This window comes from Pseudomonas sp. S3_C06 (assembly GCF_054667675.1).
On record NZ_CP162747.1, the window covers coordinates 6,045,100 to 6,102,770 of the forward strand.

Here is a 57,671-nt window from a genome sequence, read left to right on the forward strand (position 1 = left end):
CCGCTGTCGCCGATGCAGCAAGGCATGTTGTTCCACACCTTGCTCGAACACGGCAATGGCGACTACATCAACCAGATGCGCCTCGACGTCGATGGCGTCGACCCGCAGCGTTTCCGCGCGGCCTGGCAAGCAGTGGTGGATACCCACGACATTCTGCGCAGCGGATTCTTCTGGCAGGGCGACTTGCCGCAACCGGTGCAAGTGGTGCAGCGGCAGGTGGACGTGCCGTTCAGCGTGCTCGACTGGAACGGCAAGGTTGATCTGGAGGCGGCGCTGCAAACCCTTGCTGACGAGGAGCGAGCGCTGGGCCTGGACCTGACCTGCGCGCCGCTGTTGCGCCTGGTACTGGTGCGCACGGCGACTGATCGTCATCACCTGATCTACACCAACCACCACATCCTGATGGACGGCTGGAGCAGCGCGCAGTTGCTCGGCGAAGTGCTGCAGCACTATCGCGGCGAAGCGGTTCCACGTCCGGCGGGTCGCTATCGTGATTACATCGGTTGGCTGCAACGTCAGGATGCAACGGCGGCTGAAGCCTACTGGCTGGCGACGCTGGGCAATCTGCACGAGCCGACGCGTCTGGCCAATGCCATTGCACGGCCAATCGACGCTTTGCCGAATGTCGGTTATGGCGACCATTACCAAGTGCTGGACGCTGATCTGAGCGTGCGTCTGGGTGAATTTGCCCGGGCCTCGAAAGTCACTGTTAACACGCTGGTGCAAGCCGCGTGGCTGTTGCTGTTGCAGCGCTACACCGGCAAGGACTGCGTGGCGTTCGGCGCGACCGTGGCCGGGCGTCCGGCGGATCTGCCGGGAGCCGAGGAGCAGATCGGTCTGTTCATCAACACCTTGCCAGTGGTGGCCAAGCCGCAAGCACAACAGAGTCTGGGCAGTTGGCTGCAAGCCGTGCAGGCGCAGAACCTCGCTTCACGCGAGTTCGAACACACGCCGCTGGCGGACATTCAGCGCTGGGCCGGGCAGGGCGGTGACGCACTGTTCGACAGCCTGATGGTGTTCGAAAACTACCCGATTGGCGAAGCGCTGGAGCGCGGTGCGCCGCAGGGTTTGCGTTTCGGTGCAGTGGTCAATCAGGAGCAGACCAACTATCCGTTGACCTTGCTGGTGAGCATGGGCGCGCAACTGTCGGTGCATTTCAGCTATCAGCGCGACAGTTTTGCGGCGGCGAGCGTGGCGCAGTTGGGCGCGAGTCTGCAGCGTTTGCTGACGCAGATGGCTGCAGCAGGTGAACGCTCGTTGAGCGAGTTGAACCTGATCGATAATGTCACGAGCGTCGACACCGATTTCGTCGCCGAGCAGTGCATTCATCAAGCCATCGCTCGCCAAGTGGCGGCGACTCCGGATGCGCTGGCGGTGACCTTCGCCGATACGCAACTGACCTACGCCGAACTGGACGCGCAAGCCAACCGTCTGGCGCACAAGCTGATCGAGTTGGGTGTCGGCCCGGAAGTGCGCGTGGGCGTGGCGATGCCGCGTTCCGAGCAGTTGCTGATTGCCTTGCTGGCGGTGCTCAAGGCCGGTGGCGCCTATGTGCCGCTGGACCCGGATTATCCGGCCGATCGCGTTGCCTACATGCTCGAAGACAGCCGTGCGCGGGTGTTGCTCACCGAGCAAGCGGTTGCTGCGACGCTGAGCGTGCCTGGCGATACGCAAGTGCTGCTGATGGATCAGGTTTCGCTGAGCGGTTACTCAGATGTCGCGCCGCAAACGGCGGTGCAGCCGGACAACCTCGCCTACGTCATCTACACCTCCGGTTCCACCGGCAAACCGAAAGGCGTGGCGATTGCTCACCGCAACGTCATGGCCTTGATCGACTGGTCGGCCAAGGTCTACAGCCGCGACGACATCCAGGGCGTGCTGGCCTCGACTTCGGTGTGCTTCGACCTGTCGGTGTGGGAGCTGTTTGTCACGTTGGCCAACGGCGGTTCGCTGATCATCGCGCGCAATGCTTTGGAGCTGGCAAACCTGCCGGCTCGCGATCAGGTGCGTCTGATCAACACCGTGCCATCGGCGATCGCTGCGCTGCAACGCGCCGGGCAGATTCCGGCGAGCGTGCGCATCATCAACCTGGCGGGTGAGCCGCTCAAACAAGGGCTTGTCAACGCGCTGTATCAACAGTCGACAGTCGAGCATGTCTACGACCTGTACGGTCCGTCGGAAGACACCACCTATTCGACCTGGACCCGCCGCATCGCCGGTGGTCAACCGCGCATCGGTCGTGCTCTTGATCACAGCGTCAGCCATTTGCTCGACGCCGATCTGCAAGCGGTGCCGCAAGGGGTTTCGGCGGAGCTGTACTTGTCCGGCGCCGGCATCACCCGCGGTTATCTGGGGCGTGCGGCGATGACCGCCGAGCGCTTTGTGCCGAATCCGTTCGTCGGCAATGGCGAGCGCATGTACCGCACCGGCGACCTGATTCGTGAACGCGAAGAGGGCGCGCTGGAGTACATGGGCCGAATCGACCATCAGGTGAAAATTCGTGGATTCCGCATCGAACTGGGCGAGATCGAGGCGCGATTGCTCGCTCAACCGGCGGTCACCGAAGCGGCGGTGCTGACCGTTGAAGGAGAGGGCGGTGCGCAACTGGTGGCCTACGTGGTCGCCCCGCAACTGGATCTGTACGACGGCGAAGCGCAACGGCAACTGCGCGACGGACTAAAGACTGGCCTCAAGTCTTCGTTACCTGACTACATGATTCCCGCGCACCTGCTGTTCCTTGAGCAGTTGCCACTGACGCCCAACGGCAAACTCGACCGCAAGGCCCTGCCAGCGGTGGATGCCAGCCAGGTGCAGGCCGCGTACGTCGCGCCGCAGAGTGAGCTTGAGCAGCAGGTCGCGGTGATCTGGCAGCAGGTGCTCGAGGTTGAACGCATTGGTCTGAACGATCACTTCTTCGAACTGGGCGGGCACTCGCTGCTGGCGGTCAACGTGGTGTCGCGCATGGCCCTTGAGCTGGGCCTGACGCTGACCCCGCAACTGTTATTCCAGCACCCCGTCCTGAGCGAATTTGTCGCTCGACTCGATACAGGAGGCGGGGCAATCAACGAACAGAAACTGAGCAAGCTGGAAGCCCTGCTTGACGATATGGAGGAAGTCTGATGGACAAGAGTGTTGCTTTGAGGGTAGCCAAGCGCTTTATCACTCTGCCGCTGGACAAACGTAAGCTGTACCTGGAAAAGATGCTCGAAGAGGGCGTCTCTCCGGCCAACCTGCCGATCCCGGAAACACGTTCCGGGTTTGCAGCGATTCCTCTGTCGTACGCTCAGGAACGCCAACTGTTCCTCTGGCAAATGGACCCGCACAGCACCGCGTATCACATCCCCAGCGCCTTGCGCCTCAAGGGGCAACTGGATGTGGCGGCGCTGGAGCGCAGCTTCAATGCCGTGGCCGCGCGCCACGAAAGTTTGCGCACCACGTTTGCCGAGCACGGCGAAACCTTCTGCCAGGTGATTCACCCGCAATTGCCGCTGCGCATCACCCTGGCACCGCTGTCGGCAGGCCTCGACGCCGCTGGCGAAGAGGCGGCGATCAAGGCGTTTGTCGAAGGCGAAACTGCGCGCCCGTTCAATCTGCAACAGGGTCCGCTGCTGCGCGTGGCATTACTCAAAGTCGCCGATGATGATCATGTGCTGGTGTTGATCCAGCACCACATCATCTCCGATGGCTGGTCGATCAAAGTGCTGGTCAACGAGTTGATCCAGCATTACGCCGCCGACACCGCCGGGCAGCCACTGGCATTGCCGGAACTGGAGGTGCAATACGCCGACTACGCGATCTGGCAGCGTCACTGGCTGGAAGCGGGTGAGCGCGAGCGGCAGCTGGCTTACTGGATCAAGACGCTGGACGGCGAGCAGCCGGTGCTGGAATTGCCGATCGATTTTCCGCGTCCGGCGGTGCAAAGCCTTCGCGGTGCACGTCTGCAACTGGACCTGCCAGCCGCCCTCGGCGATGCGCTCAAACAATTGGCTCAGCGCGAAGGCGCGAGCCTGTTCATGGTGTTGCTGGCGTCGTTTCAGGCGTTGCTGCATCGCTACAGCGGTCAGGCGCAGATTCGCGTCGGCGTGCCGACCGCCAACCGCAATCGGGTCGAGACTGAAGGCCTGATCGGCTTCTTCGTCAACACCCAGGTGCTGAATGCCGAGGTCAACGGCCAGTTGCCGTTCAACCAGCTGTTGGCGCAGGTCAAGCAAGCGGCGATGGCCGCGCAGGCACATCAGGATCTGCCATTCGAGCAGTTGATCGAAGCGCTGCAACCCGAGCGCAGCCTGAGCCACAGCCCGGTGTTCCAGGTGATGTTCAACCACCAGACCAGCCGTGATCAGGGCCGTAGCGCGGTGCAACTGCCGCAGCTGAGCGTCGAAGATGTGCAGTGGGAAGGGCGCACCGCGCAATTCGACCTGACGCTCAATACCTATGAATCGAATGACGGTTTCGCCGCCGAGCTGACCTACGCTACCGATCTGTTCAAGCCGGAAACGGTCGAGCGTCTGGCGCGTCATTGGCAAAACCTGTTGCAAGGTATTGTGGCCGCACCGACTCAACGGGTTGGCGAGTTGCCCTTGCTGGAAAGTGCCGAGCACGGCGTGTTGTTGCAGGACTGGTTGCGTGTAGCTGATCACAGCGCGCAGGCCGAGTGCGTGCAGCAGGACTTTGCCTTGCAGGCGCAACGAAACCCGCAGGCGACGGCGCTGATCATCGGCGACGATGTACTGACGTATGGCGAGCTGGATGCCCGGGCCAATCAACTGGCGCATCACCTGATCGAGGCCGGCGTCGGCCCGGATCAGCTGGTCGGCATCGCGGTGGAGCGCAGCGTTGAGATGATCGTCGGCCTGTTGGCGATCCTCAAGGCCGGCGGCGCTTATGTGCCGCTGGACCCGGCGTATCCCGAGGATCGCCTGGCCTACATGATCGAAGACAGCGGTCTGCAATTGCTGCTGACCCAAACGCACTTGCAGGCGCAGTTGCCGATCCCGGCGGGTGTGCAAACCCTGTTGCTCGATCAGTCAGGTGACTGGCTAGCGACTTATCCACAGACCGCGCCGGACGTTGCCGTCAACGGCGAGCATCTGGCGTACACGATCTACACCTCCGGCTCCACCGGCAAACCGAAAGGCGTGATGGTGCGCCACGCGGCACTGAGCAACTTTGTCGCGAGCATGATCAAGCAGCCGGGGATTGCCGCTGCGGATCGCATGCTGTCGCTGACCACGTTCTCGTTCGATATTTTTGGCCTGGAAATCTATGGCCCATTGCTCGCCGGCGCGTGTGTGGTGCTGACCGGCAAGGATGTGCATCAGGATCCGCAAGCGGTGCTCGAACTGATCGAGCGTCATGCCGTCAGCGTCCTGCAAGCCACGCCATCGACCTGGCGCATGCTGCTCGACAACGAACACGCAGCGATTCTCAAGGGCCGCACGTTCCTCTGTGGTGGTGAAGCGCTGCCGCAGGAGCTGGCCAATCGCATGCTGGCGCTGACGCCGAGCGTGTGGAACCTGTATGGCCCGACCGAAACCACGATCTGGTCGGCGCAACACGCACTGAGCGCGGACCACAGCCGTCCATTCCTCGGCACGCCGATAGACAACACCGCGCTGTACATTCTCGGCAGCGACCTTGAGCTCAATCCGCTCGGCGCACCCGGTGAATTGCTGATTGGCGGTGACGGTCTGGCCCGTGGTTACTTCCAGCGCCCGAGTCTGACCGCTGAACGGTTTGTGCCGGATCCGTTCTCGGCAAACGGTGCGCGTCTGTACCGCACCGGCGACCTGACCCGTTATCGCGCAGAAGGCGTGATCGAGTACATCGGGCGCATCGACCATCAAGTTAAAATCCGTGGTTTCCGAATCGAGCTGGGCGAGATCGAGGCCCGTTTGCTCGCGCTGGACAGCGTCCGTGAAACCGTCGTCGTCGCTCAGGACGGCCCGACCGGCGCGCAACTGGTCGGCTATGTGGTGCCATCCGCCAGCGCTGTTGACGAAGTCGAACTGCGCGCCGCTCTGAAAGCCAGCCTCAAGGCTGAACTGCCGGAATACATGGTGCCGGCGCACCTGCTGTTCCTTGCGCAACTGCCGCTGACCCCCAACGGCAAAGTCGACCGCAAAGCCTTGCCAGCACCCGATGCCAGCCAGTTGCAATCGACCTATATCGCGCCGCAAACCGCGACTCAACACAGTGTCGCCGAGATCTGGCAAGCGGTGCTCAAGCTTGAGCGTGTCGGTCTCAGCGACAACTTCTTCGAACTCGGCGGCCATTCCTTGCTGGTAACGCAAGTGGTCTCGCGAGTGCGTCAGACGCTGAACGTTCAGGTGCCGCTGCGTACGCTGTTCGAACACAGCGTTCTGGAAGACTTCGTCGCCGCCCTGGGTGTCGATCAGGCGACGCAGGAACCGGCGATTGTCGCGCTGCCGCGTACGCAACCGATGGCACTTTCCTATGCGCAGGAACGTCAGTGGTTCCTTTGGCAACTGGAGCCGACCAGCACCGCTTACCACGTTCCGGCCGCACTGCGTTTGCGCGGTGAGCTGGATCTGCTGGCGTTGCAGCACAGCTTCAATGCACTGATCGAGCGTCACGAATCCCTGCGCACCTGTTTCGTCGAACAGCAGGGCCAGACCCTGCAAGTGATTCAGGCCCAAGGCACGCTGGATCTGCAAGTACAGGACGTAGCGGGGTTGGACGATGCGGCGCTGCAAGCGCTGGTCGCCGAAGAAACCCTGCACTTGTTCAACCTGCAGCAAGGCCCGTTGCTGCGAGTGAAACTGCTGCGTCTGGCTGCCGATGACCATGCGCTGGTGATCACCTTGCACCACATCGTCTCCGACGGTTGGTCGATGAACATCATGGTCGATGAACTGGTGGCGCTCTATGCCGCGTACAGCCAGGGCCAGACCGCGCAATTGCCGGCGTTGCCGGTGCAATACGCCGACTATGCCGTGTGGCAGAAACAGTGGATGGACGCCGGTGAGTGCGAGCGTCAGCTGAATTACTGGACCGCGCAACTCGGCGATGGCGATCAGCCGTTGCTGGAGCTGCCGACCGACCGTCCGCGTCCCGCCGAGCAAAGCTATCGCGGCGCGCGTCGCGATATCCCGCTGAGCCTCGAACTGGCCGCTGCCCTCAAGCACGTCGCGCAGCGTGAAAACGTCACCCTGTTCGCGCTGTTGCTGGCGTCGTTCCAGACCTTGCTGCACCGCTACAGCGGTCAGGCCGACATCCGCGTTGGTGTGCCCGTGGCCAACCGCAATCGGGTGGAGACTGAAGGGCTGATTGGCTTCTTCGTCAACACTCAGGTACTCAAAACCGAATTCGACAGTCAGCAGACCTTCCGCAGCCTGTTGCAACAAGTGAAGAACACCGTGCTCGGCGCTCAGGCCCATCAGGATCTGCCGTTCGAGCAACTGGTCGACGCGCTGCAACCGGAGCGCAGCCTCAGCCATAGCCCGCTGTTCCAGGTGATGCACAACCACCAGAGCCAGGCGCGGCAGGCACAAGGCGCGACACGCTTGCCGCAACTGCAGATCGAAGGCTTGCCGTGGGCGTCGAATACTGCGCAGTTTGATTTGACCCTGAACACTTTTGAATCGACCGACAATGTCTGGGCCGAGCTGACTTACGCCACCGACCTGTTCGACGTCGAGACTATCGAGCGCCTGTCGCAACACTGGACGAATCTGCTGCAAGGCATCGTCACCGACAGCGGCCAGCGTATCGCTGAGCTGCCGCTGCACGACGCCGCCGAACGCGCAGCAACCCTGCTGCAATGGAACCCGGCCGTGGCCGATTTCCCTAACGAGCAGTGCCTGCATCACTTGATCGAAGCCCAGGCCGCCCGCGCACCGCAAGCGGTGGCCGTGACGTATGCAGAACAGTCCTTGAGCTACGGTGAACTCAACAGCCGTGCCAACCAGTTGGCCCACAAACTGATTGCCAGTGGCGTCGGCCCGGACGTGCGCGTCGGCCTGGCCGTTGAGCGCAGCCTCGACATGCTGGTCGGACTGCTCGCCATTCTCAAGGCCGGCGGTGCTTACGTGCCGCTGGACCCAAGCTACCCGGAAGAGCGCCTGAGCTACATGATCGGCGACAGCGGCATCGGCCTGCTGTTGAGCCAAAGTCATCTGCTCGGTCGACTGCCCGTACCGGACTCGGTGCGCAGCCTGATGCTCGATCAGGATCGCGAAGACCTCGAAGGTTACAGCGACAGCAATCCGCACGTGCGCATGAGCGCCGATAACCTCGCGTACGTGATCTACACCTCGGGTTCGACCGGTCAGCCAAAGGGCACCTTGCTCGCGCACCGCAACGTGCTGCGCCTGTTCGAAGCCACTGCGGCGTGGTTCGATTTCGGCCCGCAGGATGTCTGGAGCCTGTTCCATTCCTACGCATTCGACTTCTCCGTGTGGGAGATTTTCGGTGCGCTGCTGTACGGCGGCAAACTGGTGGTAGTGCCTTACGAGGTCAGCCGTGCGCCGGAAGATTTCTTCGCTTTGCTGTGCCGCGAAGGCATCACCGTGCTCAACCAGACGCCGTCGGCGTTCAAGCAGTTGATGCAAGTTGCTTGCGCCCCGGAGCACACCGCGCAACAGCCGGCGCTGCGTTATGTGGTGTTCGGCGGTGAAGCGCTGGACGTGAAGAGCCTGCGTCCATGGTTCGAGCGTTTCGGCGATCAGGCGCCACAACTGATCAATATGTACGGCATCACTGAAACCACCGTGCACGTGACTTACCGGCCGTTGTCGATGGCCGATTTGCAGCGTGACGCAAGCAGCCCGATCGGCGAGCCGATTGCCGACCTGTCGTGGTACCTGCTCGATGGCGACCTGAACCCGGTAGCCAAGGGTTGTATCGGTGAGCTGTATGTTGGCCGCGCCGGTCTGGCGCGCGGTTATCTGAACCGTGCCGACCTGACCACGCTGCGCTTTATTCCCGATCCGTTTGCCGCTGACGGCGGTCGGCTGTACCGCACCGGTGATCTGGCGCGCTATCGCGCCGATGGCGTGATCGAATACATCGGGCGGATCGACCATCAGGTGAAGATTCGCGGTTTCCGTATCGAACTGGGCGAAATCGAAGCGCAACTGCTCGAACAGGCTGCCGTACGCCAGGCGGTGGTGCTGGCGCAGCCGGGCCTCAGTGGTCAACAACTGGTTGCGTATCTGGTGCCGACTGATGCAGCGTTACTCGACGCCAGCGCCGCTGAACAAGCGCAATGGCGCGACAGCGTGCGTGCCGAACTCAAGGAAAATCTGCCGGATCACATGATCCCGGCGCACCTGTTGCTGCTCGCGCAATTGCCATTGACCGCCAACGGCAAGCTCAACCGCAGCGCGTTGCCGTCGCCGGACGCCAGTCAGGCGCAGCAGGCCTATCAGGCGCCGCAAAGCGAGCTGGAACAACGCTTGGCCACGATCTGGCAAGACGTGCTGAAGCTGCCGCAAGTGGGCCTCAACGACAACTTCTTCGAACTGGGCGGCGACTCGATCATTTCGATTCAGGTGGTCAGCCGCGCGCGTCAGGCCGGTATTCGCCTGAACCCGAAAGACCTGTTCCAGCACCAGACCATTCAGCGACTGGCACTGGTCGCGCAGTTGGGCGACGACGAAACGAGCATCGACCAACAAGCGGTCACCGGCGCAGCGTTGCTGTTGCCGATCCAGCAGCAGTTCTTCGACGATGAAATCCCTGAGCGTCATCACTGGAACCAGTCGGTGCTGCTCAAACCGCGTCAGCCGCTGGACGGGGAGAAAATCGAGCAAGTATTGCGCGCGCTGGTCGCACATCACGATGCCTTGCGCCTGAGCTTCACTCAGCACAACGGCGTGTGGCAGGCCGAGCACCGCGCGGTTGAAGATCAGCCGCACAACCTGCTGTGGCAGGAAGACGTCGCCGATGCGGCTGCGCTGGAAGCCTTGGGCAACCGCGCGCAGCGCAGCCTCGATCTGCAGAACGGGCCGCTGTTGCGCGCGGTGTTGGCGAATCTGGCCGATGGCACGCAACGCTTGCAGTTGGTGATCCATCACCTGGCCGTCGACGGTGTGTCGTGGCGGATTCTGCTGGAAGATCTGCAAAACGCTTATCAGCAATTGCTCGACGGTCAGCCACTGAAGCTGCCGGCGAAAACCAGCGCCTTCAAGGACTGGAGCGAGCACTTGCAGCGCTACGCCAACAGCGCGGCGTTGCAACAGGAACTGGCTTACTGGCAGGCCTGCCTGAGTGATGTCGGCAGCGATCTGCCGTGCAAGCGGATGGACGCCGGTCAGCAGAACAGACTGGCGCAGACGGTACAGACCAGACTGGGCGCGGAGCTGACCCGACAACTGCTGCAAGAAGCGCCGGCGGCGTATCGCACTCAGGTCAACGACCTGTTGCTCACCGCACTGGCGCGGGTTATCGGGCGCTGGAGCGGGCAGGCTTCGACACTGATTCAGCTCGAAGGTCATGGTCGTGAAGAGCTGTTCGACGGTGTTGACCTGACCCGTACCGTCGGCTGGTTCACCAGTCTGTTCCCAGTGCGCCTGACCCCGGCAGCTACGGCCGGCGAGTCGATCAAACAGATCAAGGAACAACTGCGCTCGATCCCCAACAAGGGCATCGGTTTCGGCGCACTGCGTCATCTTGGCGATGCTCAGGCACAACAGAGCCTGCGTGAATTGCCGACCCCGCGCATCACCTTCAACTACCTCGGCCAGTTCGACGGCAGTTTCGAGGGCGATGACGGCGCGCTGTTCGCACCGGCGCCGGACAACGCCGGTCTCGACCAGAGCCCGGATGCGCCAATGGGCAATTGGTTGACCCTCAACGGTCAGGTGTACGGCGGCGAATTGCGCGTAGGCTGGACATTCAGCAGCGAGCGTTTCGACAGTGCTGTGATCGAAGCACTGGCGGCGGACTACGCCGAGGAGCTGGCCGCTTTGATCGGCCATTGCCTGACCCCGGGCGTCGCTGGGCTGACGCCTTCGGACTTCCCGCTGGCCGGCCTGACCCAGGCGCAGCTCGACGGCTTGCCAACCCGCCCACAGCAGATTGAAGACATTTATCCGTTGTCGCCGATGCAGCAGGGCATGCTGTTCCACACCCTCTACGCGCAACAGTCCGGTGATTACATCAACCAGATGTGTGTGGCCGTCGATGGCTTGCAGGTCGAACGTTTCCGCGATGCCTGGCAAGCGGCGATGGACAGCCACGAAGTGCTGCGCAGCGGTTTTGTCTGGGAAGGCGATCTGCCCAACGCCCTGCAAGTGGTGCACAAAGGCTTGCAAGTGCCGTTCAGCGTGCTCGACTGGCGTGATCGCGGCGACCTGGCGCCAGCCCTGAAAGCCTTGGAGCTTGAGCAACGCCTGCAAGGTTTTGATCTGCACGCGGCACCGTTGCTGCGCCTGGTCGTGGTGCAGGTGGCGGCTGAGCGCTTCCATCTGATTTACACCTCGCACCATATTCTGATGGACGGCTGGAGCAACTCGCAGTTGCTCGGCGATGTGTTGCAGCGCTATCACGGCCACGCGCCGGCGATGGGGGCGGGGCGTTATCGCGATTACATCGAGTGGTTGGCGCAGCAGGATGCGCAGGTCACGGAAAACTTCTGGAAGGGCCAACTGGCCGCCTTCGAGACACCGACGTATCTGGCCGATGCTGTGCCGCACCTCGTTGATGCAACCGTCACCGGTCAGGGTGAATACCTGCTGACCCTCGACACTCACGCGACCGCCGAGCTCAACAGTTTTGCCCGGGCGCAAAAGGTCACGGTCAACACGCTGGTGCAAGCCGCGTGGCTGTTGCTGTTGCAACGCTACACCGGGCAGGACACTGTCACGTTCGGCGCCACGGTATCGGGGCGACCGGCGCAGTTGAATGGCGTCGAAGGCCAGATCGGTCTGTTCATCAACACCTTGCCGATCATTGCCAGCCCACGTGCCGAACAGTCGTTGCCGCAATGGCTGCAACAGGTGCAGGCACAGAACCTGTTGCTGCGCGAGCAAGAGCACACACCGCTGTTCGACATTCAGCGTTGGGCAGGGCAGAGCGGTGAGGCGTTGTTCGATAACATTCTGGTGTTCGAGAACTACCCGATTGCCGAAGCCTTGCAGCAAGCCGAATCGGCTGACCTGCGCTTTGGCGAGGTTGACCGGTATGAGCAGACCAACTATCCGCTGACGTTGATGGTCAACCTCGACCAGCAACTGACCGTGCACTTCAGCTATCAGCACACAAGCTTTGCCGCCAGCACCGTGATCAAACTGGCGACACAGTTGCAGCAACTGTTGAGCGGCATGCACGCCAGCGTCGATGCCTGCCTGGGCGAGTGGAACTTGCTGGAGGAAGGTGACGAGCAACGTATTCTGCGTGACTGGAATCCGCAGGCAACCGCTGACCTAGAGCCGATTTGCATCCACCAGGCCATCGAGCGTCAGGTCGCTGCCCAGCCGGACGCGCGCGCCGTGACGTTCGGCCAGCAGTCCTTCACCTATGGCGATATCGATGCCCGGGCCAATCGTCTGGCGCACCGTTTGATCAGCACGGGCGTCGCCGCCGAAGTGCGCGTCGGTGTGGCGATGCAGCGCTCCGACAATCTGCTGGTGGCATTGCTCGCGGTCCTCAAGGCCGGTGGCACCTACGTGCCGCTGGACCCGGATTACCCGGCGGATCGGGTCGCCTACATGCTTGAGGACAGCCGCGCCCGCGTGCTGCTGACCGAGACCGATGTGGCGGCCACCTTGTCGCTCGCCAGCGACATGCAAGTGTTGCTGCTGGATCAACTGGATCTCTCGGCCTACAGCACGGTCGCGCCTGTCACTGGTGTGAGTGTGAACAATCTTGCCTACGTGATTTACACCTCTGGTTCCACCGGCAAGCCCAAAGGCGTATCGATCAGCCATGCCAACATCATGGCGCTCAGCGACTGGTCGAAGCACCTCTACAGCCGCGAGGACATTCAAGGTGTGCTCGCTTCGACGTCGGTGTGTTTCGACCTGTCGGTGTGGGAGCTGTTTGTCACCCTGGCCAACGGCGGTTCGTTGATCATTGCGCGCAACGCACTGGAGTTGCCGCACTTGCCGGCGCGCGATCAGGTGCGCCTGATCAATACCGTGCCGTCGGCAATCAATGCCTTGCAAGACTCTGGCGATATTCCTGCCAGCGTACGCATCATCAACCTGTGCGGCGAAGCGCTGAAGCAGAACCTCGTGGACACCCTGTATCAACAGGCGACCATCGCCGATATCTTCGACTTGTACGGCCCGTCGGAAGATACCGTTTACTCCACCTGGACCCGTCGAGAGGCAGGCGGCACGGCGAACATCGGTCGACCGATGATCCGCACCGCCAGTTATGTGCTGGGCGGCGATCTGCAACCGGCACCACAGGGTGTGTCGGCGGAGTTGTACCTGGCCGGTGCCGGCCTCAGCCGTGGCTATCTGGGCCGGGCGGCGATGACCGCAGAGAAATTCGTGCCCAATCCGTTCGCCGGCAATGGCGAGCGTATGTACCGCACGGGCGACCTGACCCGTTATCTGGGCGACGGCACGTTGCAATACGTCGGGCGTATCGATCACCAAGTGAAGGTGCGCGGTTTCCGTATCGAGCTGGGCGAAATCGAAGCGCGTCTGTTGCAGATCGACAACGTCAGCCAGGCACTGGTGGTGGCGCAACCGATCGCCTCCAGCCATCAACTGGTGGCGTATGTGGTGGTCGATGATGCGACCGTGGCCAGCGCCGATGCGGCCGCGCAAGCGCTGCTGCGCGAAGCGCTGAAGACGCAACTCAAGGTGCACCTGCCGGACTACATGATTCCGGCGCACGTGCTGTTCCTCGCCAGCCTGCCGCTGACGCCGAATGGCAAGGTCGACCGCAAAGCCTTGCCGAGCGTCGACGCGTTTGTCGCGGCGGGTGACTTCGTTGCCCCGGTCGGTGAACTGGAACAGCAGATCGCAGCCATCTGGCAAAACGTCCTGGAGCTCGATCAAGTCAGCCGTGAGGATCACTTCTTCGAACTGGGCGGGCACTCGCTGCTGGCCACTCAGGCAGTCTCGCGTTTGCGCCATTTGACCGGCGGCACGTTGAGCCTGCGGGACCTGTTCAACTACCCGCGTCTCAAGGATCTGGCCACCTGGATGGCCGAAGATCAGACACCGGCCCTCGGCGGGGCGGCCAGTCAGGCAGTTCCACTGAAGGCCTGGGGCGCCAAGTCGACGGCACCGCTGTCGTTGGTGCAACGGCGTTTGTGGGTCGCCGAGCAATTGTCCGGCGGCAGTTCGGCCTACGGCATGCCGCTGGCCCTGCGCTTGCGCGGTGAGCTGTCGGTCGAGCGCTTCATGAGCAGTTTTGCCGAAGTGGTGCGCCGTCATGAAGTGTTGCGCACCGCGTATTCGCAGGATGACGAAGGTGATCCGATTGCGCTGATTGCCGAGACGGTCGATGTCGACTTCCCGTTGCTCGATTTGTCCGGTCTGTCGCGCAGTGCTCAGGAAGAACAGGTCGCACAAGCAGCGCTGGATAACGCGCGAACGCCGATCGATCTGGAGCAGGCGCCATTGTGGCGCGGGCGCATCCTGCATCTGTCGCCGACCGAGCATGTGCTGCTGTTCTCCATGCATCACATCATTTCTGACGGTTGGTCGATGGGCGTATTGGTCAACGAACTGGTGCAGATCCATGAGTTGAGCAAGGCCGGTGACACCACGCCGTTGCCGGCGCTGGAAGTGCAGTACTCGGACTTTGCCCTGTGGCAACAGGAACTGGAACGCCAAGGGATTCTCGGCCAGCAGGCGGATTACTGGAGAGATGCACTCAGTGGCTACAGCGGGCAGCTCAACCTGCCGCTGGACACCCCGCGCGGGCCGGTGGCGTCGTACGACGGTGATGCCGTGCAGTTTCATCTGCCGAAGGATTTGGGCCAGGCCTTGCGCAAGGTTGCCAGTGATGCGGGCGTGACCTTGTACAGCACGCTGCTGGCGTCGTTCCAGGTGTTGTTGCATCAATTCAGCGGCGGCGACGACGTACTGGTCGGCGCCGACGTTGCCGGGCGCGAGCAGGCGCAGCTGGAGCGGCTGATCGGCTTCTTCGTCAACGTCTTGCCGCTGCGTTCACGCTTCTCGGCAGACACGGCGTTCTCGACATTCCTGGCGCGCACTCAGGACACCCTGCTCGGCGCGCTGGAGCATCAGGACCTGCCGCTGGACATGATCGTCGAATCCTGTGGCGTGCCGCGACACAAGGGCATGAACCCGTTGGTGCAAGTGTTGTTCGTGATGAACAACCTGCCGGGCCGCACCCAATCCATGGGCGGTCTGAGCGTCGAGCCGCTGGCGGCGCTGCAGAGCCATTCTAAATTCGACATGGCATTGTTCGTTGACGAAGAAGAAGGGCAATTGCTGGGTAATTGGCAATTCGCCACAACCTTGTTCGGACACGAGCGCATTCAGTACCTGGTGAAGGCCTGGATAGCCCTGTTGGAACAGATCGTCGCTGATCAGGACATTCAATTGGGAGCTATCAGCATGCCAGTCGACAATTTAGCAGTGGCCGCCAAACCCGCTGCCCCCGGACCCAAGGCCGACAAACTGGGCAAGTTCCTCAAGCGTGGCGCCGCCCCGGTGGCCAAGGTTCGCCCGGCGCCGATCCGCGAATCGCTGATCGCTGCGCCGCAGCCGTTCCCGCTGTTGATGGAACCGAACGAGCCGCAGCTGGATTTGATCGAGTGGATCAAGCACAACCGGCCGCTGATCGAAGAAAAACTGGCGACTCACGCCGGCATTCTCTTTCGCGGTTTCGAGCTCGACGGCATTCAGGGTTTTGAAGCGTTCGCCGAAGCGATCCAGCCAGGTCTGTACGGTCAATACGGCGATCTGCCGAAGAAGGAGGGCGGCAAGAACACTTACCGCTCCACGCCGTACCCGGAACGCAAGATGATCCTGTTCCACAACGAGAGCTCGCACCAGGATCGCTGGCCGCGCAAGCAGATGTTCTATTGCGAGCAAGCGGCGCCGGTCGGCGGTGCAACGCCGGTAGTCGACTGCCGCTTGATGTACGAAAAACTGCCGGCAGACCTGCGTGACAAGTTCGAGTCCAAAGGCTTGCTGTATGTGCGCACCTTCACCGACAACCTCGACGTGTCGTGGCAGCACTTCTTCAAGACCGAAGACCGTGCCGAAGTCGAAGCCCGCTGCCGCGCCGGCGGTATCGAGTGGCGCTGGCTCGACAACAACGAACTGCAAACCCGCACACCGGGACCGGCGATCATTCGTCACCCGATCACCGGCGCCAAGTCATTCTTCAATCAGGTGCAGTTGCACCACATCTACTGGCTGGAGCCGGATGTGCGTGAAGACCTGTTGTCGATGTTCGGCGCCGAGCGCATGCCGCGTCACGTGTATTACGGCGACGGCACACCGATCGAAGACGACGTGATGCAGCGCATTGGCGAGCTGTACGAAGAGTGCGCCGTGCGATTCGACTGGCAGAAAGGCGATGCCATTCTGCTCGACAACATGCTGGTGGCGCATGCCCGCGATCCGTTCGAGGGTCCGCGCAAGATTGTCGTCGCCATGGGTGACATGTACGACCACAGCAGCCTGGAGCGCCCGGCCAGCAACGCCCGGGCGGCATTGAACACCGAGGAAAGCGGCGCATGAGCGAAGTCATGAAGGACGAGCAGGATCCGGGTTTCGCCCTGACGCCTGAGCAACAGGCGCTGCTTGAGCGCCTGTCGAACACCGCCACCTGTGGCGAGGCCTTGCGCTGGCTCAGCGTTGTCATTGACGGAGATCTTGACCCGCAACGTTTGCAGACCGCGTTCGATACCGTGCTGACACAGCAGCCGATGCTGTTGGCGCGGCTGGGCAAGGTCAGCGGTTTCCACGGTTTGCGTCAGGCTGCGGCCGACGTCGGACGTTTCCCGCTGATGATCCATGCCGGCGAGCAGTGCGCCGAGGACGTTCAGGCGCAAATCAGCGAATCGCGGGAACGCGCCTTTGTCGTCGGCGAATCAGCCAGTGTCGAGGCCGTGCTTTATCGCCTGGCGCCCCAGCAATGGCAGCTGCTGCTGGGCATTGCTCGCTACAGTGCCGACACGCCATCGTTGAACCTTGTGCTGGAGCAAGTGCAGCAAGCGTACGTCGGGGTTCAGCCAGCCGAAGACGAAGAGTCGGGGGAGTTTGCCCAGTATCTGGAATGGCGCAGTGAGGTGGTGCTCGATGAAGACGCCGTCACCGCGCGCAGCTACTGGCAGCAGCACCTGCAAGGTGTGCAGGCGGACATCGCAACGCCATGGCTGGCCGCTCGCAGCGCCAGCCTCGAAGCGAGTGCTGCCGATTCGCGCGTATCGCTGAATCTGCAGTCGGCGCAGCGTGATGCTCTGCAGGCCTTGGCCGAGCAGCTCGGTCAGCCAGTCGCCACGTTGCTGCAAGGTGCGTGGTGGGTGTTGCTGGGGCGTTTGAGCGGGCTTGATCAGGCACTGGTCGGTCTGCGGCATGACAGCCGTGCTGACTATGAATATTTCGCCAACGCCGTGGGCGTGTTCGAGAAAACCTTGCCGCTCTCGCTGGAAATGCCTGGCAGTGCGCGCTTCAGTGACTGGCTGGGGCAACTGGCGGCGCGCCTCGAAGAGCATCGCACCTGGCAGGAATACTGGACGCCGGAACTGGCGCTCGACGCAGCACGTCCGGCCTACGGCTTCAGCCTTGGCCAGATCGGCGTTGCCGCGAGCAGCGGCGGTCTGCGCTGGAACGCGGCTGACGCCGTGCAGGTGCAACCGGATGCTTTCGAGTTGTTGTTGCAGGTGCAACTGGACGACAACCAGCGTCTTGCCGGTGTTGGTCTGCAGTACGCCGCTTCGCGCTATTCGCCAGCGGCAGCCAACGCCGTACTGGAACAGTTCGGCGTGCTGTTGAGCGCGATTGTCGATGCGCCGCACACCGTGCTGGCGCAACTCAACCTGCTCAGCCGCGCCGCCGAACAGCGCTTGCTGGCGATCAATCCGGCGATACAGATGCTGGCCGACCAGCGTTATCTGCCACAGCGCATCGCTGATCTGGCGCTGCGTACGCCGGATGCCATCGCCTTGACTGATGCTGGGCAGCCATTGAGCTACAGCCAGTTGCAAGCCCGCGTCGAAAGCGTCGCCCAGGGCCTGAACAATCAAGGTGTCAGCGCAGGCTCGATCATCGCGCTGGCGTTGCCACGCTCGGCGGATCTGGTGATCGCAATGTTGGCGAGCTGGCGCCTCGGGTGCGCGTATCTGCCGCTGGATGTGCAATGGCCGCAGGCGCGTCAGGCATTGATGCTGGAACAGGCCGGCGCCGCACTGTTGCTGACCGATGCGGCGCACGTCACGGCTTGGCAGGATCAGCCGTACAAAGCTCGCACGCTGGCAGAACTCGGCGCATCGGGCGCGCCGTTGCCGGCGCTCGCGACGCAAGGCACCGACATCGCTTATGTGCTGTTCACCTCCGGCTCTACCGGCATGCCTAAAGGTGTGGTGATCGAGCATCGACAATTGTTCAATTACGTCGCTCAGGCCAGTCAGGCACTGGGTCTGGAACAGTGCAAAAACATCGGCTTCAGCTCCACTGTCGCGGCAGATCTGGGCAACACGGCGTTGTTCGGGGCGTTGTTCAATGGGGCGACCCTGCACGTCGCCAGTGATGCGCAAATGCAGGACGGCGCATTGTTCGCCGAGTACCTGCAGCAGCATCAGATCGACTGCCTGAAAATCGTCCCGTCGCACCTTGCGGCGTTGCTCGATCATCAGCAGGCAACCTTGCCGCACACGCTGGTGCTGGGCGGCGAGCCGGTTGCGCCGACGCTGATCGAACGCATTGCGCGGCTGCGCAGTGATTGCCGGGTGTTCAACCACTATGGCCCGACCGAAGCCACCGTCGGCGTGATGATTCATCCACTGACACTGGACGGCACGGCCAGCGAGTGCTCGGCGCTGAGCCACGTGCTGGGCAACAATCAGGTGTATGTGCTGGACGCTGATTTGCGTCTGGCCCCCGTAGGTGTGCTGGGCGAGTTGTACCTGGGCGGTGCGCAATTGTGCCGTGGTTATCTGAATGCCGAGGCTGATGCGCAGACGTTCGTGCAGAGTCCATTCGATCCTGCGCAGCGTCTGTATCGCAGCGGAGATCTGGCGCGTTACCGCGCTGACGGGGCGATCCAGTTGCACGGTCGGCGCGATCAGCAGGTCAAGGTGCGCGGATTCCGCATCGAACTCGCGGAAATCGAAGCCGAGCTGCTGCGCCTGCCAGCGGTTGCCGAAGCGCTGGTGCTGCCTGCCGCGTCGGCTGAACAAGGCCTGCTGGCGTTTATCGTGGCGCAACCGGGGGCAACCGCGGGTCAGCTCGACACCGCACGTGCCGAACTGAGTGCACGTCTGCCCGCGGTGATGGTGCCGCAACACCTGCAACTGATCGAGCGTTTTCCACGGCTGGCCAACGGCAAGATTGATCGCAAGGCGCTGCAACAATTGGCCGCTACGGCAGCGGATGACGAAGGCGTTGCGCCGCGTGATGCACTTGAGCAATTGCTCGCCGTGCGCATGGCGCAACTGCTTGGGCTTGAACACTTGAGCATCGAGCGCGACTTTTTCGCGGCCGGAGGCCATTCGTTGTTGGTGATCAAACTGGTGGCCGGTATTCGCAAGTTGCTGCAATGCGAAATCCATCCGGGACTGGTTTTCGATCATCCGACCGTGGCGTCGTTGGCGCTGGCGTTGCGGGCGGTGGAAAGCAGCCCGGGGCAGTTGGAAAAAATGGCTCAGGTACGACTGCGCATGGAGGCGATGAGTCCCGAGGAAAAGGCGCGTCTGACCGAGCAGGCGCGACAGTTGCAGGCCGCCAAGGCTGCGCAAACCAGCTGACACAGAAAGAAACAAAAGGCCGTCGCCCAACAGCGTCGGCCTTTTTTTAACTTTTTGCGTTAATGATAAATAAACTCATTCCGGTTTTTTGGAGGTGCTGCGTCTTAATAGGGTATGTGGGCAAATCGTGTCAGGCAGGGCCGCCAATGCACCGGTTTGTTCAGCAGAAAATATTTCGCCGATGTCCAGTCAGATGATCGAGCCCGGGGAGGGGCAGATCGCCACGCACTGCCAGGTCGCCCGCAGGGCCCGCGACAGTGTGCGGTTCACGTGTGCAGACAGCGGCGGGCCCGTCGGCCCAATGGACTTTCACTTCTACCAATAATAGAGAGCACGATGTCAGCAATTCATGAGTTGAAACCTTTGTTCAAGGCACTCGTCATGTCCCGCGGCCTGCGTTCACGCCGAGTGTTGACGGGGCTGGGGCTGGTCTGTGTATTGCCTTTGAGCGCTCAGGTGATGGCTGAAAGCGTCAGCATCAATATCCCGGCGCAATCGTTGCCACAGGCGCTGCAGGCGTTTGGTCAGCAGACCAACCAGCAAGTGATCTACAACGCTGACGACATGGCCGGGCTCAAGAGCCACGCGGTCAGCGGCAAGATGAGCCCGCAGGCGGCCATCGCCGAATTGCTCAGGGGCACCGACGTGCGCTACAGCGTCGAGGGCAACACCCTGATGCTGGTGCGGGGCAGCAACACCCAGGGTCTGGAGCTGGGTGCGACCAACATCAGCGCACAACAGATCGGCGCGACGACCGAAGGCAGCAACTCCTACACCTCCAACGCAGTGACGATTGGCAAGGGCACCCACACCCTCAAGGAAATCCCCCAGTCGGTCACGGTGATGACCCGCAAGCAGATGGACGACCAGGACCTGGTCGACCTCAAGGATGCGCTGAACCAGACCACCGGTGTCGTGGGTCTGCAGGGCGTCGGCAAGGGTTTGATCATCTCCTCGCGCGGTTTCCAGATCGATGACTGGCAGTACGACGGCGTACCGATTCCACGCAACACCTATTCGCTGGGTAACTGGGCGACTCAGGATCTGGTGTTTTTCGATCGCCTGGAAATCCTGCGCGGTGCCTCCGGGTTGCTGCAAGGCACTGGCAGCCCGGGTGGCGCCATCAACCTGGTGCGCAAGCGCGGCCAGGCTGCACCGACTGTGTCCGTGACCGCCAAGGCGGGCTCCTGGGACCATTACGGTCTGCAAGTAGACGCGGGCGGCCCGCTGAACCAGGCCGGCACCATCCGCGGTCGCCTGGTGGCCGATCAGGATCAAAGCAACTCGTTCATTGATCACGACTGGAGCCGGACGCTGTCGCTGTACGGCTCGCTGGACTTCGACCTGAGCGAAGACACCACCCTGGGCCTGGCCGTCAGCCGTTCCGACGGTGATTCGCGTCCGATGATTCGTGGCCTGCCACGTTACGCTAACGGCAAGATGCCGGATGTCTCGCGCTCCACCTACACCGGTGCACGCTGGAACAGTTCCGACATCGACGTCACCACGCTTTACGCCGACCTCGAACATCGCTTCAACGAAGACTGGGCACTCAAGGTCGGTGCGGTGCGCATGACCGAGAGCAACAAGGCGAAAAACCAGCGCGTGCAAAGTGCCGGCGACGGTCTGGAACCGGATGGCAGCGGCGTGCAGTACGCCAACTTCGTGACGGATTTCGACTCGACAAAAGTCGGTATCGACATGAACCTGAATGGCAAGTTCGAAGCCTTGTCGATGCAGCAGGAAGTGATGTTGGGCGGTAACTTTTCCCAGCTCGAAACGGACGATCAGCTCGCCCGTACCTTCAGCAACAGTAGCGACACGATTTTCGGCGTCAACAATGACCGTCCCGATATCAACTACGACAGCCTGATCGCTTCGGGTGGTCGCGGCACGCTGAGTAAATACGACGTACGCCAGAAAGGCCTGTATGGCACCTGGCGCGTCAAGCCGATCGACGATCTGACCCTGGTGCTCGGCTCCCGTGTCAGCTGGTATGACTTCAGCTACAAATCCAAGGCGCAATCCTCGTTCGGCGGCATCACCAAGAACGACCCAAGCACCGCGACCGAAACCGGGGAAGTCACGCCTTACGCCGGTATCGTCTATGACCTGAGCCGCGAGTGGGCGGTTTACGCCAGTTACACCGACGTGTTCCAGCCACAGACCAACCGCGATGCCGGTGGCACCGTGCTCAAACCGGTGGTCGGCAGCAACTACGAAATCGGTCTCAAGGGCGAGCTGATGGACGGCCGGGTCAACACCTCCTTGGCACTCTTCCGCTACGACCAGGAAAACCGTGCGGTCAACGACATTGCCGGTGGCTTCGAGTGCGACGGTTCGTACTGCTCGACGGCCTCGGGCAAAGTGCGCAGCCAGGGTATCGACGCCGAGATCAGCGGCGAAGTAGTGGAAGACCTGCAACTGTTTGCCGGTTACACCTACAACACCACCAAGTACCTCAAAGACCCGGACAGGGAAGGTCGCGTGTTCAGCACCTGGACGCCAAAACACATGCTGCGCATGTGGGCCAACTACCAGTTGCCGGGTGAGTGGGATCGTGTCAGCACCGGTCTGGGCTTCACCACTCAGAGCCATACGCTGGGTTACGAAGGGACCTACGATGTCGCGGGTTACACCGTATGGAACGCCCGTGTCGGTTACCAGCTGACACCGGAAGTCGGTCTGGCCGTGAACGCCAACAACCTGTTCGACAAGAAGTATATTGCGGCCGGTTACAACCAGCTCGACGGCAACAACAACTTCGGTGATCCACGCAACCTGATGTTCTCCGTGAAGTGGACCCCAAAGTTCTGATGCACTGAAGGGCCTTCACCGAAGCGGCCCACGCTCCTCGAAAGAGGGCGTGGGCCGTTTTTTTTGTATACCGCCCACAGGTTTTGGGTCAAATCACGCAAACAAAAACGCAGAAGCCAGCGCTTCTGCGTTTTTTGTTTGCCAGTATGAAAGTCAGTTGTTCAGTGCCGCCTCACACGTCAGGAACACCGCTTCAAAGGACTCAAGCAACGACTCACCGTAAATCATGCTGCGGTGGGGCAGGGTGGAATGCACCGAGCCTTGCAGGCGTCCACTGACGGTGTGTTCACGCAGCACCTGTTCCGAGTGCAACACCTGCTCCAGCGTCTTGTGCGACAGCGACCACCAGCAACTGGCCTCGACCTTGAGCGTCGGCAGCGTGAACGCGTCGTAGGATTTCACCAGTCGGTCATGAATCTCGAACGCCTGGGCGTTCATGATTTCCTGTCTGATGGCGTCCAGTGTCGCCACCATTTCCTGTTCGCTGGTGGCGGCCTGTTGGCTAGCCCACTGGTAGAAAGCCTTGAGATCGGTTTGCGGATTTTCGGCGAGGAAGCGTGCCGCCGGCTCGTGCAGGTGAGCGAACATCAGGCTGAACATTTCCACCGCCGTCGCCAGTTCATTTTCGGCACTGAAGTACTCGGGATTTTCTTCTTCCAGCGGTTTGCGCGGCAGATCTGCCGGCAGCAGGCTGTCCGGCAGTGTGGTATCGACCAGACCGAGGAAGCTCACTTCACGTCCCTGACGCTCCAGTTCGGCGGCGATGTCCATGGCGATGGAGCCGCCGAGCGACCAGCCCATCAAACGATACGGGCCGTCAGCCTGTTTATCGATAATCTGTCGGGTGTAATCGACGATCATTTGCGCCCATGTCTGGGCGTGGGCGTGTTTGTCGGCGAAGCCTGTGTGCATCACGCCGAAAGTGCGCGCGTGTTTGCTCAGGCGTTTGGCCAACGGTTGGTAGCAGAACACGATGCCGCCGCTGGGATGCAGGCAGAACAGCGGTGGGGCGCTGGCGGCCGAGGCCGAGAGTTCTACCACGCATTGGGCTTGCTGCTGGTGTTGCGTAGCAATGAATTGCGCCAGGGCTTCGACGGTGGCGTGGGCGAGCATTTGCTGCAAAGCGAGTTTGATCCCCAGGCGCGCATTGAGTGCGGCAATAAACTGGATGGCCAGAATCGAATGCCCGCCCAGTTCGAAGAAGTTGTCGTCGAGGCCGACCCGGTCAACGTGCAGGGTTTCCTGCCAGAGTTCGGCCAGCGCTTGCTCCAATGCAGTTTCCGGGGCCTTGAAGCGGGTCTCCGATTGACTGATGTCAGGCAGCGGCAACGCCTTGCGATCAAGTTTGCCTGTCGGGCTGACGGGCATGGCTTCCAGCACCAGCAGATGGCTCGGCACCATGTAGGCGGGCAGACGGCTTTTCAGTTCAGCCTTGAGGGCTGCGCGCAGTTGATCGTGCTGTTCACTCGACAAATCACCGTCGCTCGGCACGATATAACCGATCAACTGCATCCCGGCCAATCCTTCGCGGGCAAGGACCAGGGCTTCGCGAACGGCCGGGATTTGCAGCAGGCAGGATTCGATTTCACCGAGTTCGATACGGAAGCCGCGAATCTTCACTTGATGATCGAGTCGGCCGACGTATTCGATGACGCCATCGGCGCGATAGCGCGCCAGATCGCCGGTACGGTACAGGCGCCCGCCCTGCGTGCTGAACGGGTCAGGCATGAAGCGTTCGGCGGTCAGATCCGGGCGCTGGAAATAGCCCCGGGCCAATAGATCGCCGGCAATCACCAATTCACCGACGACGCCCACCGGGACCGGTTGGCCACCGCTGTCCAGCAGGTAAATGGCGCGTCCAGCCAAGGGGCGGCCGATCGGCATGGTTTTCGGCAGTGGCGCATGCCCGGTGACGTAGTCCTTGCAATCGAGCACCGTGGCACTGACCGTGGTTTCCGTCGGGCCATAGGTGTTGAGCAGGCGCACATGGTCAAGTCCCGCCTTGCCCCACGCCGCCACGCCTTCCGGTGGCATGGCTTCGCCGCCCACGATCACCTGGCGTAACGGGCCATAGTCACGGACACCGAAAGCGGCAAAATCCCTCGCCAGCATGTTCCAGTACGTGGTGGTGAGGTCGCTGACCGTGAATTGCTTGTCGAGCAACTGCTGGTACCAGGTTTGGCTGTCCCAGATGTCCGGCCCGCGCAGTACCACCGACGCGCCGCAGATCAGCGCCGGGTAGAGCTGTTCGACAAAGGCATCGAAGTTGAACGTGGCAAATTGCAGCGAACGATCGGCGGCTGTCAGGCCGAGGAATTCCAGGGCGACTTGCGCGTGCCGGGTCAAAGCCGCCTGGGTAATCCCCACACCTTTTGGTCGACCGGTGGAACCTGAGGTGAACATCACGTACGCCAGGTTATGGCCATGGGTACGGCAGGTCGGGTTGTCGCTGTGCGCGCTATCGGCGAGGTCGAGTTCGTCGACGCACAGCACGCTTACCGCGTCTACCGAGGGCAGGCGCTGGAGCAAGGAGCGCTGGCTGAGCAGCACGCTCAAGCCGCTGTCTTCGATCATCCACGTCAGGCGTTCCTGCGGGTATTCGGGATCGAGGGGCACGTAAACACCGCCGGCCTTGAGCACCGCCAGCAGGCTGACGATCATCCGCGCCGAACGCTCGACCGCGATGCCCACCCGCACTTCCGGGCCCACGCCATAGCCGTGCAGGGTCTGCGCCAGGCCATTGGCTGCCGAGTTGAGTTGGGCATAGCCCATGCGCACGTCATCGCAAATCAGCGCGAGGGCATGCGGCGTGGCCAGTGCCTGGCGTTCAAAGAGCTGATGCACGCCTTCGCTCGGCAATGGCGCAACGGCTGGGTTCCATTGTTCGCGTTGCTGGCGGCACTCGGTGTCGCTCAGCAGCGGCAATTCGCTCAGGGCAACATCGGGATTTGCGGTGATGGCGTGCAACAGGTTCTGCCAATGCCCGGCCAACCGCTCGATGGTGGCGGGGCGGTACAGGTCGCGGCTGAATTCGATGTTGGCGTCGATGCGGTTCAGGGAATAACTGACGTCCAGCGACAGGTCGAATTTCGCCTGCCCGCTGCCGGCATCGACAAAGTCCAGGGTCAATTCGCCCAGGTTCAGCGGCACCGAGGTGCCGCCGTCCGTGCGCCAGTTGAACAGTACCTGGAACAACGGATTGATCTGCTGACTGCTTTGCAGTTGCAGGTCGTCGAAGCTCAATTCCAGGGGGTAGTCGGCATGGTCGAGCGCGGCCAGCGATTCGCGGCGCAGACGCAGCAGAAAGTCCTTGCAAGGCAGCTGCGGGTCAATCCGCACGCGATACACCTGCGTGCTGACAAAGAACCCGACCAGGTCCTGAATTTCACTGCGGTTGCGTGTGGCGTTGGGCACACCGACGGTGAAATCGTCCTGGCCACTGTAGCGGCTCAGGAGCAATTGCCAGGCACCCAACGCGACCACAAAGGGAGTCAAACCGTGCTGCTGGCAGAAGCGATTGAGTGCTTGCGCCAATGTGGCGGGCAGGCTGAAGTCGTGTTTGCCGGCCGCATGGCTATGCTGGTCATTGCGCGCAAAGTCCACCGGCAGATCCAGCGGCGGCAACGTCTGGCCCAGATAATTCTGCCAGTATTCGGCGCTGGTCTTGCAGGCCGGGCTGTGCAGATAGTCGCTACGCTGCCAATCGGCATAGTCGGCGTACTGGATGGCCGGGCGCGCCAGTGGTGCGCTCATGCCCATTGCCGCTTGCGCGTAGGCGCGGGTCAGGTCCTGCATCAGAATCGCGTTGGACCAGGCGTCCGAGGCGATATGGTGCATGTTGAGCAACAGCAAGTGCTCCGTGTCAGCGACTTGCAGCAGTGTCGCGCGCATCAGTGGCGCCTGTTTCAGGTCGAAGGGCTTGGCGGCCTCTTCGCCAATGCGCTGGGCAATCTGCTGTTCGCGCGCTTCAGCGCTCAGGCCGCGCAGATCATCGAACCCCAACTGCAGCGTTGCGTGTGCATCGACCACCTGCATGGCTACCCCGTCGATCTCGACGATCGCGCTGCGCAGGACATCGTGGCGTGCGATGACTTTATTCAGCGCCATTTCCAGATGCTGTGCTTGCAGGGCGCCGCTCAGGCGTACGGCGCGTGGCAAGTTGTAAGCGGCACTGTCAGGTGTCAGCTGTTGTACGAACCACAGTCGCTGTTGCGCGAAGGAGAGGGGGGCCGGGGCCGGGTGGGGACGGGCAATGATGCCTTGGGATTGCTCGCCGGCATCTGCCATCAGCAGCGCCAGTACCTCATCATCGAGTAAGTCGTTCATCGGGCTCTCGTGGTTGGCAGCACCGTGAGCGCTGACGGCGTTGCCGACAGTCGGGTCCACGGCGATAAACATTCGGATTGAAGGCCGGCAGGACGGGTGTCCGGCCGGCTGCAAAGGTGCAATCGATCAAGCAGTCTCGAGGGGCTTTTTGTGGGTGACCACTCGGCCTCCCTCCATCCTCACCAGTTGATCGGCGACGTCGAAGTAGCGGTCATCGTGGGAGATCACGATGATGGTCTTGCCCATCTGTTTCAGCTCCGGCAGCAGCTCGGTGTAGAAAATGCGCCGGAAGGCCGGGTCCTGATCGGCAGCCCATTCGTCGAACACCAGCACCGGACGCTCTTCCAGCCAGGCGTTGATCAGCGCCAGGCGTTTGCGCTGGCCGGTGGACAGATCGGTGGTGCTGAAAACACCGTCGTTAATGCTCACCTTGTGCGCAATCTCCAGGCGTTCCAGATAGCGGCTGGTGTCGGCCGGCACTTGTTTGTCGCCCTGTACCAGTTCATCGAACAGGTAGTAGTCGGCGAAGATCGTGGTGAACAGTTGGCGATAGTCATCGCGAGCCTGGGCATCGACCACCTGGCCATTGAGCAGGACTTCCCCGCGTTGTGGCGCATAGAGTCCCAGCAACAATTTGATCAGGGTGGTTTTACCGCCGCCGTTCTCGCCGACGATAAACACGATGTCACCCTGCGCGATGTCCAGATTGACCGGCCCCAGTTCAAACGCTGCGCTGCCCTGAACCGGCGGGAAGGCGTAATGCACGTTGTGCAGTTGCAACTGCTGCACGGCGGTCTTGCTCGCGGGCGTCGACTCGCGCAGGAGCAAGTGCGGTTCCGGCGAGGAAAACTGTTCGGCCAGCTCGGCGATGCGTTTGAAGGCAATGTTCGCGCGACTGACCACCGGCAACGTGGTGACCAGATATTCCAGTGGGCCTTTCATGTACAGCAGCACCAGCACGAAACCGCTGAGCACCGCTTTATCGGTACCGAGCCAGAACGATTGCAGCGCCAGGGCCAGACCGATCACCACGAAAAACAGCATCGAGCCAAAGGTTTTCGCCACCACGAACGTGTTGATCGAGCGGATGTGCGTGTTGCAGATGTAATCCGCCGTGCCCTCGATGCGCTGGCTGAACATGCGTTGGCGGCGCGGGCGATGAATACGCAGTTCCTTGGCACCCGCAGCGATTGCGCTGTAGTGCTTCTGCAGTTCGTCTTCGGCCTCGCGCGCCGCTTCGAAACCTTTGATGCCTTTGGCGCGGGCAATGTATTGGACGACGGTGCCGATCACGATCGCGATCAACAGCAGGGCAAACATCGGCAGGGACAGGTAGGCCAGGTAACCCAGGCAACCGAGGGTGACGGTGAAAGCGATCGCCAGCGGCGCGAAGGAAAACGCGAAATCACTGACGGTGTCGACATCATGGGTCAGCACCGGAATCAGGCGATGGCTGCGAAACCGTTCGATCTGCTCGATAGGCGCGAGCAGGACTTTTTCGCCGAGTGATTTACGCAGGCCGGCGATGATGTGCTGGCCGACGTGGTTGGTGCCGATGTCCGACAGAATCGAAGTCAGCAGTGCAAACGCGCAGAGGCCGGCAAATGTCAGCAGCACGCTGGCTGACGGAACACCGGTGCCGTTCAGGGCTTTGTTGATGGTCGCCAGCAGGGCAGTGACGCTGACGCCACCGAGCATGCCGAGCAGGATCGACAGCGCCACGACGACCCGGTAAGGCTTGAGCAGGCCGAGGACTTCACTGATGGCTCCGCGCGATTTTGTGGTCATGGAGGTTTCCGCTTCTAGTGCCGCTAACGGCATCGTTTCAAGGATTGGGCTGGTTAAAAGACGAAACCCGTGGGCGGCGATTTAGCCGACCACGGGTTTATCGAGGCTGAAGCGACGAGCGAGCGGCCAGCGCCGTCGTGGCGGCTGCCGGTGCAGCTGTCCTTACAGATCGCGCGCGACGCGAAAACCAATCCAGTCGCCGCGGGTGTCGCTGTAGGTGGCATTGCGATTGCCCGAGCGCGAGAACACCGGTGCTTCACCCCAGTCGTTGCCGCGGATGCGGCGAATCTTGCAGTCACCGGTCAACCCGGCGCTGCCATCACTCGGCGCGCCGACATAGTTTTCGTTGTAGCAGTCGGCGGTCCATTCGTAGATGTTGCCGTGCATGTCGTAGACGCCGAAGGCATTGGCCGGGAACTTGCCTGCCGGAGCGGTGAAGTTGTAGCCGTCGGCGGCGCCATAGGTGTTGGCGTGTTTGGCGATGCTGTATTCCTTGCCCTCATCGAAGGGGAACGGGAAAGGCCCGGTGCTACCGGCACGGGCGGCGTATTCACGCAGCGATTCGCTGACCAGTCGATACGATTTACCGGTTTTCTTCGACAGCCAGGCTACATAGGCCTCGGCCTCGGGAAAGTCCATGCACACGGCCGGATGCTTGTCGGTGTACTGCTTTTTCGGATCGCTGCCCGCGTAGTCGGGAATACCGGCCTTGCACGCGCGGCCCGGGCGTTTGTCGCCGTCGGGCATCTGATAGCCGGTGTCGGCGAGGTAGGCGTCCCATTGCCCTTTGAGCACCTGGAAACGACTGATGGCCAAGGGTTGGGCAAAGGTCACCGGGTGCATCGGACCTTCGTCCGGCTCGCGGCCGACTTCGTCCTCCGGGGTGCCCATGGTGAAGGTGCCGGTGGGCAGCACGACCATTTCCGGGCAGTCCTTGCAGTCCTTGAAGACTTTGCCCGGTTTGAGCGGTTCGGCCGCTTGCGCCAGCCCCGGCAAGGTACAACCGAGCAATGCGGCCAGACCGAGCGCGGGCAACGCGTTCAAGGAAAAATTACGCAGTTCACTACTGTTCATCATGACTCTCGATAACAGGTTGAAAGGAAACGTGGGAGCGTGGCGCCTACAGCTGTTTGGCCAGTAACGCCATCAAACGATCGATTTGCGCTTCGTCGTTGAGCAGGCCCGGCGCAGTACGAATCACCGGACCCACATCGCGGTTCACGGCGTCGGCAACCACGCGGTTCTGCATCAGGTACGCGGCGACTTTGTCGCTGTCCTGGCCCTTGACTCGAAAGAAGGTAAAACCGGCCGACAGTTGCGGACTCAGCGGGGTGACGAGTTCGATTTGCGGGTGTTCCAGCAGGCGCTTCTTCAGGTAGCTGTTGAGCGCGTGGATGCGCGCTTCGACCTCGGCCTTGCCCAGTTGCAGGTGCAGCTTGAAGGCTTCGTCCAGCGCCCAGCGATACTCGAAGGAGTGATAGCCACCGGGCGTCATGGTGGTGGAAAACGCTGTGGCCTCGGAGAAGGTCGGGGTGATCGGCGTCACGTATTTGACCTCCTCGAAACGGCTGCAGACGATGCCGGTGCCGCGCGGGCCAAACATCCACTTGTGGGTGCCGGCGATGAAGAAATCACAGTTCATCTGCGCGAAACTCAGGTTGTCGACGCCGAAACCGTGCACGCCGTCGACCACATAAATGATCCGCTCGGCATCGCTGCGGCCACGGTTGTGTTTGTCGACGATGGCGCCGATGTCACCGATCGGCAGCTTCACGCCGCTGCCCGAATGCACCCAGCACATGCCCAGCACACGGGTTTCCGGGCGGATGGCCGTGTCGATGGCGGTGAGGATTTCGGCTTTGGTCGCGGTCTGCGGATCCTTGAACAGACGGATCTTGCGCACCTGCGTGCCTTCACGTTCCTTGCGCAAGGCGAGGATTGTGTGGGTGGCATAGTGTTCGTGGGCGGTGGTGAGGATTTCCTGATCGGGGCGCACATGCACACCGCCGTAAATCATCGTCAGACCTTCAGTAGTGCTGCCGGTCAGGGCGATCTGTTTGGCCTTGGCTTGCAGGTATTGGCCGGCCCAGACTCGCACGTTTTCCTCGCGCTGCTCGATCACGCCGAGGTCCCAATCCATGGCCAGGCCGGGATTTTTGTCGAGGGCGGCGCGATGTCGTTCGATCGCTTCGCGCACGGGTTTCGGGTGCGAGGTGATCAGGAAGTTGGAAAAGTGCAGGTAGTCCGGATCCTGATCGAACAGTTGCTGCAACTGCGTCCACTTGCTGCGCGGCATTGGCGCAGGGGGCGCAGCCGTAGCGGCAGCGCTGGCGATGTTCGGCAGGCTGGCGCCCAGTGGCAGCGCAGCGGCGAGCAGTCCGGCCTGTTTCAGAAAATCACGACGATTACTCATGGCTGCGTCGTTCCCTGCGCGTTGGCCAGCGCCGGTTTCGCGGCTTTCTCGACTTCGCCCCAGACGCGCAGGAAGTTGCCACCCCAGAGTTTGCCGATGTCGGCTTCGGAGTAACCGCGCGACAGCAGTTCAGCGGTGACATTGCGGATCTCGCCGACGTTCTCGAAACCTTTGACGCCGCCGCCTTCATTGAAGTCGGAGCTGATACCGACATGGTCGATGCCGATCTTGCGCACGGCGTATTCGATGGCGTCGCCCAGATCCTTCAGGCTGGCTTTCGGCTCCTCTTCAAGGATCGCGTAGAGGCGACTGGCGTACTGGCCGAATTTGCGTTCGGACCAGGCTGAAATGATCGGATCGCCAGGCATCAATGCCATCGCCAGGTTCGGCAGTGGCGGCAGGTCGAACTCCTTGCGCAGTTCGTTGAGTTTGTCCTGGGTTTGCTGAGTGAGCGGGCGCAGGTACTGCGAGAACGCGACGATCTGCACGACGCCGCCGCTGTTCTTGATCAGTTGCATTTCCTTGTCGCTGAGGTTGCGCGGAATATCGACCATCGCTCGCGGCGCCGAGTGCGAGGCGACCAGTGGCGTACGACTCAGTTGAGCGACTTGCTCCAGCGCCTTGGTGGACATTTGCGAGACATCGATGATCACGCCCAGATCGTTGAGGCGTTTGACCGCTTGCTTGCCCAGGTCCGAGAGGCCGTCGAGGGCGTCCGGCGAATCATTCAGAAACGGCAGCGGCCGCGAAGAATCAGCCCAGTCGTTATTGCCGATGTAACTGAAGGCGAACATGCGCATGCCGCGCGCCGTCCACAGGTCCAGCAGGCTCAGGTCATGACCCAGTGGGTAGGCGTTGAGCATGCTGATGAAAATCGCGAACTTGCCTTCGCCATGTAGGCGCCGCATATCGTCCGGTGTGTAGGCGATCGCGACTTGATTGGGGAAGTCGCGAACCATGCCGGAGATAATCCGGTAGCGGATTTCCTGCTGGTTGCGGGCTTCGTCGATGAAGCCGGCAGTCGGTTTGTGCGGGGCATCGGGGCCGTTCCACATTTCCGGCCAGCCGAAAATGGTCAGTGCGGCACCGGACAAGCGCCCACGGCCAGCCTTGGCCAGGTCGAACTGGCCTGTACCATCTTTATCGGCTTCGTTGCCCTGGGTGCCGAAGTCCTGCAGCAGGCTGACATGACTGTCGAAGGAGAGCATGCGTTCGTGCAGTTCATCCGCCTGTTTCACGATCTTCGCCGGATAGCCGAGCTCATCCTTGAGCCAGTGCTGCCAAGCGGCAAAGCCTGCACCGGCACTGATCGCCAGGGCTAAGGGCAGGCCGATGAATAGAGCCTTTTTCGAACGTGGTTTTGTCATTGCCATCTCAGTCGGGTTCGCCATCGAGGTGCAGGCGCAAAGCCTTTGCTATCTGGGAGGAACGAGCGATCGACGGGGAAATTTAGGACGAGCGCCCCGTGGCGAAAATGACGGCTTAAATTTGCCCGGGCAGCAAACGTTCTAGCTTGGATAAAGCCTGCTTCATGGCTGACACAGGTAGGGCAATGAAGATTTCTCGACGATGGTTCATGGCGGGCCTGGCGCTGACCGGCGCTGCCGTGCCGGCGGCTTATTTTGGGCATCGTGAATGGACGAAGCCGGATCCGACGATCACTCCGGGTGAAGCGTCTTTCGACGTCGCCGATCTCGCCGGACAACGTTTGGCCAGTGCCTTGCGGGGCGTCTGGGATATTCGCTTCGAAGGCCGTGACGCAGGCCTTGAAGGGCTTCCGGCCCAGGGGCTGCAAGTGTTCCTCGACATCGGCCAGAAAGGTCGTGGCGTCTGTGGTTTTCTTGATACGCCGGAGCGTTTGCGCTCCGGCGAAACACCTCGTTACCGAATTCTTGGCGATCTGGCCGGTGCCGATGCGGCGAAACTGAGTTGGCGGCTGGTTGGTGCACAAGGCCAGATCAACTATGAGCTGGAAATGATCCTCGATGAGGTCTGGGCCGATTTCGGCAACGCCGGCAAAGGCACCCTCAGCGGAAAAGCGATGCGTCTGGATCGCCCCCTGGCCTTGCCAGCAGAGGACAATGGATTTGTCGCAGTCAAGCGACTGTTTCCCGAGGCGCGTGAGCGGACACCGTTGAATCCGACGCTGCTGGCCTGGTTGATTTCCCCCGAGCACCGACTGTTCCACCAGTTGTGGCATGCCACGCGGGACAAGTGGCACACCTTGCCTGAAGACAAACGTGAAGCCTTGCGCGGCATCGGCTGGCAGCCCGGACCGCGTGACAAGGAGCGCGATGCCCGTGGGCCGCGCAAGGACCGCAACGGTTCCGGTGTGGATTTCTTCTTCATGCATCGGCACATGCTCGGCACGGCGCGTTCAATGCAGGACCTGCCATCGTGGCAATACTTTCCGCTGCCACAACCGGAATTGATCCGTGATCGCCCGGGCTTCGCCCGTTACTTCGACAACCATGACGGCACGGCGCTGCCGCCCGCATGGCTGGCGGACGGTGATGACGAGTACAGCAAGTGGGTCAGCGACATCAAGACGGCCGAGACCTACGAAAGCAACTTCCAGGTCTGGGAGTCGCAATACCGTGATCCGGTGTACCTGGCCAGACTCACGCTCGGTCAGTTCGGTTCCGAGGTTGAATTGGGGCTGCACGACTGGCTGCACATGCGCTGGGCGTCGGTGCCGCGTGATCCGTCCAATGGCCAGCCAGTGCCGTTTGCCCGCGATCAGGCCGATTTCGCGCCGCGCTGGTATGGCGCGGAAAACGACTTTCTGGGCGATCCCTTTTCGTCTCACGTCAACCCGGCGTTCTGGCATTTCCATGGCTGGATCGACGATCGCATTGAGGACTGGTTCCGCGCCCACGAGCGCTTCCATCCGGGTGAAGTCACTCGCAAGGTGGTCAATGGTGTGCAGTGGTTTGCACCAGGGCGCTGGAACGAAGTCGATGATCCGTGGCTGGGGCCGGTCACCCATGGCTGCAGCACTACGCCGGGGTTGCAGGCGGGCAAGACGGTGGAGATGGACCCGGAGACCATGAAGCTGGCGCTGCGCATCACCTTCCTCAATGACGAGAAGAAACTCGCCGGACTGTTCCGTCGCGTGCCGCCACGGCCGTGGTATGCGCGCAATCTGAAGGCCAAAACCAGCCCGGCTTGAGGGGGCGTTTTCGTTCGTTCGCGAGCAAGCTCGCTCCCACATTTGATCTCCGAGGCTAAGAGGATCTTATCTGGGAGCGAGCTTGCTCGCGAAGCGGTCTGAATTCGACCCGATTACAGCGCCTGCCAGCCCCCGCCCAATGCCTTGTACAAGGCAATACTCGCCTGCATTCGCGACAGCCGCAGTTGCACGTTCTGATCCTGCGCCGCATACAGCGTGCGCTGGGTTTCCAGTACGGTCAGCAAGTCCTCGGCGCCGGCTTGATAACGGCTCTGGGCGATGTTGAAGGCGGTTTGCGCCTGGTTCAGTTCTTCGCTCTGCCACTGCCGTTGTTGATCAAGTCCACGGATGCTGTTGAGGGCTTTTTCGACGTCGGCGAAACCGTTGATGATGGCGCCGCGATAAGTTTCCAGCAGCTCCTCCTGACGAGCCGTCGCTTTGTCGCGCTCTGCACCCAAACGACCATTGTTGAAGATCGGTGCGATCAGCCCTGCGGTGAGGTTGTAGAACGGACTGCGCAACAGGTCATCCGCCTGGTTGGCGCCGGAGCCGATGCTCGCGCCCAGCGTGATTTTCGGCAGCATCGCCGCTCGTGCCACTGTGACGTTCGCCTGAGCTGCCGCCAATTGGGCCTCGGCACGGGCAATATCCGGGCGCCGCGTCAGCAGTTCGCTGGGTACGCCGGCGGATATTGGCGGCCATTGCAACTGGTCGAAGGACTCGTGGCTGGCCGGCAGGTCTTGCACCGGACGCCCGAGCAGCGCTGCCAGCGCGATCCGCGCATCTTGGGCTTGTTGCCGGACGGTCGGCAGTTGGCGTTGCTGCGCGGCCACCAGGCTTTTCTGCTGGGCCAGCTCCAGCGCGGTGGCCGAGCCGGCGTTGTAGCGCGTCTGCACCAGTTGCAGAACGCTTTGCGCATTGGCCAGGTTCAGCTCGGCAATGCGACTCTGCTCCTGCAGCGATAGCACCTGGGTGTAACTGTTGGCGACGCCGCTGAGCAAGGTCAATTCGACGGTGGCGCGATCGAACTCGCTGGCCTGCAAACTGAACTGTGCGCTGTCGCGCGATGCGCGCTTACCGCCCCAGAAGTCGATTTCGTAACTGGCGCTGAGGCCGACGTCGAAGTAGTCCACCGCCCTGTTACTGCTGTCGGCATCCAGTTGACGATAGCCCTCGCCACGCAACAGCTTCTGCCGATTGGCATTGCCGGTGCCTTGTATTTCCGGCAGCTGCGAACCGCCGGCAATCACCGTGTCGGCACGCGCCTGACGGACGCGAGCGATGGCCGCGGCCAGGTCATAACTGCCGACCTGGGCCTGTTCGATCAGTTGATTGAGTTGCGGGCTGGCGAAGCGCGTCCACCAGCGCAGGGCGTCGCGTTCGGCGCTGGTGCTCTGCGGCGATTGCCAGGCGGCCGGCGGCACGATGCCGCTGTCCGGGGGTTGTGGGGTACTGCCGCAAGCGCTGAGTATCAGGCAGACGGTCAACAGACTGAGGCGCGGTTTCATAGAGCGATCATTCACTGGTAAGGGCCGTGACCGGGTCGAGTCGGGCAGCTTTGCGGGCCGGCATGAAGCCGAAGACAACACCGGTGACCAAGGCGCAACCAAATGCGCCGAGTACCGCCATCAATGAGAACGCCACCGCGACTTCACTGAGAATCAGCACGCCGCCAATGATCAGCGCCAGGGCGATGCCGGCGATGCCGCCGACCACCGAGAGCATCACCGCTTCAGTGAGAAACTGGCGCAGGATGTCGCGCTGGCGGGCGCCGGTGGCCATGCGGATGCCGATCTCGCGAGTGCGTTCGCGAACGGTCATGAGCATGATGTTCATCACGCCGATGCCGCCGACCAGCAACGAGATCGCCGCAATCGAGCCGAGCATCAGCGACAGGGTGTTTTGCGTGCGCGCTTCGGCCTGGATCATCGCGGCGTTGTTGGTCAGTTCAAAATCCTTCTTGCCGTTGTGCAGGTTCAGCATCAATTGTTCGATGGCGTGTTCGGTGTCCTTGACCTTGCGCGCGTCGGCGGCAGCGATGGCCACGTACTCTGGATTGCGCGTGCCGAACAGTCTTACGCTGGCGGCGGAGTAGGGCACGGCGATGCGGTTGTCACTGTCGGAATCGCCGGAGCTGGCACCTTTTTCCGCCAATACCCCGACCACCTGAAACGGCACGTTCTCGATCAGAATGTACTGGCCAATCGGGTTGGCAACGTCTTTGAGGAGTTTGGTCCGCACCTTGTGGCCAATCACCGCAACGGCTGCCGCGTTCTGTTCGTCGGCCTCAGTGAAGTAACTGCCCTGAACCACCGGCCAGTTGAAGATTGCCGGGAAGTTGGTGTCATTGCCGCCGACGTAACTCAGGTGGTCGGCATTGCCGAAGCGCACACCGGCCTCGGCCCCATTGACCGGCATGATCCGCTGTACTTGGGGCAGGCTCGCCAGGGCATGCACATCGTCGAGGGTGATGATGCCCGGTGGCGTTCGCGGGTTGGGCGCCGAGCCGCTGAGATAAATGATGTTCGAGCCGAACGCGCCCATCTGCGCCATGACCTGACGCTTGCTGCCTTCGCCGACCGCAAGCATCACCACCACCGAGGCTACGCCGATGATGATGCCGAGCAGGGTCAGCGCGGTGCGGAAGCGGTTGATCCACATCACTCGCCACGCGGCGTGCAGGGCGTCCACCAGTTCGCCTTTCCAGGCCCCGGTAGCTTCGGCGCCTTCGCTCAAGCGCTTGCGCAGATCCACCGCTTGCAGGGCACCGGGATTGGCACTGGTCTGGGCATCGGGGTTGTTTCTGGCGCTATCGCTGACGATCAAGCCATCGCTGATTTCGATAATGCGCTTGGCACGCGCCGCCACTTCGCGGTCGTGGGTGATGAGAATGACAACGTGGCCCTGGCTCGCCAGTTCATCGAGCAGCGCCATGACTTCCTTGCCGCTGTGGCTGTCGAGGGCGCCGGTCGGTTCGTCGGCGAGGATGATGTGGCCGCCATTCATCAGTGCGCGGGCAATCGACACGCGTTGTTGCTGGCCTCCGGACAGTTGATGCGGGCGGTTGCCGGTGCGCGCGGCCAGACCGAGGCGGTCGAGCAGGGCGGCGGCGCGGGCATGCCGTTCGGCGGCGGGGGTGCCGGCGTAGATGGCCGGCATCTCGACGTTTTCCTGGGCCGAGCCGGACGGAATCAGGTGATAGCCCTGGAACACGAAACCGAAGGCTTCGCGCCGCAGCCAGGCGAGTTCATCGCTGTCGAGGCCGGCGACGTTTTCCCCGGCAAAACGGTATTCACCGTTTGTCGGTCGGTCGAGGCAGCCAAGAATGTTCATCAATGTTGATTTTCCGGAGCCGGACGCCCCCACAATCGCCACGAATTCGCCGGCGTGAATCGACAGGTCAATCCCACGCAACACGTGAACTTCGGGAGCGTCACCGCCGCCGTAGGATTTGCGGATGTCCTGCAGTTCGATCAGAGGCGTTTGCATTCAACCTCCGCTGCCGTCGGCCGGGCCGATCAACAAGTGATCGCCTTCGTTCAAGCCCTCGACAATCTGCACTCTAAGACGGTCGCTGATGCCGGTGCGTACTTCGCGGGACTGAATCTCGCCATTGGCGGTGATGACCTGCGCGGTCTGCCGATTGGCCACGGCGCTGCCTTGCAGGGCGGCGACCGGTGCGGTGAGCACGTTTTTCGCCTGGTCAGCGACGAAGAACACTTGCGTGGTCATCTCTGCCATCAAGGCGTTGTCGGCGTTATCGACGTCCAGCAGCACGGTGTACAGCACCACGCGCGCGCTGCCGCTTTTACTTGAGCTGGCCGGGCTGCCACCGCCTTGACTGGTCTGGTCCAGCGGCTTGGGTGGCACCGGCAGAATTTGCCGAACGGTGCTGCTCCAGCGCCGATTACCCCCGCTGAGCGTGGTGAAGTAAGCGGTCATGCCCGGTTTGACATGGCCGATATCGGCCTCGGAAACCTCGGCCCAGACCGTCATCGGCGAAAGTTTGGCGATGCGCAGAATCAGTGGCGTCTGTTGCTGGGCATTGAGTGTCTGGCCTTCGCGGGCATCGAGTGCGACCACGGTGCCTTCCATCGGCGCATAGATGCGTGTGTAGCCGAGCTCGGCCTGATCACTGCGCAGGCTGGCCTCGGCTTGGCGGATCTGGGCGCGGAACATGTCGATACGCGCCTGGGTGGCCTTGAGTTCGGCGCGGGCTGTCTGCACGTCTTCTTCACGGGTGGCGCCGCCAGCCGCGAGGTTCTGCTGGCGCTGGTACTTCTGCCGCGCCAGTTCGTGCTGGGCCTGTTGTTCTTGCAACTGCGCCTTGAGGTTTTCGATGGAGAACTGGCTGGCGTCGAGCTTGGCCTTTTGCGTGGACGGATCGATTTCCACGAGCAATTGGCCTTGCTTGACCACGTCGCCGACTTCCACATGGATTTTGCGGATTTGCCCGGAAGCCTGGGCGCCGACGTCCACATAGCGCCTGGGCTGTAACGTGCCCAGCGCGGTGACGCTGCTTTCAATGTCGCCACGACTGACTGGCACGGTGGCGAACTTGTCCCGGCCAGGGGGCAATATCTGCCAGGCGGCTACGGCGACAACGGGAATCAGACAAAGGGCTGCGAGCAGGGCGCGTCGGGCGGGGCGGGGACGTTTCATGCAGGGTTCCGGCCAGTGAAAATCGACCCCTCATCCAGCCGGCACCGCACGCGGGCCACGACCGAACGCTGACGCAGGAGGCGACAGATACGGGGAACTGTCCTTTAAACGAGAGACGCGATGGGTAATTTAAGCGCTGCAAAACGCGGTAACAGGTATAGCGGGCAACAATTTGTCGGGCAAATCGAAACAGCGCTTTAAATCTATATGAGAATTACTATAAATTACGCATCTGAAATTGCCACCATCCTGCCATTGTCGTTTTGACCATCGCGGATCTGGCTCAAGGATCGAAACCGCACCGCAGCGGTCGGGAGTCATGTTGGAGAACTACTATCGCGAGCTGGTGTGTTTCCTTAACGCCAGGCTGGGCAACCGTCAGGTGGCCGAAGATGTGGTGCATGAAGCTTATGTGCGGGTGCTGGAGCGTTCCAGCGATACGCCGATCGAACAACCGCGGGCTTTCCTTTATCGCACGGCATTGAACCTGGTCATCGATGATCATCGGCGCAACGCCTTGCGGCAGGCCGAGCCGCTTGACGTGCTGGACAGCGAAGAGCGCTATTTCACCCCGTCGCCCCATGGCACACTTGATCACGGACAACGTCTGGCGATGCTTCAGCGCGCACTGGCAGAATTGTCCCCGCTGTGTCGCGAAAGTTTTTTGCTGCGCAAGATCGAAGGTCTGTCCCATAACGAAATCGCCGAGAGCCTGGGGATTTCCAAAGCGCTGGTGGAGAAACACATCGTCAATGCCATGAAACATTGCCGGGTGCGGATCAAACAATGGGACGTCCATTGATCCTTCCTCAGTAAATTTTTTTTCACCGTCCTCGTTCCTACTCAACAGACGATCTGCTGTCCTGCTTCGGGCCGGTCAGGTCACCCAGGCTTTATCCCCACGGTTGAGGGGTTCATCCAGAGGACACTGGAAATGACACAGGCAATTGCATCGCCCATCGTTCACGACCTGATCGGCGTCGGTTTCGGCCCTTCGAACCTGGCGCTGGCCATCGCTCTGCAAGAGCGCGGCCCGATCCAGGGCGAGCTGGATGTGCTGTTCCTCGACAAGCAGGCCAACTACAGCTGGCACGGCAACACCCTGTCGACGCAAAGCGAGTTGCAGATTTCCTTTCTCAAGGATCTGGTGACCCTGCGCAATCCGACCAGCCCGTACTCGTTCGTCAACTATCTGAAGGATCACGGCCGTCTGGTCGACTTCATCAACCTCGGCACCTTCTATCCGTGCCGCATGGAGTACAACGATTACCTGCGCTGGGTCGCCGGCAAGTTCACCGCGCAGAGCCGTTACGGTGAGGAAGTGCTGACCATCGAACCGGTGCTGCACAACCATCAGGTTGAAGCGCTGCGCGTCATTTCCCGTGGCAGCGACGGCCTGCAACATGTGCGCACCACCCGTTCGGTGGTGGTCAGCGCCGGCGGCACGCCGCGTATTCCTGAGGCGTTCAAAGCGCTGAAGGGTGACACTCGCGTGTTCCACCACTCTCAGTATTTATCGCAAATGGCCAAACAGCCGTGCGTGAACAATCAGCCAATGAGCATTGCGATCATCGGTGGCGGGCAGAGTGCGGCGGAAGCCTTCATCGACCTGAATGATTCGTTCCCGTCGGTACAGGTCGACATGATCCTGCGCGGCTCGGCACTGAAGCCTGCGGACGACAGCCCGTTCGTCAACGAAGTGTTCTCGCCGGAATTCACCGACCTGGTGTTCCAGCAAAACAGCGCCGAGCGTGAGCGTCTGGTCAACGAGTACCACAACACCAACTATTCGGTGGTCGACATCGACCTGATCGAACGCATCTACGGCATTTTCTATCGCCAGAAGGTTTCCGGGATCGCCCGTCACGCATTCCGCACCCTGACCACCGTGGAAAAAGCCACCGCCACCGAAAACGGTATCGAACTGGCCGTGCGCAACAGCGCCACCGGCGAAGTCACCGTGCGCAATTACGACGCTGTTGTTCTGGCCACCGGTTACGAACGGCAGATGCACCGCAAACTGCTGGCGCCGCTGGAAGAATACCTGGGCGACTTCGAGGTTGATCGCAACTACAAACTGATCACCGACGAGCGCTGCAAGGCCGGCATCTACATGCAGGGCTTCTGCCAGGCCAGCCATGGTCTGAGCGATACGCTGCTGTCGGTGTTGCCGATTCGCGCGGACGAGATTGCCGGCTCGCTGTACGAGCATGGCAAGAACCGTGGGCATCGGTCGATGGCGGATCTGTTGTTGGCGACTGCCAGCTGATTTTTTAGCGCCTCACATACCGCTTTCGCGAGCAGGCTCGCTCCCACAGGGGATTTTCAGTGAACACAGATTTTGTGTCAGATGAAGATCCAATGTGGGAGCGAGCCTGCTCGCGAAGGGGCCATTAAAATCACCGCAAAATCCGAATCCTGAACCCTTCCTGAACATCCCCCCACATTCCCCGACTCACTGCCTTTTGCGGGTTTACTCTCCAATCATCGGAGCGTAAGCTTCGCGCGTTTTCATCAATAGCGGAGACCCACAGTGGGTACTTGTTCGAGTGACAGTTGTCGGCCGGTCTCGGTAACCGGCAGATTCTCGGCAAGATAACGCGCAGACTTTCTCTGTCGTTGTCTCGCCGTAAAAGCGAGCAGCGGCATCCCGTGCATGACCCGTCCTGGGCCATGTCTCGACGTCCTTCTCATCGACGCTGAACAGAGCGTGATTTCGACTTCACTGTCGAGATCGCAGCCCTATCGACACGCCTGTCTTTTCTGACCGGCGCGCCAGGCCTTGCCGTGCCGGTTTTTCCGGCGGACGAGGCGCGGCCGTACCTGCTCGACGGTTTCCCGGCTGACCATAGGGGCAACAGCCATGAAACTTACGCTCAAGGAATTCTTCGCAGGTTTTCTGCGGACCCGCCACATCGCCCGGCACTTCCGTCGCCTGGCGCTGCTGGAATCGATCAACGGCACCACGGTCAGCCGTGAAGTCCCACCCACGCTGGCCAACACCCTGGTCGATGCCGCGCAGTGCGACAGCGGTGTGTTGCTGTCTTCACTGGGCACGCATGCCGATGGCCTGACCGATTTCGAAGTCGATGCGCTGCGTGCGCAATACGGCCTCAACGAAGTCGAACACGAACAGCCGCTGCCATGGTGGACTCACCTGTGGCACTGCTACAAAAACCCCTTCAACCTGCTGCTGACCCTGTTGGCGGTGATCTCGTGGCTGACCGAAGACCTCAAAGCCGCGGTGGTGATTTTCTCCATGGTGGTGCTGTCGACGCTGCTGCGCTTCTGGCAGGAAAGCAAATCCAACCAGGCCGCCGATGCGCTGAAAGCCATGGTCAGCAACACCGCCACGGTGATGCGCCGTGATGCGCCACGCAGCGAATTGCCGATCAAGCAATTGGTGCCGGGCGATCTGATTGTGCTTTCGGCCGGTGACATGATTCCTGCCGATTGCCGCGTGCTCAGCGCCAAGGATCTGTTCGTCAGCCAGGCGGCGATGACCGGCGAATCGATGCCGGTGGAGAAGTTTCCGCGTCAGGCTGATCGCGACACGCGTAATCCACTGGAGCTGGACAACATCCTGTTCATGGGCACCAACGTCGTCTCCGGCACCGCTGTAGCGGTGATTCTCACCACCGGCAACAGCACTTATTTCGGTGCGCTGGCCCAGCGTGTTGGCGCAACTGATCGCGCGGTCACTTCGTTCCAGCAAGGCGTGAATAAAGTCAGCTGGCTGTTGATCCGCTTCATGTTCGTGATGGCGCCGCTGGTGCTGTTCATCAACGGTTTCACCAAGGGTGACTGGACTGAGGCGCTGCTGTTCGCGCTGTCGATTGCGGTCGGCCTGACCCCGGAAATGCTGCCGATGATCGTCACCTCGACGCTGGCCAAAGGCGCGGTGTTTCTGTCGCGCAAAAAAGTCATCGTCAAACGCCTCGATGCGATCCAGAACTTCGGCGCCATGGACGTGCTCTGCACCGACAAGACCGGCACACTGACTCAGGACAAGATTTTCCTCGCGCGTAATGTCGATGTCTGGGGCGCAGATTCCGATGACGTGCTGGAAATGGCTTACCTCAACAGCTACTACCAGACCGGCCTGAAAAACCTGCTGGATGTTGCGGTACTGGAACACGTGGAAATCCACCGCGAACTGAAAGTCGGCACAGCGTTTCGCAAGGTCGATGAGATCCCGTTCGACTTCAATCGTCGGCGCATGTCGGTGGTGGTCGAAGGGCGTGGCCAGCCACATCAACTGATCTGCAAAGGCGCCGTGGAAGAAGTCCTGGCGGTGTGCAGCCGCGTGCGTCACGGCGAGGTCGATGAAGCCTTGAGCGATGAATTGCTGACCCGGATTCGTCAGGTCACCGCAGCATTCAACGCTGAAGGCTTGCGCGTGGTGGCCGTGGCCGCACGCTCGATGCCCGAAGGTCGGGAGATTTACAGCCTGGCCGATGAACAGGAACTGACGCTGATCGGTTACGTGGCGTTCCTCGATCCACCGAAGGAAAGCACCGCGCCAGCGCTCAAGGCCTTGGCCGAACACGGTGTGGCAGTGAAGGTGCTGACCGGTGACAACGAACTGGTCACCGCGAAAATCTGCCGCGAAGTCGGCCTGGCGCAACAGGGGCTGTTGCTGGGTAATGACGTCGAGCGCATGAGCGATGCCGAACTGGCAGTGGCCGTGGAAACCACCAACGTCTTCGCCAAACTGACGCCGTCGCACAAGGAGCGCATCGTGCGCATCCTCAAAGGCAACGGTCACGTGGTCGGCTTCATGGGCGACGGCATCAACGATGCGCCAGCCCTGCGCACCGCCGACATTGGTATTTCCGTGGACAGCGCGGTGGACATCGCCAAGGAAGCGGCTGACATCATCCTGCTGGAAAAGAGCCTGATGGTGCTGGAGGAGGGCGTGCTCGAAGGGCGGCGCACCTTCGCCAACATGCTCAAGTACATCAAGATGACCGCCAGTTCCAACTTCGGCAACGTCTTCTCGGTGCTGGTCGCCAGTGCGTTCATTCCATTCCTGCCGATGCTGCCGATGCATCTGCTGGTGCAGAACCTGCTCTACGACATTTCGCAGATTGCCATTCCGTTCGATAACGTCGACGAGGAGATGCTGAAAAAACCACAACGCTGGCAGCCGGGCGACGTCGGGCGCTTCATGCTGTTCTTCGGCCCGATCAGTTCGATCTTTGACATCACCACGTTCGCCTTGATGTGGTACGTATTCGATGCCAACACCCCGGATCACCAGACCCTGTTCCAGTCAGGCTGGTTCGTGGTCGGGTTGCTGACCCAGACGCTGATCGTGCACATGATCCGCACGCCGAAGATTCCGTTCCTGCAAAGCCGTGCCGCGATGCCGCTGCTGGTGATGACCGGGATCATCATGGCGGTCGGCATCTTCCTGCCGATGGGGCCGCTGGCGCACTACTTCAAATTGCAGGCGCTGCCGTCGCTGTACTTCGTGTTCCTGCCGGTGATTCTGCTGGCGTACATGGCGCTGACCCAGGCCGTGAAAGGTTTTTACATCCGCCGGTTCGGCTGGCAATAACAGCACGGCCAACACCGTTCCCCTGTGGGAGCGAGCCTGCTCGCGAAGGCGTTTTTTCAGCCACAGCTGTAGTGGCTGACACTCCGCTTTCGCGAGCAGGCTCGCTCCCACAGGGGGAATTTGTGTTCTCAAGGATTTCATCATGCAAGCCATCAACAACCTCAACCTCGATTCGCTGCTCGACACCCTCGTCAGCCTCAGCGCCGCGTTCATTCTCGGTGGTCTGATCGGCTTCGAGCGCCAGTACCGGCAACGCACCGCCGGCCTGCGCACCAATGTGCTGGTCGCCGTCGGTGCAGCGATTTTCGTCGACATGGCCAACCGTCTCGCCGGCGCTGAAGGCGCGGTGCGCGTGGTTGCCTACGTGGTGTCCGGCATCGGTTTTCTCGGCGCCGGGGTGATCATGCGCGAAGAAGGCAACGTGCGCGGCCTCAACACCGCCGCAACCCTGTGGACTTCGGCGGCGGTTGGCGCCTGTGCCGGGGCCGATCTGCTCGCCGAAGCCGTACTCGGCACGCTATTCATTCTGGCCGCCAACACTTTGCTGCGGCCGATCGTCAACAACATCAACCGCCAGCCGCTGGACGTGGTTTCGGCGGAAGTCACCAATATCGTCTATGTCATCGCCCGCCGCTCGCAGCAGACCGCCGTGTTCGCCTTGCTTGAAGCAGAGCTTGAGCGCAGCAACTACCCGGCCAGCGACGTCGATGTGCATGCGTTCGGCGCCGATGAAATCGAGATCGAAGCGACTCTGGCGACGACGTCGGTCGATGGTGATGAACTGGATGCACTGGTGGCGCGGATTGCGACGTCGGCGTTGGTGGTGCAGGCGTTCTGGAGTCCGAGTACCACCGAATGAACCGCGCTCGTCCGTTCAGTAGCAACGCCACATCCGGTCATGCCGGGTGTGGCTTTTTTGCTTGCTCTCGGCTGTTCTCCATTCATTTTTAAGATTCGTCCTACAGGCGTCACGGCTCCTTTTGCTTAGCCTTGTCATTCACGTGATGAGCGTGATTTTCCTGGGTTGTGAAAGACAATGTCCTACAAACGCTGGCGAATCCTTATTGCCGACGAGCAACGGGCGCTGCATGTGCGAATAAGCAAATGCCTCAACGAACTCGGCTGTCGCGGCAACGTGTCGGTGTATTCGTTTCGTGAGCTGCTGGGTGCGACGCATTACTCGTCCGATCCGTTTGAGCACTATGACCTGCTGATCATCGGCGCTGAGCTGATGGCGGTCGGTGGAGTCGATCCTTTGCGTTTTTTTCAATGCAACCTGCAGATTCGTCATGCCGTTATTTATGACAAACGTCGCGGCGAGGTGTGCACACAGGCGATATGCAGCACTGATCGACGCTATTTGACCCTGATCCGAACACCGGATCGGCAGACACTCGGCCCTTTGATCGCTGACCTGGCGACAGCACAGTGATGGGCATGACTCGGATGAGTAACCTTTTTTTTCGGATTATTCCTACAGAACCCGCCACGCAGCTTGCGTAGTCTTGCCGCACCCAGAAACCCTGACACCGGGAGATCGATCATGATCAATAAAGCCCTGCGCATCCTGATCGCAGACCCTCAGCATTTTCACCGTATGAAAATCGAGCGACTGTTCAACGGCCTCAATTATTACCGCATTGCTCCGGTGCAGAACCTCACCGAGCTGCTGACTCTGGTGGACTACGGTTGCGAGCCCTTCGATGTGGTGGTCATCAACGCCGAACTCGCTGCAGGCTCGCTGGATCTGCCGGGTTTTTTCCTCGATAACCCGCAGGTTCGTCAGGCGTTGATCTACAACGAGCAAACGGCGCCGTTGCAACTGTCCTCCGGCTTCGCTCAGGAAAATGTCCAGATCAGCCATTTGTCACTGCCATCAAAACAGTCGATCGACCAGTTGATGGCGCTGGTCGACGCTCCGGCACGGGCACAGACGTTATCAGCCCCCAGGGTAAATCCGTTGGTGCAGAGCGCTGCGCATGCATAGAAAATCATTTCCTGCAACTGTCAGATCTGACAGGTGATTTGCGCGCCGTTACGTGTAACAGTCCCTGCGCAGCCACTGAGTCCGGAGCAGCCCCAATCGGTGGCCTGTTCGTCAGACTTTGCATCGGGAGTGGCCATGAAGTCAGCGCTTGTCGTCGATGATCATCCGGTGGTGCGCGCCGCCATCCGAATCGTGTTGCAAGGCGAAGGATTCAAGCGGATATACGAGGCGTCCCAAGGCAACGAGGTGGTGTCGCTTATTCGTGAGCACGCGCCCCAACTGGTGATACTCGACCTGAATTTGCCAGTACTCGATGGACTCGACGTTCTGGAGCGGATAAGGGTCAATTATCCGCGATGCCGAGTGCTGGTTTTCAGTACACACGAACCCATGTTCTATCAGGAGCGCTGTGTGCGTGCCGGAGCCATGGCCTACGTGACCAAAACCAATCAACTGGAACAGTTGCGCAATGCCATTCAGGCAGTCGTTTCGGGACATACCTATTTTTCCGTGCTTCCGGACTACCTCAGCACGCTGAATGCCGTGCAAACCACCGAAAAACAGATGATCGATCAGCTCTCTGATCGTGAGTTGACTATTTTCGTGCAACTGGCGCGGGGCAAATCGAACAAGGCGATTGCCGAGGACATGCACCTGAGCCACAAAACCGTCAGCACCTATAAAACCCGTCTGATGAAAAAACTCGGGGTTTACTCATTGGTGCTCTTGCGCGAATTCGCCAAGCGCAATCATGTGATCTGAGCAATTGCACATGCGGCAGGGATGCTGGATTGTCTGCCTGTGGTTGAGCCTGATCGCCAGTAGTTGGGCGGGTGACGCGCCGCAGGTGCTGCAGGTACTGACCCGTACCGGCCTGGCAAACGTCCAGCTGCGGCTGGACGAGCAGGACCGCCAATGGCTGCGTCAGCACCCGGTGCTACGCATGGGTATTTCCGGTCCGGATTACCCACCGTTCGAGATTACCCGCAATCAACAGGAACTCGAAGGGCTCACCGCCGATTATGCTGATCTGCTGGCGCAGTTGCTCGGCACACGCATTGAAGTCCGGCGCTTTGCCAACCGCGATGCGGTGATGGCGGCACTCAAGCGTGGTGACCTCGATCTGCTGGGAACCTCGAACAATTTTGAAGCCGCCGACCCGGATTTCATCCTGTCCCGCGCTTACGCCGAAGATCAGCCGATGCTGGTGACTCGCCTCGATGAAAAGCTGCCGGCAGATCTTGCCGGCAAGCGCGTGGCCATGGTCGAGGATTATTTGCCACTGGCGAATGTGCAGGGGTTTTATCCCTATGCCAGTGTGCAGCGTTACCCTTCGGCGATGGATGCGCTCGGTGCGGTGGCCTTCGGCGCGGATGATGTGTATCTGGGCGACTTCATCAGTGCCAACTACCTGATCAACACCAATTATCGCAACGACCTGCAATTGGCCGGCCCGTCGGGGCTGGACGCCAATTCGTTCGCTTTTGCCTTGTTGCGCAGCGATGTACGCCTCAAGCGCATCGTCGACAAGGTGTTGACCGCCATTCCCATGGAGCATCGCCAACGCATCGAGCAGCGCTGGAGCGTCGGCCTTGCCGAGATGGCTGAACAATCACGGGTGCAACTCAGTGCCAGTGAGCAGGCCTGGCTGGACCAGCATCCACGGGTGCGGGTCGGTGCCATCGACGATTTTGCGCCGCTGACTTTTTTTGATGCCGACGGCCGCTTCAACGGGTTGTCCGCGCAGTTGCTGAATGTGATCAGCCAGCGCAGCGGATTGAATTTTGAAATCGTGCGCGGTGTGTCGCTCGATCGTCAGATCGAACAACTCAAGGCCGGTGAGCTGGATGTGTTGCCAGTGGTGACGCCGAGCAGCGAGCGCGAAACCGAACTGCAATTTACTCGCGCCTATCTGAACAATCCGTTTGTGCTGGTCAGTGCAATCACCGCGCAGGGGCCGCTCAACCTTGATGATCTGGCCGGTAAACGGCTGGCGATTTATCGCGGCCACCCGTTGCGCGGATATCTATTGGAACGCGTGCCGGGCATCCGTCTGATCGAAGTCAAAAGCCCTGCCGAAGGCATGGCGCTGATTGCCAAGGGGCAAGTCGACGCCACGGTGAGTTCGTTGCTGGTGGCGCGCTTTCTGATCGCCCGGCACTACCGCGAACGTCTGCGCATTACCGGCACGGTCGGCGATCAACCGGCGCGCATTGCGCTGGCGACCGCACCGCAAATGCCCGCACTGCATTCGATCCTGAACAAGGCGTTGTTGAGCATCGCCCCACAACAGATGGACGAGTTGGTTGAACGCTGGAGCCACGATGTGGTGGTGGATGACAGTTACTGGTTACAACATCGCCGCGAGATTCTCCTCGGCTTTGCCGGTGCGGCGGTCTTGCTGGCACTCGCGCTGGCCTGGATCGTTTTTCAGCGCCAGCAGATCCGCCGACGCCAGCAATGGGTGCAGCAATTGCAGGAAGCCAAGGACGCAGCAGACGATGCGAATCGGGCGAAAACCACGTTTCTGGCGACCATGAGCCATGAAATCCGTACACCGATGAATGCCTTGATCGGCATGCTCGAACTGGCCCTCAAGCGCGCAGAAGAGGGCGTGACCGATCGTCTGGCGATTCAGGTGGCGTCCAATGCCGGGCAACAATTGCTGGCGCTGATCGGCGACATTCTCGACATCGCACGGATCGAGACGGGGCACCTGTCACTCGCGCCCGAACGCGCCAACCTGCGCGAACTGGTGGCGTCAGTGTGTCGGGTGTTTGAAGGGCTGGCGCGGCAGAAGCGCTTGTTGTGGCACATCGAACTGGATCCCCGCAGCAACGTTGATGTGCTGATTGATCCGACGCGGTTCAAACAAGTGCTATCGAATCTGCTGAGCAATGCAATCAAGTTCACTGAAGAAGGCGAGGTCAGTCTGCGGCTGGTGGTGAGCGCAGCGGTGACAGAAACACTGGCCGTGAAAGTGCGGATCGAGGACAGCGGGGTCGGGATCAGCCACGACGATCGGCGGCGCTTGTTCAGCCCGTTCGTGCAGGCGAGCAATCACTCGCAATCGGCACGCAGCGGCTCCGGGCTGGGCCTGGTCATCAGTCGCAGCCTCTGCGAAATGATGGGCGGCACGCTGCGGCTCGACAGTGCGCCGGGCGAGGGAACGCAAGTCGAAGTCAGTCTCGAACTGCCGCTGTTGGCCGCCCTCGCTCAGACCACGGCACCCCCGCAAGCCGTCGTTGCTGCTGCGTGTTCTCTGAGTGTGCTGGTGGTGGACGATCATCCGGTGAACCGTCTGCTGCTGTGCTGGCAGTTGAGTGAACTCGGCCATCGCACGGTCGACACCGAAAACGGCGATGAAGGCCTTGAGCGCTGGCGCACGCAAGTGTTCGATGTGGTGATCACCGATTGCAATATGCCGAGGCGCAACGGTTATCAACTGGCGCAGGCCATTCGTGAAGAAGAAGCGATTGCCGGGCGCAAGCCTTGCCTGATTCTTGGCTTTACCGCCAACGCGCAGGCCGAGGAACGGACGCGCTGCCTGAAGGCTGGCATGGACGAGTGCCTGTTCAAACCGATCCGCTTGCACGATCTGGCGCAGGCATTGACGGCGGCCAGTCATTGCGACATCGCGGCGGCCTCCAGCGCGGCGCCAGCATTGGCGGAGATCGATCTGAGCACCCTGGAGCAAATGGCCGGGAATGATCGTGGCTTGATCGAGCATTTACGCAAGGAGGTGCTCAACAGCTTGCACATCGATCTGCAACGTCTGGATCTGTTGCAGCAAGAGCAGGATCGCGCGGGGCTTCGCGAACTGGCTCATCACATCAAGGGTGGGGCGCAGATGGTCGGGGCCGCGCGGGTGGTGGCGGCGTGTATCGAGCTTGAGCAGGCGTGCAGCGAAGCGCACGCGGCGCCGTTGGGCATGGCAAGCGATACGTTGCGCGAGGCCATGGCCGGCCTCGCGCAACATCTGCAATCCTGAACTGGCAATATTGCTGAATCAGTCCCAGTCTGGCGCGATGCCTTTCGGGCTGGTCAGGCGATGGCCGCGATCCAGCGTGGCAATCAGCGCCATGTCGGCATCGCTCAAGGTCAGCGCCGTGGCGGCAAGGTTGCTTTGCAGGTTGGCGCGTTTGGTCGACGACGGGATCACCGCATAGCCCGACTGCATTGCCCAGGCGAGGGTGACTTGTGCCGGGGTGGCTTGCCGGCGTTCGGCGATCTGCTGGATCAGCGGGTCTTTCAGCACTTCACCGTAGGCGAGGGTCATGTACGAAGTGATGTGGATGCCCTGGCTGCGGGCGAACTCGACGACTTTACGGTTTTGCAGGTACGGATGCAGTTCGATCTGGTTGGTCGCGATGTTTTCTGCACCGACCGCAGCAATCGCCTGCTTCATCAAATCGATGGTGAAGTTGGACACACCGAGCTGCCGGGTCAGGCCCAGACGCTTGGCTTCGAGCAGGGCGCCCATGAATTCTTCCACCGGGACCTGGTTATCCGGCGACGGCCAGTGAATCAAGGTCAGGTCGAGGTAGTCGGTCTGCAATTTCTGCAGGCTGTCCTTGAGGCTGTCGATCAAGCGATCCTTGGCGAAGTTGGCGACCCAGATCTTGCTGGTGAGGAACAGCTCTTCGCGCGGGATGCCACTGGCGGCGATGGCCTGGCCGACATCGGCTTCGTTTTCGTAGATTTGCGCGGTGTCGATGACCCGGTAGCCGAGTTCGAGGGCGGTACTTACCGAATCGATGACCACCTGGCCTTGCAGACGAAATGTACCGAGACCGAAAGCGGGAACAGACATGAAAGACTCCATGGGTTGCAGTGGGAATGGGCAGGAGTATCCGCGTCTGTATCGTTGAGAAAAACCGCTGGTGGGGCAAAGCACTGTTGACCGGAAGTCATGAATCATTTTCAGGACTTATGTTGTCCGGGCTGGCCTCTTCGCGAGCAGGCTCGCTCCCACATTGGAATGCGTACTCATGTGGGAGCGAGCCTGCTCGCGAAGGGCGCACCACCGATTCAGGCTATGTCGCTGTGGGCAAACTCCTCCCCGAGAAAATCAATTAACGTCCGCACCGACGGCAACAACCCGCGTCGCGACGGAAATATCGCATGCACCACTCCGCACTTCGGCGCCCAGCCCGGAATCAATTCCACGACGCGTCCGGCGGCAATGTCCTCACGCACCACTACGCTCGGCAGATGCGCCACGCCAACGCCGGCAATCACCGCCTGACGCAAGGCAATCAAGTCATCGGTGACCATTCGTGGCGTATGGCGGATCAGCGCCGTATTGCCATTCGGCCCCAGCAACTCCCACTGATATTCCCGCTGCGCCGCGCCCCAGTGCAGGCTCGGCAAACCATTGAGGTCAGCGGGCGAGGGCGGTGACGACAGGCGTTCGACAAACTGTGGGCTACCGACCACCGATTGCGTGCTGTTGCCCAACACCTTCATGACCATGTCGGTGTTTTCCAGCGGCGGAAAACGCACGCGCAGCGCGATGTCGAACCCTTCATGAATCAAGTCGACGCGGCGATTGGTGCTCTCGATAAACAACTCCACCAGCGGGTACTTGAGCATGTAACGCGTGAGCATCGGCCCGACCCACGAGTTAAGCAGCGCCGTCGGGCAACTCAGGCGCACCAGACCCTGCGGTTCGGAGCGGTTGCGTTCGATCAGTTCGGCGGCGCTCTCGGCTTCGATGCGCATGGCCAGGCAACGCTGGTAATAGGCCTGGCCGATTTCGGTCAATGAACAATGACGGCTGGTGCGGTGCAGCAGGCGCACGCCGAGGCGTTCTTCCAACTCGGCAATGCGCCGGCTGAGTTTCGATTTGGGCATGTCCAGTGCGCGCCCGGCGGCGGCGAAACCATGATGTTCGACCACTTGGGTGAAGTAGTAGAGGGTGTTGAGGTCTTCCACCATCGTTCTCCAGATAGAACGCTAAGGCTGATTTTTGCAGTCTAGTGCATTAATGGTCATGGATTTAAGCTTAATCCATCGCATCACTCACCCCCATTGGAGACAACCATGAAAAACATCATCGGTATCTACACCAGCCCGCGCGGCCATTGGGTCGGCGATGGTTTCCCGGTTCGCACGCTGTTTTCCTACGACAACCTGGGCAAACACATCAGCCCGTTCCTGCTGCTTGATCACGCTGGTCCCGCCGATTTCACCCCGACCACCGAACGGCGTGGCGTTGGTCAGCATCCGCACCGTGGTTTCGAAACCGTGACTATCGTGTATGAAGGCGAAGTGCAGCACCGCGACTCGACCGGCAGCGGCGGCGTCATCGGCCCGGGCGATGTGCAATGGATGACCGCGGCGTCGGGGATCCTCCACGAGGAGTTCCACTCGGAAAACTTCGCCAAAACCGGCGGCAAACTGGAAATGGTGCAGCTGTGGGTCAACCTGCCGGCCAAGGACAAAATGGCCGCGCCGGGCTACCAGACCATTCTCGACAGCGACATCCCGAGCATCGCGCTCAAGGACAACGCGGGCAGCCTGCGCCTGATCGCCGGTGAATTCGATGGCCACACCGGCCCGTCGCGCACCTTCACACCGATCGACGTGTGGGATCTGCGCCTCAACGCCGGCAAATTGCTGACGCTGGATCTGCATGAAGGCCGCAACACCGCGCTGGTGGTGTTGAAAGGCTCGGTGCAGGTCAACGGTGTGGAAGCGGTGCGCGAAGGGCAGTTGGCGCTGTTCGAACGTGACGGCCATCAGATGACGCTCGAAGCCAGCCAGGATGCCATGGTGTTGCTGCTCAGCGGCGAGCCGATCGACGAACCGATCGTCGGCCATGGCCCGTTCGTGATGAACACCGAGCAGGAAATCCACCAGGCGTTCGCCGACTTCCAGTCCGGCCGCTTCGGCCAGATGCACGCTTAACGCACCACCACTCCGCTCTACACAGGACGCGTAGGCCGGTTCGCAGGCCAGGGATGGCTATTGCCTAAAGAAAAGAGGACACGCACATGAACACTGTCAATGCAGCGAACTTCGACGGCCAGAAACCGACCATCGATGCCAGCGACGCGGCCATGTTGTTGATCGACCATCAGAGCGGTCTGTTCCAGATCGTCAAAGACATGGACGTGCCGCAACTGCGCGCCAATGCCATCGCACTGGCCAAAGCGGCGACCCTGCTGAAGATGCCGGTGATTACCACGGCATCGGTGCCGCAAGGGCCGAACGGGCCGTTGATCCCGGAAATTCACGAAGCCGCGCCGCATGCGCAATACGTGGCGCGCAAGGGCGAAATCAACGCCTGGGACAATCCGGAATTTCACGCAGCGGTCAAAGCCACCGGCAAGAAGACGTTGGTGATCGCCGGAACTCTGACCAGCGTCTGCCTGGCGTTCCCGTCCATCGCCGCCGTGCACGAAGGCTACAAGGTGTTCGCCGTGGTCGACGCGTCCGGTAATCACTCGAAACTGGCCACTGATCTGACCGTTGCCCGTTTGGCCCAGGCCGGGGTGGTGCCGATCGACATCATGGCTACGCTTTCCGAGCTGCAAGGCTCGTGGAACCGTCCCGATGCCGAGCAGTGGGCGGCCGTCTACGCCCAGGCCATGCCGCATTATCAATTGCTGATCGAGAGCTACCTCAAGGCTCAGCAAGTCGCGAACGAACACGAAGTGCTGGATTCCCAGCGCTGATCGAGTCTCCGGAGGTCGACCCTCGTCGGCCTCTACCACCCGCGAGGATTACTGCAATGACCACTCAATACAAACGTCTGGATAAGAACAACGCTGCGGTACTGCTGGTCGACCATCAGGCCGGGCTGCTGTCGCTGGTGCGCGACATCGAGCCGGACAAGTTCAAGAACAACGTGCTGGCGCTGGCCGATCTGGCCAAGTACTTCAAGCTGCCGACGATCCTCACCACCAGTTTCGAAACCGGCCCCAACGGCCCGCTGGTGCCGGAGCTGAAAGCGCTGTTTCCGGAGGCGCCGTACATCGCCCGGCCAGGCCAGATCAACGCTTGGGACAACGAGGATTTCGTCAAGGCGATCAAGGCGACTGGCAAGAAGCAACTGATCATTGCCGGTGTAGTGACGGAAGTTTGCGTGGCGTTCCCGGCGCTGTCGGCATTGGAAGAGGGCTTCGATGTGTTCGTGGTGACCGATGCCTCGGGCACGTTCAACGAACTGACCCGCGAATCGGCGTGGAACCGCATGTCCAGCGCCGGTGCGCAATTGATGACCTGGTTCGGTCTGGCCTGCGAGTTGCACCGCGACTGGCGCAACGACATCGAAGGGCTGGGCACGCTGTTCTCCAACCACATCCCCGACTACCGCAACCTGATGACCAGCTACAGCACCCTGACTAACGGTAAATAACCCCGGGCCACACCGCAGTCCCCTGTGGGAGCGAGCCTGCTCGCGAAGGCGTCATGTCAGTCGATGCACCTTTGACTGATCGACCGCATTCGCGAGCAGGCTCGCTCCCACATTTCGTTTTGTGGTGTTTTGGCGCGGGCATTCATGCTCTGAAATCAATTGCTCCTACACTTGCTCAATCTGTGCGATCTTCTCGCGATTGGCCCCCGTCGGAGTTGTTTGATGCTGTCTCTGCTCACCGAACACCCGTTGTTCTGCGCGTTGATCCTGATCCTCCTCGATCTGGGCTTGTGGCGTCTGATCAGTTCCCATGGCAGCGAGTGGAAACTGCTGGTGCGGGTGCTGATTTTCACGCTGTTCAGCGTCCTGCTGTTCAACGAAGGCCTCAACCCGATGGAGCCGGCGCCGTGGGCCGACAACGTGCCGCTGCATCTGGCGGCGACCGGCTTGCAGATTGGCTGGTGGCTGTTCGGTGCGCGCACCCTGACGGTGTTGATCGGCGCGGTAATGATGCAGCGGGTCGGCCACACCGGGCGGCTGCTGCAGGATTTGCTCGGCGCGGTGATTTTCCTTATCGCGATCATCGCGGCGCTGGCCTATGTGCTGGATCTGCCGGTCAAAGGCGTGCTGGCCACGTCCGGTGCGCTGGCGATCATCGTCGGTCTGGCTTTGCAGAGTACGTTGAGCGATGTGTTCTCCGGGATCGTCCTCAACACCACCAAGCCTTATCAACTGGATGACTGGATCTCGATCGACGGCACCGAAGGACGGGTCACCGACATCGACTGGCGCGCCACGCGCCTGCAAACCAGTCAGGGCAGCATGGCGGTGATTCCCAACTCGCTGGCGGCCAAGGCCAAGATCATCAACTTCAGTCGGCCGAGCAACATGTTTGGCGTCGCAGTCAGCGTGCAGGTCAGCCCGCATGCGCGGCCCAGTTCGGTAATCGATGCGCTGGAGCGGGCCATGCAGGGCTGCCGTCAACTGCTCGACACGCCTGCACCGAGCGTCGCCCTGAAAAGCTCCGGCAGCAGTGGCGCGGAATACGAGATCAGCGGTTTCGTCGCTTCGATGGGTGAGAAGCGCGTGGTGCGCAATCAACTGTTTGACCTGGCGTATCGGCACTTGCAGGCGTCCGGGGTCAATCTGCTGTCGAGTGATGAAAGCACTGCGCCGACCAATTTGTCGCGACCACGGGCGCTGCTCGACAGTTCGCCGATCTTCTCGACCCTGCGCCAGGAAGAAAAAGACACCTTCAGTCAGAACATGAGCCTGCAAACCTTCCGTGCCGGCGAAGTCATTCTCGCGGGCGGCGAGGTCAGCGATCATCTGTTCATTATTGAGTCCGGTGTGGTGTCGGTGACTTTGAAGCGTCACGGCACGCCGTTCGAATCCGGGCGCATGGGGCCGGGCGAGGTCATCGGCGAGGCGGGGATTCTGTCCGATTCCTCGTTGCCGGCGGACTTTTCGGCGAAAACCTTTTGCGTGCTGTACCGCATTGAAAAGTCCTACCTGAAGCCATGCCTCGATGCCCGTCACGACATCAACGACGCGATGCAAGCCTTGCTCGATTATCGCCTGCACAAGGCGCAATCGCTGACCGAGGAAACACCGGTGGTCGCACCGAAAAAAGGCTTCCTGCAATGGCTGCGCAATCGCGCCTGAGCATTACCGGTCGCCGGCGAGTTTCTGTTCCAGGTGCAGACGCACCTGCGGCCACTCGTCGTCGATGATGCTGAACCGTACCGAATTGCGCTTGCGCCCGTCCGGCATGATCCGCTCATGACGGACGATGCCTTCCTGCTGTGCGCCAAGGCGCAGAATCGCATTGCGTGACTTCTGGTTATTCTCGTCGGTGGTGAACTGCACCCGCACGGAATCGAGCACGTCGAAGGCGTGACACAGCATCAGGTACTTGGCCTCGGTGTTAACGAAGGACTTCTGCCAGCGTGCCGCAATCCAGCTGCTGCCGATTTCCAGCTTGCGATTGAGCGGGTCGATCTTCCAGAAGCGCGTTGAGCCGATCACTTCGCCAGTGTCTTTCAAGACAATGACAAACGGCATGACCGTGCCAGCGTCACGGCCATCGAGGGCTTTTTTCAGGTAGCTGTCGACGGTGCTGGCCGACGGCACGACCGTGACGGTGAGGTTCCACAACTCGCCGTCGGCGGCAGCGTGGAGCAGGGCGGCGGCATCTGAATACTGAAGCGGGCGCAAGAGGATGCGCTGACCTTGCAGCGTGGTTGACATGGGATTGCGGTCTCGGCAGTGCGGGCGAATGGCGAGCGCCTATTACGCCGCAGCGGGTGGATCCGATGCAACCGTGGCGATGTTCACGAGGTCACAATTTTCACAGCCCATGGGCAGGAGCCTCAGCCGATGAAAAACCTGCGGATCGCCACCTACAACGTCAACGGCCTGCGCGCGCGGTTGCCGAATCTGCTGGATTGGCTCAAACGCGAGCAACCGGACATCGCCTGCCTGCAAGAACTCAAATCTGTCGACACGGCGTTCCCCGCCGTCGAACTGGAAGCTGCCGGTTATGGCGCGATATGGCAGGGGCAGGCGGCGTGGAACGGCGTGGCGATTCTCGCCCGCGATGCGCAACCGCTGGAAAGTCGACGCGGCTTGCCGGGTGATCCCGCTGACAAGCACAGCCGTTATCTGGAAGCAGCGGTGCACGGCGTTCTGGTCGGGTGCCTGTA

Annotated in this window: 29 protein-coding genes (2 of these 29 only partly in view); 18 read left to right on the forward strand and 11 right to left on the reverse strand. The window is 61.1% G+C overall.

Features of this window, described 5'->3' with window-relative positions; all coding sequences use genetic code 11:
* From AB4N44_RS26880 to AB4N44_RS26895, 4 genes are all read left to right on the forward strand, one after another.
* Positions 1-3,120, forward strand: the final stretch of a protein-coding gene (locus AB4N44_RS26880; protein ID WP_460111359.1) for a non-ribosomal peptide synthetase. It extends 9,201 nt beyond the left edge of the window; the window shows 3,120 of its 12,321 coding nt (coding positions 9,202-12,321); the start codon falls outside the window, past its left edge; its stop codon occupies positions 3,118-3,120.
* Entirely contained in the window at positions 3,120-16,646 is a 13,527-nt protein-coding gene (locus AB4N44_RS26885) for a non-ribosomal peptide synthase/polyketide synthase (protein WP_460158141.1), read from the forward strand. The genes AB4N44_RS26880 and AB4N44_RS26885 overlap by 1 nt, the downstream gene beginning before the upstream one ends.
* Positions 16,643-19,873 carry a non-ribosomal peptide synthetase gene (locus tag AB4N44_RS26890; protein ID WP_460111357.1) on the forward strand — a complete coding sequence of 1,077 codons (3,231 nt, stop codon included), beginning with the start codon at positions 16,643-16,645 and terminating at the stop codon, positions 19,871-19,873. The genes AB4N44_RS26885 and AB4N44_RS26890 overlap by 4 nt, the downstream gene beginning before the upstream one ends.
* A 336-nt stretch (positions 19,874-20,209) precedes the next feature.
* The gene (locus AB4N44_RS26895; RefSeq protein ID WP_460111355.1) at positions 20,210-22,690 is read left to right on the forward strand and encodes a TonB-dependent siderophore receptor; all 2,481 of its coding nucleotides are present in this window, start codon (positions 20,210-20,212) and stop codon (positions 22,688-22,690) included.
* A 153-nt stretch (positions 22,691-22,843) separates the two neighbouring features.
* On the opposite strand, the gene AB4N44_RS26900 is transcribed toward AB4N44_RS26895, so the two are convergent.
* The 5 genes from AB4N44_RS26900 to pvdM all read right to left on the reverse strand — a co-directional run bounded on the left by AB4N44_RS26900 (position 22,844) and on the right by pvdM (position 32,584).
* Entirely contained in the window at positions 22,844-27,016 is a 4,173-nt protein-coding gene (locus AB4N44_RS26900) for an amino acid adenylation domain-containing protein (RefSeq protein ID WP_460158226.1), read from the reverse strand.
* A gap of 126 nt (positions 27,017-27,142) precedes the next feature.
* On the reverse strand, positions 27,143-28,804 hold the full coding sequence (locus AB4N44_RS26905) for a cyclic peptide export ABC transporter (RefSeq protein ID WP_127926542.1): 1,662 nt from the start codon (positions 28,802-28,804) through the stop codon (positions 27,143-27,145).
* A 162-nt stretch (positions 28,805-28,966) separates the two neighbouring features.
* Positions 28,967-29,878 (reverse strand): dihydropyoverdine dehydrogenase, encoded by a 912-nt coding sequence (gene pvdO / locus AB4N44_RS26910; protein WP_460111353.1) that lies wholly within the window; start codon positions 29,876-29,878, stop codon positions 28,967-28,969.
* A 46-nt stretch (positions 29,879-29,924) separates the two neighbouring features.
* Positions 29,925-31,217 carry a pyoverdine-tailoring periplasmic protein PvdN gene (gene pvdN, locus AB4N44_RS26915; protein ID WP_127926544.1) on the reverse strand — a complete coding sequence of 431 codons (1,293 nt, stop codon included), beginning with the start codon at positions 31,215-31,217 and terminating at the stop codon, positions 29,925-29,927.
* Positions 31,214-32,584, reverse strand: coding sequence for a pyoverdine-tailoring dipeptidase-like protein PvdM (pvdM, locus tag AB4N44_RS26920; protein WP_460111352.1), 1,371 nt, complete (start codon positions 32,582-32,584; stop codon positions 31,214-31,216). Before pvdM ends, pvdN begins: the two co-directional genes overlap by 4 nt.
* 185 nt (positions 32,585-32,769) lie before the next feature.
* Between pvdM and pvdP the strand changes: the two genes are divergently transcribed.
* Complete coding sequence (pvdP, locus tag AB4N44_RS26925) at positions 32,770-34,389, forward strand: pyoverdine maturation tyrosinase PvdP (RefSeq protein WP_460111350.1); 1,620 nt, start codon at positions 32,770-32,772, stop codon at positions 34,387-34,389.
* Positions 34,390-34,502: 113 nt separating this feature from the next.
* Here pvdP and AB4N44_RS26930 read toward each other — a convergent pair whose 3' ends face one another.
* The 3 genes from AB4N44_RS26930 to AB4N44_RS26940 are packed head-to-tail and all read right to left on the reverse strand — an operon-like array spanning position 34,503 to position 39,051.
* On the reverse strand, positions 34,503-35,897 hold the full coding sequence (locus tag AB4N44_RS26930; RefSeq protein ID WP_150776586.1) for an efflux transporter outer membrane subunit: 1,395 nt from the start codon (positions 35,895-35,897) through the stop codon (positions 34,503-34,505).
* A 7-nt stretch (positions 35,898-35,904) separates the two neighbouring features.
* Positions 35,905-37,878, reverse strand: coding sequence for a MacB family efflux pump subunit (locus AB4N44_RS26935; RefSeq protein WP_460111347.1), 1,974 nt, complete (start codon positions 37,876-37,878; stop codon positions 35,905-35,907).
* Positions 37,879-39,051 carry an efflux RND transporter periplasmic adaptor subunit gene (locus tag AB4N44_RS26940; RefSeq protein ID WP_150751591.1) on the reverse strand — a complete coding sequence of 391 codons (1,173 nt, stop codon included), beginning with the start codon at positions 39,049-39,051 and terminating at the stop codon, positions 37,879-37,881. It lies immediately after the preceding gene.
* A 319-nt stretch (positions 39,052-39,370) separates the two neighbouring features.
* On the opposite strand from AB4N44_RS26940, the gene AB4N44_RS26945 reads away from it, so the two are divergent.
* The 8 genes from AB4N44_RS26945 (at position 39,371) to AB4N44_RS26980 (ending at position 50,592) form a co-directional block, all read left to right on the forward strand.
* Entirely contained in the window at positions 39,371-39,853 is a 483-nt protein-coding gene (locus AB4N44_RS26945; RefSeq protein ID WP_460111345.1) for a sigma-70 family RNA polymerase sigma factor, read from the forward strand.
* Positions 39,854-39,985: 132 nt separating this feature from the next.
* Positions 39,986-41,320, forward strand: a complete 1,335-nt coding sequence (locus AB4N44_RS26950) for a lysine N(6)-hydroxylase/L-ornithine N(5)-oxygenase family protein (protein WP_127926552.1) — start codon at positions 39,986-39,988, stop codon at positions 41,318-41,320.
* Between the two features lie 594 nt (positions 41,321-41,914).
* Positions 41,915-44,614: a magnesium-translocating P-type ATPase gene (mgtA, locus tag AB4N44_RS26955; protein WP_455805093.1), complete on the forward strand. Its 2,700-nt coding sequence runs from the start codon at positions 41,915-41,917 to the stop codon at positions 44,612-44,614.
* A 142-nt stretch (positions 44,615-44,756) separates the two neighbouring features.
* Positions 44,757-45,473, forward strand: coding sequence for an MgtC/SapB family protein (locus AB4N44_RS26960; protein WP_127926554.1), 717 nt, complete (start codon positions 44,757-44,759; stop codon positions 45,471-45,473).
* 177 nt (positions 45,474-45,650) lie between these two features.
* The gene (locus AB4N44_RS26965) at positions 45,651-46,046 is read left to right on the forward strand and encodes a hypothetical protein (protein ID WP_160039017.1); all 396 of its coding nucleotides are present in this window, start codon (positions 45,651-45,653) and stop codon (positions 46,044-46,046) included.
* Between the two features lie 111 nt (positions 46,047-46,157).
* Positions 46,158-46,601 carry a chemotaxis protein CheY gene (locus AB4N44_RS26970; RefSeq protein WP_316917947.1) on the forward strand — a complete coding sequence of 148 codons (444 nt, stop codon included), beginning with the start codon at positions 46,158-46,160 and terminating at the stop codon, positions 46,599-46,601.
* Between the two features lie 135 nt (positions 46,602-46,736).
* Positions 46,737-47,363, forward strand: a complete 627-nt coding sequence (locus tag AB4N44_RS26975) for a response regulator transcription factor (RefSeq protein ID WP_127930374.1) — start codon at positions 46,737-46,739, stop codon at positions 47,361-47,363.
* 10 nt (positions 47,364-47,373) lie between these two features.
* Positions 47,374-50,592 carry a transporter substrate-binding domain-containing protein gene (locus AB4N44_RS26980; protein WP_460111343.1) on the forward strand — a complete coding sequence of 1,073 codons (3,219 nt, stop codon included), beginning with the start codon at positions 47,374-47,376 and terminating at the stop codon, positions 50,590-50,592.
* A gap of 18 nt (positions 50,593-50,610) precedes the next feature.
* On the opposite strand, the gene dkgB is transcribed toward AB4N44_RS26980, so the two are convergent.
* Positions 50,611-51,414: a 2,5-didehydrogluconate reductase DkgB gene (gene dkgB, locus AB4N44_RS26985; RefSeq protein WP_460111341.1), complete on the reverse strand. Its 804-nt coding sequence runs from the start codon at positions 51,412-51,414 to the stop codon at positions 50,611-50,613.
* Positions 51,415-51,632: 218 nt separating this feature from the next.
* On the reverse strand, positions 51,633-52,541 hold the full coding sequence (locus AB4N44_RS26990) for a LysR substrate-binding domain-containing protein (protein ID WP_460111340.1): 909 nt from the start codon (positions 52,539-52,541) through the stop codon (positions 51,633-51,635).
* A gap of 105 nt (positions 52,542-52,646) precedes the next feature.
* On the opposite strand from AB4N44_RS26990, the gene AB4N44_RS26995 reads away from it, so the two are divergent.
* The 4 genes from AB4N44_RS26995 to AB4N44_RS27010 all read left to right on the forward strand — a co-directional run bounded on the left by AB4N44_RS26995 (position 52,647) and on the right by AB4N44_RS27010 (position 56,631).
* Entirely contained in the window at positions 52,647-53,513 is an 867-nt protein-coding gene (locus AB4N44_RS26995) for a pirin family protein (protein ID WP_460111338.1), read from the forward strand.
* An 86-nt stretch (positions 53,514-53,599) separates the two neighbouring features.
* The gene (locus AB4N44_RS27000; RefSeq protein ID WP_064116839.1) at positions 53,600-54,283 is read left to right on the forward strand and encodes an isochorismatase family protein; all 684 of its coding nucleotides are present in this window, start codon (positions 53,600-53,602) and stop codon (positions 54,281-54,283) included.
* Between the two features lie 56 nt (positions 54,284-54,339).
* Positions 54,340-54,966, forward strand: a complete 627-nt coding sequence (ycaC, locus tag AB4N44_RS27005) for an isochorismate family cysteine hydrolase YcaC (RefSeq protein ID WP_127926560.1) — start codon at positions 54,340-54,342, stop codon at positions 54,964-54,966.
* Positions 54,967-55,188: 222 nt separating this feature from the next.
* Positions 55,189-56,631, forward strand: a complete 1,443-nt coding sequence (locus AB4N44_RS27010; protein ID WP_150773980.1) for a mechanosensitive ion channel family protein — start codon at positions 55,189-55,191, stop codon at positions 56,629-56,631.
* A 3-nt stretch (positions 56,632-56,634) separates the two neighbouring features.
* On the opposite strand, the gene AB4N44_RS27015 is transcribed toward AB4N44_RS27010, so the two are convergent.
* Positions 56,635-57,216 carry a GNAT family N-acetyltransferase gene (locus tag AB4N44_RS27015; RefSeq protein WP_160039028.1) on the reverse strand — a complete coding sequence of 194 codons (582 nt, stop codon included), beginning with the start codon at positions 57,214-57,216 and terminating at the stop codon, positions 56,635-56,637.
* Positions 57,217-57,345: 129 nt separating this feature from the next.
* On the opposite strand from AB4N44_RS27015, the gene AB4N44_RS27020 reads away from it, so the two are divergent.
* A protein-coding gene (locus tag AB4N44_RS27020) for an exodeoxyribonuclease III (protein WP_150773982.1) crosses the window boundary here: on the forward strand, positions 57,346-57,671 show its start. 469 nt of this gene lie beyond the right edge of the window; only the first 326 of its 795 coding nucleotides appear in the window; the start codon lies at positions 57,346-57,348; the stop codon falls past the right edge of the window.

Bases quoted from the DNA above. Each gene is read 5' to 3' on its own strand.
- AB4N44_RS26885 (WP_460158141.1), top strand. From the start codon at position 3,120: ATGGACAAGAGTGTTGCTTTGAGGGTAGCCAAGCGCTTTATCACTCTG.
- AB4N44_RS26890 (WP_460111357.1), top strand. From the start codon at position 16,643: ATGAGCGAAGTCATGAAGGACGAGCAGGATCCGGGTTTCGCCCTGACG.
- AB4N44_RS26895 (WP_460111355.1), top strand. From the start codon at position 20,210: ATGTCAGCAATTCATGAGTTGAAACCTTTGTTCAAGGCACTCGTCATG.
- AB4N44_RS26900 (WP_460158226.1), bottom strand. From the start codon at position 27,016: ATGAACGACTTACTCGATGATGAGGTACTGGCGCTGCTGATGGCAGAT.
- AB4N44_RS26905 (WP_127926542.1), bottom strand. From the start codon at position 28,804: ATGACCACAAAATCGCGCGGAGCCATCAGTGAAGTCCTCGGCCTGCTC.
- pvdO (WP_460111353.1), bottom strand. From the start codon at position 29,878: ATGAACAGTAGTGAACTGCGTAATTTTTCCTTGAACGCGTTGCCCGCG.
- pvdN (WP_127926544.1), bottom strand. From the start codon at position 31,217: ATGAGTAATCGTCGTGATTTTCTGAAACAGGCCGGACTGCTCGCCGCT.
- pvdM (WP_460111352.1), bottom strand. From the start codon at position 32,584: ATGACAAAACCACGTTCGAAAAAGGCTCTATTCATCGGCCTGCCCTTA.
- pvdP (WP_460111350.1), top strand. From the start codon at position 32,770: ATGAAGATTTCTCGACGATGGTTCATGGCGGGCCTGGCGCTGACCGGC.
- AB4N44_RS26930 (WP_150776586.1), bottom strand. From the start codon at position 35,897: ATGAAACCGCGCCTCAGTCTGTTGACCGTCTGCCTGATACTCAGCGCT.
- AB4N44_RS26935 (WP_460111347.1), bottom strand. From the start codon at position 37,878: ATGCAAACGCCTCTGATCGAACTGCAGGACATCCGCAAATCCTACGGC.
- AB4N44_RS26940 (WP_150751591.1), bottom strand. From the start codon at position 39,051: ATGAAACGTCCCCGCCCCGCCCGACGCGCCCTGCTCGCAGCCCTTTGT.
- AB4N44_RS26945 (WP_460111345.1), top strand. From the start codon at position 39,371: ATGTTGGAGAACTACTATCGCGAGCTGGTGTGTTTCCTTAACGCCAGG.
- AB4N44_RS26950 (WP_127926552.1), top strand. From the start codon at position 39,986: ATGACACAGGCAATTGCATCGCCCATCGTTCACGACCTGATCGGCGTC.
- mgtA (WP_455805093.1), top strand. From the start codon at position 41,915: ATGAAACTTACGCTCAAGGAATTCTTCGCAGGTTTTCTGCGGACCCGC.
- AB4N44_RS26960 (WP_127926554.1), top strand. From the start codon at position 44,757: ATGCAAGCCATCAACAACCTCAACCTCGATTCGCTGCTCGACACCCTC.
- AB4N44_RS26965 (WP_160039017.1), top strand. From the start codon at position 45,651: ATGTCCTACAAACGCTGGCGAATCCTTATTGCCGACGAGCAACGGGCG.
- AB4N44_RS26970 (WP_316917947.1), top strand. From the start codon at position 46,158: ATGATCAATAAAGCCCTGCGCATCCTGATCGCAGACCCTCAGCATTTT.
- AB4N44_RS26975 (WP_127930374.1), top strand. From the start codon at position 46,737: ATGAAGTCAGCGCTTGTCGTCGATGATCATCCGGTGGTGCGCGCCGCC.
- AB4N44_RS26980 (WP_460111343.1), top strand. From the start codon at position 47,374: ATGCGGCAGGGATGCTGGATTGTCTGCCTGTGGTTGAGCCTGATCGCC.
- dkgB (WP_460111341.1), bottom strand. From the start codon at position 51,414: ATGTCTGTTCCCGCTTTCGGTCTCGGTACATTTCGTCTGCAAGGCCAG.
- AB4N44_RS26990 (WP_460111340.1), bottom strand. From the start codon at position 52,541: ATGGTGGAAGACCTCAACACCCTCTACTACTTCACCCAAGTGGTCGAA.
- AB4N44_RS26995 (WP_460111338.1), top strand. From the start codon at position 52,647: ATGAAAAACATCATCGGTATCTACACCAGCCCGCGCGGCCATTGGGTC.
- AB4N44_RS27000 (WP_064116839.1), top strand. From the start codon at position 53,600: ATGAACACTGTCAATGCAGCGAACTTCGACGGCCAGAAACCGACCATC.
- ycaC (WP_127926560.1), top strand. From the start codon at position 54,340: ATGACCACTCAATACAAACGTCTGGATAAGAACAACGCTGCGGTACTG.
- AB4N44_RS27010 (WP_150773980.1), top strand. From the start codon at position 55,189: ATGCTGTCTCTGCTCACCGAACACCCGTTGTTCTGCGCGTTGATCCTG.
- AB4N44_RS27015 (WP_160039028.1), bottom strand. From the start codon at position 57,216: ATGTCAACCACGCTGCAAGGTCAGCGCATCCTCTTGCGCCCGCTTCAG.